The following is a 56,609-nucleotide window of genomic DNA, read 5'->3' on the forward strand; positions in this document are numbered from 1 at the left end:
ACAGCTTCTTCGTGCCGTAGGCGCCGTAGGCCTGGTGAACGGTCAGCTCGGGGTCGGACAGCAGGGGGAAGGTCAGCGCGTCGCGCTCGGCGAACTTGGCGAGCTTCGCCGGCTTGTCCTTCGACACGCCGAGGACGACGAAACCCTCGTCGGTCAGCTGCCCGAGGTTGTCGCGGAAATCGCACGCCTGCTTGGTGCAGCCGGGGGTCATCGCGGCGGGGTAGAAATAGAGGATCACGCGCTTGCCGCGGTAGGCGTCGAGCGAGACGGTGCCGCCGTCGGCGGTGGGAAGCGCGAACTCGGGTGCGGCGTCGCCGGGCGCGAGCTTGGTTTCTGTCACTGGGCCCTCCTGATTAACTGCCACCAACCTACCGGCCCGACTCACTGCGCGGCCGCCGTGCCGTCCGGGGCGCCGACCTGACAGACTGATCACGACCGGAACGAACGCCTCGCCGCTGAGGGCACGCGTACGGTCGAAAGGAGAGCCATGGCTGACACCGATCCCGATGAGCTGGAGCGGCAGATCGCGCGGACGCGCGCGGAGTTGGCGCGGACGGTCGACGCCATCGCCGACCGGGTGAGCCCGAAGCGGGTCGCCGAGCGCACGGTGGAAGACGTCAAGACCAGGGCGGGGCACTTCGTCGCGTCGATGGGCGACGCGCTTGGGGTGACGGCCAGGCCCGCGGAGTTCGGCGACAACCCCGACCAGATGTGGGACGACGAGCGGCCCGATCTGAGCCCGGTGCTGATCGGGATCGGCGCGGTGCTGGTCGTGGGGGCGGCCATCGTGCTCATGCGCCGCCGCCGCAAGCGCCGCTGACCGCTCAGAGGAACGTACGCCCCTCGCCCCGGTAGGTCGGCACCGACTCCACCAGCGCGTCGCCCTCGACCAGATGCAGCGTGTCGAAGCGCTCGCACAGCTCGCCCGCCTTGGCGTGCCGGAAATAGACCCGGTCGCCGATCCGCAGGTCCTCGGCCGCCTGGCCGAGCAGCGGGGTCTGCACCTCGCCCGCGCCTTCGTCGGGCGCGTAGCGCAGCCCGGCCGGCAGGTACGGGTGCGGCGCCCTGCTGGGCTCCGGCGACCCCGAGGCGATGTAGCCGCCGCCGAGCACGGCGACGACGTCCCTGGCCGGGCGGCGTACGACGGGGAGCGCGAAGAGCGCGGCGGGCACCCCGGTGAACGCGCGGTAGAAGTCGAAGAGCCGCGGATGGAACAGGCCGGACCCTGCGGCCACCTCGGTGACGGCCTTCTCGCGGACGGTCCGCTCGACGCTGCCGGTGCCGCCGCCGTTGACGAACTCGAGGTCGGCGACCTGGCGTACGGCGTTGACGATCCTGCCCCTGCGCGGCACGAGGTCCCTGGCGGAGCGGGCCTGCATGAGCCTGATGAGCCGGGCGTAGACGGCGTTGCCCGGCGGGTCGTCGCCGACGCCGGCGATCTGCGCCTCGTAGGCCAGCAGCCCGGCGAGGCGGAGTCCTGGCCGCTTGGCGATGCTCGCGGCGAGGTCGGCGGCCTGGTCGGGCTCGCGGATGGGGGAGCGCAGCGCACCGGCCCTGAACCTGCCGCCGAAGGCGACGTAGCCGGCGTCGATGTCGAGGCAGAGCCTGATCTCGGCGCGCGGCCGGACGCCCGCCACGGCGGCCTCGATGAAGTCGAGGTGGGCGGCCGAGTCGACGGTGACGGTGATCCGTTCGGCGGCCCGGGCGTCTCCCGCGAGTGCGGCCAGGGCGTGCCGGTCGGCGGTGGGGTAGGCGACGAGGATGTCGGTGTGGCCGTGCCCGGCGAGCCAGAGCGCCTCGGGCAGGGTGAAGGCCATGAGGCCGCGGAAGCCGTCCATGGCGAGGACGCGGTCGAGGAGTGCCCGGCTGCGTACGGACTTGGTGGCCACTCTGATGGGCTTGCCGGCGGCGCGGCGTACGAGGCCGGCGGCGTTGGCCCGCAGGGCGGCGAGGTCGAGCAGCGCGAACGGCGGTTCGAGGGCGGCGGTGGCCCGGTCGTACCGCTGCCGGTCATCCATACCGGCAGCGTATCCGCATATCGGGCAAATGAACATGAGGCTTGTTCGTGTTAGTTGCGGTCCCCGTAATGATCGGGCAAACCGGCGGCGAGGGCGCGGTACCGCCCCGGCGCCCTGCCTGTACGTCTGTCGGTGTGATGACCACGCTTCAGCAGCTCCTGCCCGGTGCCGTCGTCGCCCCGCGGAACACCGGGCTGCGCCGGGCGACCAGGGCGCTGCGGCCGGCGCGTACCGTCCCCGGCGCCCTCGTGGCGCTCACGCTGGCCGCCGGGCTGGGTGCGACCGCGGCCGAGGTGGTCGCCGCGCTGCTCGGCAGGCCGCTCGGCTGGGTGCCGGTCAACGAGCTGATCGAGCTGGCGAGCCGGAGCACCTGGCCGGAGCTGGAGACCGTGGCGATGGGCCTGGCCGGGGCGGGCGCGCTCATGCTGCTGCTCGCGATCATGCCGGGACGTACCCGGCTGGTTCCGGTGGAGACCAACGACCCGCTCATCGTCATCGGCATCACCCGTGCGGGCCTGCGCCGCACCCTGCGCGCGGCAGCCCAGCAGGTGGCCGGCGTGGAGCGGGCGAGCGTCAGGCTGCGCCGCCGCACGATCGAGGTCACGGTCATGACCAGCGGGGAGAGCTCGGGCCAGATGCTCAGGCAGGTCGGCACCGTCGTGGGCGACCGCCTGGCCGGCGTCGGCACGCTGAGCACCTGCGAGGTCGTCGTCCGTCTGCGCAGGAGGGCCGCCTGATGCGCCAGTACGCGGGCAACCGGGTAGGACTCGCGGTCGTCGGGGCGATCCTGCTGGCCCTCGGCGGGTACGCGTGGCTACGCGGCCAGAACCGCTTCTTCGACCTGCCGCCGGCCGCCAAGGTGCTGCCCCCCGCCGCCAGGAAGACGCTGGCCGAGGAGCCGTGGCCGCTCTGGTTCGTCGCCTTCGCCCTGCTCTTCCTGACCCTGCTCGCGCTGCGCTGGCTGCTGCTCAGCCTCGGCTGGGGCCGCCGCGGCACCCACAACGGCACCGGCACCGCGATGCTGTTCGTCGGGCTCAAGGGCGTGGACGGGCTGGGCAGGGCAGGCGTCCGGGTGGCCGCCGACGGCCTGCGCATCGGCCTGACCTGCCCGGCCGCCGCCGACGTCGGCGCGATCGTGAGCAAGCTGGACCAGGACATCGTGGGTCGGATCCGGCGCGAGGTCCGCGACGACGAGTGCCCCGCCGTGGTCCGCCTGCACGTACGGCGTCAGGTCAGCACTCGATCACGTTGACCGCGAGGCCGCCGCGCGAGGTCTCCTTGTACTTGTCGAGCATGTCCCGGCCGGTGTCGCGCATGGTCTTGATGGCCCGGTCGAGCGAGACGAAGTGCTTGCCGTCGCCGCGCAGCGCGATCCTGGCCGCGGTGATCGCCTTGTTGGAGGCCACCGCGTTGCGCTCGATGCACGGGATCTGCACCAGGCCGCCGATCGGGTCGCAGGTCAGCCCCAGGTTGTGCTCGATGCCGATCTCGGCGGCGTTCTCCACCTGCTCGGGCGTGCCGCCCAGCGCCTCGGTGAGCCCCGCCGAGGCCATCGAGCAGGCCGAGCCCACCTCGCCCTGGCAGCCCACCTCGGCGCCGGAGATCGAGGCGTTCTCCTTGAACAGCACCCCGATCGCGCCCGCCGTCAGCAGGAACCTGATGACGCCGTCGTCGTCGGCGTGCGGGACGAACCGGGTGTAGTAGGTCAGCACGGCCGGGATGATGCCGGCGGCGCCGTTGGTCGGGGCGGTGACGATCCGGCCGCCCGCCGCGTTCTCCTCGTTGACGGCCAGCGCGAACAGCGTCACCCAGTCCATCGCCTGCAACGGGTCCTTCTCCGGCGGCTCGGACTGCAGGCGGCGGTGCAGCTGGTTGGCGCGGCGCTTGACCTTGAGGCCGCCGGGCAGCACGCCCTCCTTGGCGATGCCGCGCGTGACGCACTCGGACATGACCCGCCACAGGTTCATCAGGCCGCTCCTGATCTCCTCCTCGGTGCGGCCGAACGCCTTCTCGTTCTCCAGCATCAGCGCGGAGATCGACAGGCCGGTGGCGGAGCAGTGCTTGAGCAGCTCCTCGGCGGTGGTGAACGGGTAGGGCAGGACGGTGTCGTCGGGCTTGATGCGGTCGGCGCCGGTGGCCTGCTCGTCCACCACGAAGCCGCCGCCGACGGAGAAGTAGACCTTCTCCCGCAGCCGCTCGCCCGAGGCGTCCCAGGCGGTGAAGCGCATGCCGTTGGGGTGCTCGGGCAGCGAGATCTTGCGCTCGAAGACGAGATGCTCGCCGACGACGAACGGGATCTCATGAGTGCCGAAGAGCGGGACCGTGCCCGACTCGCGCATGGCGGCGACGCGGGCGTCCACGGTGTCGACGTCGACCAGCTCGGGCTTGTCGCCCGACAGGCCCAGCAGGACGGCCTTGTCGCTGCCGTGGCCCTTGCCGGTCAGGCCGAGCGAGCCGTACAGGATGACCTCGACGCGGGACACCTGGTCGAGCAGGCCGTCCTGGTGCAGGCCGCGGGCGAACTTGTGAGCGGCGGCCATCGGGCCGCCCGTGTGGGAGCTCGACGGGCCGATGCCGATCTTGAAGAGGTCGAAGACGCTGATCGCCATTGATGTGCGCCCTTCATGAAGGGCCGGGGCCCGGCTCGGCGGGCCCCGGCGGGTGGGTCAGGAGTCGCCCGCGGTCAGGGCGGTGTACTCCTCAGGCGAGAGCAGCTCCTCGGGGTCGCCCTCCACGCGGACCTTGAACATCCAGCCCTCGCCGTACGGGTCGCTGTTGGCCAGGCTCGGGTCGTCCACGACCGCCTGGTTCACCTCGACGACCTCACCGCCGACCGGCGTGTAGATCTCGTTCACCGACTTGGTCGACTCCACCTCGCCGACGGAGTCACCCGGCTCGACGTTGCTGCCGACCTCGGGGAGCTGCACGTAGACGACGTCACCAAGGGAGTCGGCGGCGAAGGCCGTGATGCCGACGGTCACGGTGACGCTGTCCTCGACACCGCGCACCCACTCGTGCTCCTTGGTGTAGCTCAGGTCGTCAGGGATGTTGCTCACTTGTTCCTCCTGTAAAAGGGCAGCTCGACCAGGTCCACAGGTTCATGGCTGCCCCGGATGTCCACAGCCAGGCCTGCATCGGCGCCGGTGTCCACGTAGGCCATCGCGATGGGCTTGCCCAGGCTCTGGGAAGGCGCACCGCTGGTGACCTCGCCGACGACGGCGCCGTCTCGGGTGACCGGGTAACCGTGGCGCGGCACCCGGCGGCCCCGCGCGACCAGGCCGACGAGCCGGCGTCGTGGCTGGTCGTCCTTGACCGCCTCGAGCGCAGACCGGCCGACGAAGTCACCGGGCTTGTCGAATTTCACCACCCTGCCCAGCCCCGCGTCGAACGGGGTCAGCTCCGCGCTGAGCTCGTTGCCGTACAGCGGCATGCCGGCTTCGAGGCGGAGTGTGTCGCGGCTGGACAGGCCCGCGGGCTTGAGCCCGTACGGCTCGCCGGCCGCCGTGAGCGCGTGCCAGAGCGGGACGGCGTCCTCGCCCGCGACGAACAGCTCGAAGCCGTCCTCGCCGGTGTAACCGGTGCGGGCGATGAGCGCCTGCCGGCCGTCCACCGTGCCGGGCAGACCGGCGTAGTACTTGAGCCCGGCCAGGTCGGCGTCGGTGAGCGTGGCCAGGATCTCCTGCGAGCGCGGGCCCTGGACGGCGATCAGCGCGTACCGGTCGGAGCGGTCCTCGACCACCGCGTCGTACGCCTTCGCGCGCTCCTGCAGCTCGCGGGCCACCTTCTCGTAGTTGGAGGCGTTCGCCACGACCATGAACTCCTCGTCACCGAGCCGGTAGACGATGAGGTCGTCGAGCACGCCGCCGCGCTCGTTCACGATCATGGTGTAGCGGGCCCGGCCGACGGCCAGCGCCGACAGGTGGCCGACCAGCGCGTAGTCGAGCGCCTCGGCGGCCTGCGGGCCGGTCAGGAAGATCTCGCCCATGTGCGACAGGTCGAACAGACCGGCCGCCTCGCGGACGGCCCGGTGCTCGGCGGACTCGCTGCCGTACCGGAGGGGCATGAGCCAGCCGGCGAAGTCGGTCAGGGTGGCGCCGAGGCTCTCGTGAACGTCTCGGAGCGGTGTCGGTCGGGACATTGGACGCACCTCAGGACAGGAGTGGATGCCAGCATCCTCCCCCTCTGTCATCGGTGCCTGAGAGCTTCGCCCGACTTTTGCCGGACTTTCACCTTCGGCGAGGCCCCGAGGGCCTGCTTTCCAGAGACACCGTAGCCGTGCGGTCCTTTGCCTTGAGAGGTTCGCGGGGAGGGCTTGCTCCTTCAGGGGCCCTGACCGGCTGTCAGGGCACTCTCCCGCACGGTTTCGTCGGTGATGTCCGCCAGCCTAGTGGGGATATGGGGCTGTTGTCGCGTTCGTGGTTCAACAGGCCGCGACCAGCGTCTCGAAGAGCGCCCGATCCTCCGCCACCTCCGGGTGCCACTGCACCGCCATCGCGAACCCGGCGCCCTCCAGCTCCACCGCCTCGATCGTGCCGTCCGCCGCCGTCGCGGTGACCGCCAGGCCGGGCGCGAGCCGGTCCACGCCCTGGTGGTGGTAGTGCGGCACCGGCAGCGGCTCCGGCAGCGACACCGTGCCAAGCGCCTTCGCCAGGCGTGAGCCGGGGACGGGCGTCACCGGCAGGTCACCGAAGTGGCCAGGCCCTGGACAGTGGCCGGTGTGGCCCACGACGTCCGGCAGGTGCTGGTGCAGGCTGCCGCCGAGCGCCACGTTCAGCACCTGGAGCCCCCGGCAGATGCCCAAGTAGGGCAGCCCGGCGTCGAGCGCCGCGCGCAGCAGCGCGAACTCCGCCTCGTCGCGGAACTCCCGCACGTAGCCGGTGCGCTCGTGCGGGTCCGCGGCGTACCTGGCCGGGTCGATGTCGCCGCCGCCCGCCAGCACGAGCCCGTCCAGCCGGCCCACCAGCGCGGCGGGCTCACCGGCCGGCGGCAGCACGACCGGCTGCCCGCCGGCCGCCGCCACCTTCTCCACGTACGCGTACGGCAGCAGCGCGGCGGGCGTGTCCCGCCACACCGTGAACGTGGCCTGCTCGACGTAGCAGGTGATGCCGATGACCGGACGCCGCATGGCGTGCCCCCCTCTAGAGCGGCGTGACGTACGCGCCGGAGATGCCGCCGTCCACCAGGAACTGGCTGGCCGTGACGAACGAGGCGTCGTCGCTGGCGAGGAACGCCACCGCCGCCGCGATCTCCGACGCCTCCGCGAAGCGGCCGACCGGCACGTGCACCAGCCGCCGCCGCGCCCGCTCCGGGTCCTTGGCGAACAACTCCTGGAGCAGGGGCGTGTTCACCGGGCCTGGACACAGCGCGTTCACTCTGATGCCCTCCCTGGCGAACTGCACACCCAGCTCGCGCGACATGGCGAGCACGCCGCCCTTGGAGGCGGTGTAGGAGATCTGCGAGGTCGCCGACCCCATCACCGCCACGAACGACGCCGTGTTGATGATCGAGCCCTTGCCCTGCCGCCGCATGTACGGGATGACGTGCTTGCAGCACAGGTAGACGCTGGTCAGGTTCACCTCCTGGACGCGGCGCCAGGCGTCGATGCCGGTCTCCAGGATCGAGTCGTCGTCGGGCGGCGAGATGCCGGCGTTGTTGAAGGCGATGTCCACGCTGCCGTACGTCTCGTACGCGGTGGCGAACATGCGGACGACGTCGTCCTCGTTCGTGACGTCGGCCCGCACGAACAGGCCGCCGACCTCGCTCGCGGCCTGCTTGCCCGCCTCCTCGTCCACGTCCGCGCAGACGACTCTGGCGCCCTCCTCGGCGAACCGGCGGGCCGTGGCCAGCCCGATGCCGCCCGCCGCGCCCGTGATGACCGCCACCCGATCCTGCAACCGCTGCATCCCGTGTCACTCCGTTGCGATGAAGACGTTCTTGACCTCGGTGAACGCCGCCAGGGCGTCCGCGCCGAGCTCCCTGCCGAGTCCGGACTGCTTGAAGCCGCCGAACGGGGTCCAGTAGCGGACGGAGGAGTGGGAGTTGACCGACAGCGCCCCCGACTCGACGGCCCTGGCCACCCGCAGCGCCCGCCCCACGTCGCGGGTCCAGATGGAGCCGCTCAGCCCGTACGGGGTGTCGTTGGCGATGCGGACGGCGTCGGCCTCGTCCTCGAACCTGGCCACCGACAGGACCGGGCCGAAGATCTCCTCGGTGAACGCCCGGTCGGTGACCTCGGGCGTCAGGACGGTGGGCGGGAACCAGTAGCCCCTGCCCTCGGGGCACGAGCCCCGCACGTAGGGGTCGCCGTCGACGAAGCTCGCGACGCGGGCCAGGTGCTCGGCGCTGATGAGCGGGCCCATCTCGGTGGCCTCGTCGCGCGGGTCACCGACCTTGACGCCCAGCACGGCGGGGGCGAGCAGGGACATGAACTCGTCGTACACGCTCGACTGGACGAGCAGGCGGGAGCGGGCGCAGCAGTCCTGGCCCGAGTTGTCGAACACCGCGTACGGCGCCGTCGCCGCCGCCTTCTCCAGGTCGGCGTCGGCGAAGACGATGTTGGCCGACTTGCCGCCCAGCTCCAGCGTCACCCGCTTGACCTGGCGCGCCGCCTTCGCCGCGATCTCCTTGCCCACCTCGGTCGAGCCGGTGAACACGATCTTCGCCACGCCGGGGTGCTCGACCAGGCGGGCGCCCGCGACCTCCCCTGCCCCAGGCAGCACCTGGAGCACCCCCTCGGGGAGGCCCGCCGCCAAGGCCAGCTCGGCCAGCCTCAGCGCCGTCAGCGGGGTCCACTCGGCCGGCTTCACGATCACCGTGTTGCCGGCCGCCAGCGCGGGGGCCACGCCCCACGACATGATCAGCATCGGGAAGTTCCACGGCACGATGACCCCGACCACGCCGAGCGGCTCGTGGAAGGTGACGTCCACGCCGCCCGCGACCGGGATCTGCCTGCCGTGCTCGCGCTCGGGCGCGCCCGCGTAGAAGTGCAGCACGTCGCGTACGGCGCCGGCCTCCCAGCGGGCGTTGCCGATCGGGTGCCCGGCGTTGGCCAGCTCAAGCTCGGCCAGCTCCGCGCCGTGCGCGTCCACCAGGTCCGCGAACCCGCGCAGCAGCCTCGCCCGGTCACCCGGCGCGACCGCGCGCCAGCCCGCGTACGCCTTCCTGGCACGCTCCACGGCCCGGTCGACCTCGGCCGCGTCGGCGAGCTCGACGTCGGCCAGCACCTCTTCCGTGGCCGGATTCACGATCTTCATGCGAGCCCGTCACATCCGTTCGAAACCACGGAACATCTCCCAGTCCGTCACCGCCGCGTCGAACGCGGCCAGCTCCACCCGCGCGTTGTTCGCGTAGTGCTCGACCACGTCCTCGCCGAACGCCTCCTTGGCCAGCTTCGACCCCTCGAACACGGCCAGCGCCTCACGCAACGTCGCCGGCACCCGCTCCGCCCCCGAGGCGTAGGCGTTGCCCGCGTACGGATCCTCCAGCGGCAGCTCCGCGTCGATGCCGTGCAGCCCCGCCGCGATCAGCCCCGCCACCGCCAGGTACGGGTTGACGTCACCGCCCGGCACGCGGTTCTCCACCCGCAGCGACATGCCGTGACCGACCAGGCGCAGCGAGCAGGTGCGGTTGTCCACGCCCCACTTGAGCGCCGTGGGGGCGAAGCTCCCGGGCACGAAACGTTTGTAGGAGTTAATGTTGGGCGCGTACAGCAGGGTCAGCTCCCGCATCGCGGCCAGCTGCCCGGCCACGAAACCGGCGCCCAGCTGGGACAGCCCGTGCGGCCCCTCGCCCGCCATCACCGGGTCGCCGTCCACGCTGCGCAGCGAGATGTGGATGTGGCAGGAGTTGCCCTCACGCTGGTTGGGCTTGGCCATGAACGTGATCGACCGGCCCTCCTGGGCGGCGATCTCCTTGGCACCCGTCTTGTAGATGACGTGGTTGTCGCAGGTCGCCAGCGCCTCGGCGTAGCGGAAGGCGATCTCGTGCTGGCCCAGGTTGCACTCGCCCTTGGCCGACTCGACGTAGAGGCCCGCGCCCTCCATCTCGCGCCTGATCCGGCGCAGCAGCTTCTCGACGCGGCCGGTGCCGAGCAGCGAGTAGTCGACGTTGTAGAGGTTCGCGGGGGTCAGGTCGCGGTACGCGCGGCGCCAGGCGTCCTCGTAGGTGTCGTCGTAGACGACGAACTCCAGCTCCGTGCCGACGTATGCGGCCAGGCCGCGCTCCTGCAGCCGGGCGAGCTGGCGGCGCAGGATCTGGCGCGGCGAGGCCGTCACCTCGGCGCCGCCCTCCCACGCGAGGTCGGCCATGACCAGCGCGGTGCCCTCGTGCCAGGGCACCCGGCGCAGCGTGGAGAGGTCGGGCTTCATCACGAAGTCGCCGTAGCCCCGCTCCCAGGACGACATGGCGTAACCCGGGACGGTGTTCATGTCCACGTCGACGGCCAGCAGGTAGGTGCAGCCCTCGGAGCCGTGCTGCAGCACCTCGTCGAGGAAGTAGCGCGCGGACAGCCGCTTGCCCTGCAGCCTGCCCTGCATGTCGGCGATCGCGAGGAGCACGGTGTCGATCCGGCCGGCGGCGATCTCGTCGCGCAGCTCGGTCACGGACAGGAACCCGCTGCTCGCTCGATCGCTCACGCTACGTCGCTCCGATCTGGCCTGACGCGCTTTCCCGCTGATTGGGCTAGTCTCAGACCATTGATGTGCATGGTGGGATCACTTGTCAAGGCCTGAGGACACGTTGGACGAGTCGGCGCGTTTGATGACGGTGTTGCGGCCGGTCAGGGCCGGTAACGCCTTCGAGGAGACGGTCGAGCGGCTGCTCCAGGCGATCAAGCTCGGCGTCGTCCCGCCGGGGGGCAAGCTGCCGCCCGAGCGCGAGCTGGCCGTCCAACTCGGCATCAGCCGGGTCACCTTGCGCGAGGCCATCAGGGCGCTGTCCGACGCCGGGTACCTCGACGTGCGCAGGGGGCGCTACGGCGGGGCCTTCGTGACGTACCGGCGGCCCGAGCCCGACGCGGGCAAGGCCCGCGAGGCCCTCCAGGAGATGGGGGCCGACGAGCTGTCCGACGCGCTCACCTTCCGGCTCGCCGTCGAATGCGGCGCCGCCCAGGTGCTCGCCGCCTCGCCGCTCGGCGACGCCACCCGCGAGGCGCTGCTGCGCCGCCTCACCGAGCTGAACGCCGCCGGGCTCGACGACTACCGCCGCCTCGACACCGCCTTCCACCTGTCCATCGCTGAGCTGACCGGCTCGTCCCTGCTCGCCGCCAGCTGCGCCGACGCCCGCTCCCGGGTCAGCGACCTGCTCGACGCCATCCCCATGCTGCAGGTCAACCTCGACCACGCCGCCGTCCAGCACCGGGCCATCGTGGACGCCATCCTCGCCGCCGACCCCGACGCCGCCAGGCGGGCCGTCGCCGAGCACCTGGAGGGCACCGCCGCGCTGCTGCGCGCGTTCCTGGCGTGACCCGACCGGTTTGTGCGGCTCGTACCATCGATCTCAAGGGTCATGGGGCACTGGTTTCAGCACAGCATCGTCGCCACAGGACGGCTTCCGCTGTTCTGCTACTTCGTCATGCTCATCGTGGCCTTCATCGCCACCCGCATCAACGTGCGGCTGATCAGGGCGAAGATCGGCTGGTTCCGTAACTTCACCCTCGGCGAGATGCACATCCACCACGTGGTGTTCGGCGTCGTGCTCATGCTGATCGGCGGCGTCGCGCTCATCGTCTCGCCCGGCTCCCAGGTCGGCACCGCCGTCGCCGCGTCCGTCTTCGGGGTGGGCTCCGCGCTCGTGCTCGACGAGTTCGCGCTCATCCTGCACCTGCACGACGTCTACTGGGAGGAGGAGGGGCGCACGTCGGTCGACGCCGTGTTCATCGCTATCGCCGTCAGCGGGCTGCTGCTCATCGGCCTGCGGCCCCTCACCTGGGACTACGGCACGCCCGTCGTCAACCCGGCCGCGCTCATCGTGGCCAACCTCGTGCTCGCCGTCGTCACCCTGCTCAAGGGCAAGATCTGGACGGGCATGGCCGGGCTGTTCGTGCCGCCCATGCTGCTGGTGGGCGCCATCCGCCTGGCCCGCCCCGGCTCGCCGTGGGCCCGCTGGTTCATCGCCGGGCGGTCGTCCCGCAAGCTCGCCAAGGCCGTACACCGGGAGGAACGATGGCGCCGGCCGGTCATCCGGGCGAAAATCGCCTTCCAGGAGTTCCTCTCCGGCCGCCACGACCTCCCCTCCACCCGCCGCCCCCGCCGCTCCCGAACGTGAGCCGATCAACGGTGATCTCGGGACGGCTCGGTGCACCCGTGACATGGGCTTAGAACGGACACAGGGCCTCAGCCGGGCACACCGCCTACGGCCGGACCTCGGGCCTACGGCCGGACGAGAGGCCTACAGCCGGACCTAGGGGCTACGGCCTGGCACGGGGCATGCGGCTGGGCGCGGGACCCACTGCCGGACACGGGGCTTACAGCGCGGCTACCGAGCGCAGGGCCAGCCCCGTGCCCAGGACGATCACCATCGCAGCCGTCCCCATCGGCGCCAGCCCCGACAACCGCGCGGCCAGCCGCCGTCCCTTCGCGGCCCGCCGCTCCAGCCGGTCCACGAGTTTGACGAGGAGCAGACCGGTCACGGTGAGCGTCGCGGCCATCCCGAGACCGTAGGCGGTGACCAGCGCCACCCCGAACCAGGTCCGGCCGAGCGCGATCGCGCCGAGGAGCACGATGAGCGCCGACGGGCTCGGCACCAGCCCTCCCGCCACCCCCAACCCCACCAACCCACCCCGCCTGCCACCGTGCCCATGGCCGCGCCCGAAAGCGTGGGAGTGCCCGTGCCCGTGCCCGTGGCCGTGCTCGTGCCCGTGCCCGTGCCCGTGGCCGTGCTCGTGCCCGTGGCCGTGCTCGTGCCCGTGCTCGTGCTCGTGGCCGTGCTCGTGGCCGTGACGAGAGGTTTGGGTGTGGGCGATGGCGTGGGTGTGGTCGTGGTGGTCTTCTGAGCGGTGGCGGGTGGTGAGGAGGAGGCGGAGGCCGATCAGGGCGATCAGGGCGCCGCCGGCCACGCCGAGCCAGCCCAGCACCGTCTCGCCGGCCAGCGCCGTGAAGACGGTCAGGAGCAGGCCCACGACCAACACTCCGGCCGTGTGGGTGGCCGTCACCGTCGCGCCCACCACCAGGGCGTCGAGCGGGCGTCCACGGCGTCCGGCCAGGTACGCGGCCATGATGGTCTTGCCATGGCCCGGGATCAGCGCGTGTCCCGCCCCGAGGACGACCGCCAGCCCCACCGCCAGCAGCCCCAACGGCACCGTCAGCGTGTCCGAGCCGATCAGCGCGCTGAACGTGCGATCCAGGGCGGCCAACGCATCCCCGATGGGCCCGCCGATCTCGATCCCCAGCCCGCCGGGCAGCGTGGCGCCAGGCTCGCCTCCAGCGTCGCCGGGCTCGGCTCCCGTGCCGCTGGGTGGCGCGTCGCCGGGCTTGGTTGCGCGGCCGTCGGGCGGCGTGGCGGCGGTTTCGTTCCCTTCGCCGCCGGACGGCGGTGGGTCCGTGGCGGGGGAGACGGTGAAGGTGGCGATGCGCTGGTCGAGGGGGTCCGTCAGGAGGTCGTCGGGGTAGGTGCGCAGTTCCTGGCTGATGTTCGTCGCGGGTACCGAGGAGGCGGTCAGGCGGATGCCGTACCCCGTGGCGGTGATCTCGCGCCAGCCGAGCCTGTCCTGCTCGAACCCGTCGGTGAAGGTCACGGCCCCTGACGCGCGGACCTCGGCGACGAGCCGGCAGGACAGGCGGCTGGTCCGCAGCCCGCCCTCACCGGGCGCGTACGCGAACGCCGCGGACTCCACCCGCCACGGCACCACCCGGCCCGCCACCTGGAGCCGCTGGGCGGCGGCCAGCGTGGCGCACCGGCGGGCGGCGTAGGCGGACCCGGCGGCGCTCACCTCCGGCTCGGCCTGAACGGTGGGCAACTCGGCCAGATCCACGACGGCGAGGTTCCGGACGTGGGAGGGCGTGACCCGCAGCCCGTTGTAGTGATTGACCGTGAACCGCCCCAGCGGATGCGCCACCACGCCGACCCGCGGCCCGCTCGCCTGAGCGGCGGCGGTGCCGCCGGGCAGCAGCGCGGCGCCCAGGGACAGGAGTGCGGTGACGGTGAGGAGGGCGCCTCTCATGAGAACCTCGCCAGGGCCGGGAGGTCGGGGTCGAAGCCGCGGCCGGACGGCGCGTCGGAGGTCTTGGTGAGGCCCAGGGAGTGTTCTATGCGGGTGCGGTGGTAGGTCGGTAGCGGGTTCTTCCAGCCTGCTCGGGTCGCGTGTTTCGCGTAGGGGAGGGCCTTCTCGGGGGCGCCGGCCTTGAAGAGGGACCAGGCCAGGGCGTCGGCGGCCACCAGGTTGGGGTTGCGGGTGTATTCCGCCCTTGCGTGGCGGACGGCGGCCTTCGGGTCGCCGTGGTCGGCTTCGAACTCGGCCCAGGTCAGGTCGTCGCGCACGCCGGCCGCCTCGTAGAGCTTGCGCTGGGCTTCCAGGAGGGTCCAGTCGGCGGGGAGGCCGGCTTTGATGCGGGTCTCGCCCTGCTCGATGAGGTACTGGGGGAGGGGGAGGCGTTGGACCACCTGGTCGTACAGGGACAGGGCTTCGGTCAGGCGGCCGTCGAGGGCGGCGACCTTGGCCTGGCCGGCAAGTGCGGGAGTGTAGGCGGGGTAGGTGCTCAGGGCGTCGGTGTAGTGGCGGGCGGCGGTTTCGAGGTCTCCCTCGTGGAGGGCCAGTTCGCCCTGGTAGTAGCGGGCGTAGGCGCGGTCGGCGGGGAGCCAGGCGTCCTCGTGGGCATAGTCGAGGTACGTGCGGGTCGTCTCCACGTCCCCGCGCAGCTCGGCGGCGTAGGAGGCGCGGGTGAAGGCGGCCACACCCGGGCGCAGGGCCATCATCGCGTCCACGGCCTGCTGGGCGGCGCGCAGGTCGCCCAGCTGGGTGCGGGCGTCGGCGAGCACGCCGTACGCGGCGGCGGCGTACGGGTTGGCGTCGATGGCGCTCTCGGCCAGCTCGGCTGCCCCGGCGAACTCGTGCCTGGCCGCCGCCAGCGCGGCCTGCCCCGTGAGCACGGCGTCGTCCTTCGGGGCGAGCTTCGCGGCCGTGGCGAGCGCGCCTTCCGCCTTCGCGTACGCGGATGGGTCGCCGGTGAGGCGGGCCTGGTCGATGTGGCGGGTGGCGAGCTCGGCCCAGCCCCTGTGGTCACCGGGCAGCCGCCTGAGCCGTTCCTGCAGGGTCTCCCGGCGGGGCGGGTCGGCCGCCGGCGGCGGCGTCGGGGCCGAGGAGAACGAGACGAGGGTGAAGAGCACCGCCCCTACGAGGGCGAGTCCGGCGAAGAGGGCGAGGGCACGCATGTGGCTGGGCTCCAGAGGAGGATGCGGGGGCCGTGAGGGTGGCCGCGGCGGGCGCGGATGGGGTGAGCCGGCCGGCTGTGACGGGGGCACGGCCGGCCGGCTCCTTTCCGGTGGCGGCAGACGTTGGGAGACGGGAGGTCTGCCGCCGGGGGAGGACCGGCCGGTTCGGAGAGGAAACCGGCCGGTCGGCGATGGTCAGCGCTGGTTGACGGCCACGTCGCTCGGCAGCGGGATGTACGGGAACGCGGGCAGCATCGGCTTGTCGTTGGCGTCCACCTTGTCCGTCAGGCCGGCCACCAGCTTGCCGGTCTGCGCCGCCCCGGCCACGGCCTGGAGCGAGATGTCCACGACGTCGTCGGTGAGCCGCCGGCCGTTCGGGAAGCCCTGGAGGTCGCCGCCGAGCACGCCGAGCCGGTTCGGGTCCTTGGCCGGCGGGATCGACATGTTGAGCCGGAGCATCTCCGAGGGCCGCAGTTTGCCGGCGTCCTTGTTGAGCACCTGCGAGTTGAGGTCGGCCTTGATGGGGCCGTTCTGCCTGGCGATGCCGGTCAGGAAGATCTCGACCAGGTCGGCGCGCGGGGTGGCGGGCGCCTTGATGCCGTAGACGGCCTGCAGCAGCCTGGCCACCTCGGGGTCGGTGACGCGGTCCACGAGCGCCTTGACGCCGGCGTCCTTGGACGGGTCGAGCGCGTTGTAGGCGTCCTTGAGCCCGGCGGCGGCCACCAGCTCGTTGACCAGCGGGTTGCACAGGCGGGAGACCTGCACGTACGAGCTGCCGTTGAACTTGTCGGTGGTGGAGCAGACGCCGATCACGGGGTTGCGCCTGGGGTCGCCCTTGAGCGCGACCTCGGCGGCGGGGACCTGGACGGCCACGGTGTTGACGTTGTAGCCCTTGAGGGTGTCCTGGCCGACGAGGGACAGGTTGCCCCCGTACAGGAAGTCGAACACGCGCAGGTCGAGGAAGAACGCCTCGTCCGACTGCCCCGCGAAGCTCTTCCCGCCGCCCGGCAGCGATTTGACGGCCTGGGTGCGCAGGGCGCCGTAGTCGGGCATCGAGGTGCGCCCGACGTTGCTGGGGGCGACGACGCCGTCGGAGACCAGCGTCTTCGTGCCGCCCGGGGTGATCCGCTTGAGCGTGTAGCGCTGGCGGAAGAGCAGGTTGGGGTCGTCGAGCGAGGTGACGGGGCCGTTGTTGTAGAGGAACGTGGTGGTGCCGCGTCTGTCCTCGTTGCGGAACGTCCACTGGTAGGTGATGTCCGTCTTGGCGTCACCGTCGTTGTCGATCTTTATGTTGTACCGGGACCTCGTGGCGAACGGGTAGAAGTTCGGGCCGCCGTTGGGCTCCTCGAACGGGATCCAGTTCGCCATCAAGGTCACGGTGCCGGCCTTGTCGGGGCTCACGAACGCGTACACGTCGGTGTTGTCGTGCTGAGGGTCCCCCGAGATCGTCGGGGCTTCGCGGTGCGAGGAAGCGTCGCCGGAGTCGGTGCGGAACGCGGCCAGGGACGACGCGGCGACCGCTGCGGCGAGGCCAAGTCCGACTAGAGCGCGCCGGTTGATCCGGAGCTCCATGTTCGGTCCTTTCGAAGGGCTGATCGTGACGTACGAGGGATCCGGCCGGGTTCCTCGACGCCCTATTCGTCCGGCGGCGGCCGTTGGATGCAGGAGATTTCAGCTCCTCCTCAAGGAGGAGATGTCAACCAAAGTTGACATACTCAGGTCGTCAATTTAGGTTGACCCGTGTCGGGGGTGCGGTTCGCGTGGTCCCGTTCGTTGGGCAAGTCGAGAAATGTCGTGAGAGGAGATGTGGTGGTCAAGGAGTTGCTCGCCTACCTGCGCCCGCACAGGAAGATCCTTCTTGTGGGCGGGCTGCTGGGCCTGATCGGCTCGGCGGCGGGCCTCGCGATGCCGTTGCTGGCGAAGTACGTCGTGGACGCCTTCGGCCAGAACGGCTCCCTGGCCGGGCCGTTACTCGGGCTGACCGTCGCGGTGCTGGTCGGCGCCGTGGTCTCGGCCGGAGGCGGTTACCTGATGGAACGTACGGGCGAGGGCATCGTGCTCGGCGCCCGTCGCAGGCTCGTGGACCGGATGTTGCGGCTCAGGGTGGCCGACGTGGACCGGCTCAAGCCCGGCGACCTGCTGTCGCGGGTGACCGGTGACACGACGTTGCTCCGCTCGGTGCTCACCAACGGCGTCGTGGACTCGGTCAGCTCGGCGTTCATGCTGGTCGGCGCCATCGTGCTGATGGCCGCCATGGACGGTGTGCTGCTGCTCGTCACCCTGCTCGTCGTGGTGGTCATCGGCGGGCTGGTCGCGCTCATCATGCCGCGCATCCAGCGGGCGCAGACGCAGGCCCAGGAGGCCGTGGGCGAGATGGGGGCGGTGCTGGACCGGGCGCTGCAGGCGTACCGGACGGTCAAGGCCAGCGGCGCGGAGGAGCGGGAGATCGCCGAGGTCGGCGTGGCCGCCACGCGCGCCCGCGACCGCGGGCTGCAGGTCGCCGGCTGGACGTCGCTCGCGGGGGTGGCGACGTGGATGGCGGTGCAGATCGCGTTCCTCGCCGTGCTGGCCGTGGGCGGCGCGCGGGTCTCGTCGGGCACGCTGGAGGTCTCGTCGCTGATCGCGTTCCTGCTCTACCTGTTCTACCTGGTGCCCCCGATCGGGCAGCTCGTGCAGGGCGGGGTGCAGCTCCAGCAGGGGCTGGCCGCGTTGCGGCGGATCAAGGAGGTCGAGGACCTGCCGGCCGAGCCCGCCGGCGTCGTCCCGCGCGAGGACGCCAGGCCGATCGGCGTGCAGTTCCGCGACGTCGTCTTCCGGTACGGCGAGGACCGGCCCGTCGTGCACGACGGCGTCACCTTCGAGGTGCCGCCCGGCGGCCTGACCGCGCTGGTGGGCCCGTCGGGAGCGGGCAAGTCGACGGTGTTCGCGCTGCTCGAACGCTTCTACGAGCACCAGGGCGGGCAGATCCTGGTGGACGGCCGCGACATCCGCGACTGGCCGCTCGGCGAGCTGCGCGCCGCGCTCGGCTACGTCGAGCAGGACGCCCCCGTCCTGGCCGGCACGCTGCGGGAGAACCTGCTCTTCGCCGCGCAGGACGCCACCGAGGAGGAGCTGCGGGCGGCGATCGCGCGCACCAGGCTCGACGACCTCGTCGCCCGGCTGCCCGACGGGCTGGAGACCCCGGTCGGTCACCGCGGCGTGCTGCTGTCGGGCGGCGAGCGGCAGCGCGTGGCCATCGCCAGGGCGCTGCTGCGCAAACCCAGGCTGCTGCTGCTCGACGAGGCCACCTCGCAGCTCGACGCGGTCAACGAGCTGCGGCTGCGCGAGGTCATCGCCGAGGTGGCGGCGGAGACCACGGTGCTGGTCATCGCGCACCGCCTCTCGACGGTGACGGGCGCCGACCGGATCGTGGTGATGGAGGGCGGCGGCGTACGCGCGGTCGGCAGCCACGACGAGCTGGTGGGCTCCGACGAGCTCTACAGGGAGCTGGCGGCCACCCAGTTCCTGGTCGGCTGACGGCATCTGACCAGGGAAGACGTTGCCCATGGGGAGTGGGCGCACCGGTGGGCGGGATGAGAACGGCGGGTCCCATGCGTTGAGGGTGGCGTGGCGGACGGATATCACGGTGGGCTTGAGATGCTGCTGGATGGCCGGAGGCTGTCGCCCGTACAGCACAGGATCGCCGACTACCTCAGCGAGCACCTCGACGAGGCGATCTTCCTGTCGAGCGTCGAGCTGGCCGAACGGGCCGGGGTCAGCCAGCCCTCCGTGACCCGCTTCGCGATGGTGCTGGGCTTCACCGGCTACCCCGAGCTGCGCCAGGCGCTGCGCCCCCTCGTGCTCGGCGGGGGCGCGGAGTCGCCGCACGAGAGCCTGCTGCGCACCGCCATCGACTGCGAGATCCGCAACCTCGCGGCGTTGAGGGAGCGCCTGTCCCACTTCCCGCTCAAGGAGCTGGGCGAGCACCTCGCCGCCACCGAGCCGCTGCCGGTGCTGGGCCTGCGGGCCTCGTGCGGGCTGGCCACCACGTTCGCCTACTACGCCCGCCGCATCCACCCCGACGTGCGGCTGCTCGTCCACGGCGGCTCCGAGCTGGCCGAGGGCCTGCACGCGGCCCAGCGGTCAGGCGCCGAGTGGGTGGTGGCCGTGGTGCTGCCGCGCTATCCCGCCGAGACGTTGCAGGCCCTGGAGTACGCCACCAAGCTCGGCCTGCGGGTCGCCGCCATCACCGACAGGGCGGGGCTGCCCGCCGAGGTCGTGCTCGACGCGCCCGTGGGCGACGGCTTCGTCTTCAACTCCCACGCCGCGCCGCTGATGCTGGCCATGTCGCTGGTGGAGGCCATGGCCGAGGCCGTGCCGCTGCGGACGCGGGCCAGGCTGGAGGAGTACGAGCGGATGACCGAGGAGACCGGCACCTTCCTGACCGGCGACCCCGCCTGACCCTGCGCCGGACAGGACCAGAAGGCCCCGTGCCCAGCCGGCCGTGCGTCCGCGCGGCGCTCAAGGTCAATAAGCTGCCGCTATGACTGAACGACCGAAGGCGCTGGTCACCGGCGCCTCCCGAGGGGTGGGCGCGGCCGTCGCGCGGGCCCTGGCCCCCACCCACGACATCCTGCTCGGCGGCCGTGATGAGCGGGCGCTGGCCGCGCTCGCCGACCAGCTGCCCGGGGCGCGGCCCTGGCCGGTGGAGCTGACCGGGGTCACGCAGGCCGACGTCGCGGACATCGACCGGCTCGACGTGCTCGTCCACTGCGCCGGCGTGGCCACCCTCGGCCGCATCGCCGACCAGAGCGCCGACGTCTGGCGGCGCACGTACGAGGTCAACGTGGTCGCCGTCGCCGAGCTGACCAGGCTGCTGCTGCCCGCGCTCAGGCAGGCGGGCGGGCACGTCGTGTGCGTGAACTCGGGCTCCGGGCAGCGGGCCAACCCCGACTGGGGCGCGTACGCGGCCAGCAAGTTCGCCTTGAAGGCGTTCGCCGACGTGCTGCGGCTGGAGGAGCCCCTGCTCAGGGTCACCACCGTCTACCCCGGCAGGACCGCCACCGACATGCAGCGGGGCGTGCGGGCGTACGAGGGCGGGGAGTTCGAGCCCGAGCGCTACCTGCGGCCGGAGAGCGTGGCGCGGGCCATCGTCGCGACGATCACCGCCGGCCCCGACGCGCACCTCACGGAGCTGACCCTGCGTCCCAGGGGCGGTCCGGTGAACTGAGGCCCGCGCGCGCGGCCGTGGGGACGTAGGGTGGCCCCGACGTCCCCTCCCGGCAGGGTGGCCCGGCCCATCCCTCGTTCACCAGGGGTTTCAGCGCGCTCTCCTCCTTGAGGAGGACATCCAGAACCCTCCCGCAGACGTAGTGCTTTAGGGAATCTTTGCTTCTGGCCGGACGTTGGCCGGGTATAGAACGCAGCTGCGGAACGAGGTGCCAGGGGATGGCAAGGCCTACGGGGAGTCGCACGCAGGAGCAGCACGTCGCCGAGCGCGATCTGCTGGGGACCTACCTGGCCGAGATCGGCCGGGTCCCGCTGCTCACGGCGGAGGAGGAAGTGGAGCTCGCCAAGCGGATCGAGGCGGGCCTGTTCGCCGAGCAGCTGCTCGACAGCGGGGGCACGGAGCCGCGCATCGGGGACGCGGCCGACGAGGAGCTTGAGCGGCTGGCCATTTCCGGCCGGCGGGCGAAGGAGGAGTTCATCCAGGCCAACCTGCGCCTGGTGGTGGCGGTGGCCAGGAAATACTCGGGCCGGGGGATGCCGCTGATCGACCTCGTCCAGGAGGGGAACCTGGGCCTGGTGCGGGCGGTGGAGAAGTTCGACTACCGGCGGGGTTACAAGTTCTCGACGTACGCGACGTGGTGGATCAGGCAGTCCGTCGGCCGGGCCATCCACGAGCAGGCCCGCCCGGTGCGGCTGCCCACCCACGCGGGGGAGCAGATGACCCGGCTGATGCGGGTCAGGCGCGACATGCTGGCCGAGTTCGACGCCGAGCCGACCGACGACGATCTCGCCGGCATCCTCGACCTGCCGATCGAGCGGGTGCGCGAGCTGCGCCGCTGGGCGTCCGACCCGGTGTCGTTGCAGCTCGGCGTGGGAGACGAGGACGAGACCGAGCTGGGCGACATGATCGCCGACGAGACGTGGGCCGATCCCGAGCAGCAGGCCATCGACATCCTGGAGCGTGAGCGGCTCGACCAGTGGCTCACCGGCCTTGAGGGGCCGACCAGCGAGATGCTGCGCTGGCGCTACGGGCTGGTCGACGGGCGCGAGCACACGCTGACCGAGGTGGGCGAGCGTTACGGCATCGGCCGCGACCGCGCCCGCCGCATCGAGCGCGACGCGCTGGCCCGCCTGCGCAAGATGGCCACGGCCGCCGCCTGACGACCGAGCCGAGGGCCCGCTGACGTCCCCGAGGGGGAGGCGCGTCGGCGGGCCCTAGGCTTTGCGCATGCATGTGGAGATTCTGCGCCGCTATCCCGTGAAGTCGATGCTGGGCGAAGAGCTCGCCGAGAGCGTGGTGAGCGAACGCGGGCTGGCCGGTGACCGGGCGCGGGCGGTGCTCGACGTGGCCACCGGGAAGATCGCCAGTGCCAAGAACCCGCGGTTGTGGCGGCGGCTGCTCACCGTCGAAGGCGCTCGGGTGCCCGGTGACGCCGAGCTGTCGGAGCTGCTCGGGCGCGAGGTGCGGGTGATCGACGTGCCGCCGGAGGGGGCCGAGCTGGAGCGGTCGGTGCCGGAGCGGGTGCTGGCCGAGGGGATCGAGGCGGAGGTGCCGTACACGGTGGGGACGCTGGGGGCGGGCGCTCCCGCGGGCACGTTCTTCGACTTCGCGCCCCTCCACCTCATCACCACCTCCACCCTCGGCGCGATCGGGGCGCTCGGGCCGCGCGGGCGGGTCGAGGACGTGCGCTACCGGCCCAACCTGGTGATCGCCACCGAGGGGGAGGGGTTCGTCGAGAACGGCTGGGTGGACCGGCGGCTGCGCGTCGGCGACGAGGTGGAGCTGCACGTCATCGTGACCAGCCCGCGCTGCGCGATGCCGACGCTGGAGCACGGCGCGCTCACCCGCGACACCGACGCGCTGCGCACCGTGGCCAGGCACAACCGGGTGCCGGTGTTCGACATGGGGCCGCAGCCGTGCGCCGGCGTGTACGCGCGGGTGACCCGCCCCGGCCGCGTCAGGAAGGGCGACCAGGTCACCCTCGTCTGAACGCCCCGGCCCACCCCTTCGGGGTTACGCCAGCGGGGCGAGGTGCTTGTCGAGGTCGTCGAGGATCTTGCCGGCGGCGGTGACGCCGATGCCGGTCATCCAGATCTCGTCGTCCACGTTGTGGGCGTTGCCGGACTTGACCGCCTCGAGGTTCTTCCACAGGGGGCCGCCGGTGACCTCGGCCTGCGCCTTGGCTGCGTTCTCCCCGTACGCGCTGTAGAAGATCGCGTCACCGTCGGCCTTGGCGATGTTCTCCTGGCTCAGCTTGCCGAAGCGCCGGTCCTCCTGGTCGTTGAGCTGCTGCACCTCGGGCCGCGGGATGCCGGCGTCGCCGACGACGATGCCGCTGAACGACTGCGGCCCGTACATCCTGATCTCGGTCGGCATGAACCGGACGATGCTGACCTGCAGCTTGGAGTACTTGGCGCCGACCTCCTCGGCGCGCGTCTCGTACGCCGTCAGCAGCTGCTGCGCCTGCTCCTTCTTGCCCAGAGCCTCGGCGTCGAGCAGGAAGTTCTCCTTCCAGGTGATGCCGACCCGATCGGTGAACACGGTCGGGGCGATCTTGGAGAGCTTGTCGTAGAAGGCGGCCTGGCGGAACTTCGAGCCGAGGATGAGGTCGGGCTTGAGCGCGATGATGGCCTCGATGTTCGGCTGCTGGAGGGTGCCGACGGGCTTGGTGCCGGCCAGGGCGGAGCCGAGGTATTCGGGCCACGTCTGGTTCTCCTGGGCCTGGGCGGCTCCGACGGGCGCGAGGCCGAGCGAGACCATGGAGTCGAGCTTGTCGGTGTCGAGCACGACGACCCGCTTCGGCGTCATGGGCACCTTCGTCTCACCCATGGCGTGCTTGACGGTACGGGTGGGGCCCGCGTCCTCGGCCGTGGTGGACGTGCCACAGGCGGCGAGGGCGAGAACGGGCAGCATGGCGGCGAGGGCCAGGCGTAGGCGCATGGGCGTTCCTTGATCGTTAGGTAAGGCAAACCTAAGTATGGCACGGACGATATTGCCGTGCTCAAAAGCGTTGTGTGAGACGTCCGAAACGCGTGCGAAACACCTCTGCGCCGAGATTCACGAATGTGAAACACACCTGGTCGAGCCACGAAACCCCGGGCGAACACGCTGTGGCCACACGTCACATGTAAGGAGGGTCGCGTCGTGAAGATCGACAGCGGCACGACTGCCTGGATGCTCGCGGCCACCGCATTGGTGCTGTTGATGACACCGGGCCTCGCGCTTTTCTACGGGGGCATGACCAGGGCCAAGAGCGTCCTGAACATGATGATGATGTCGTTCGGCGCCATCGTCGTCGTGAGCATCACCTGGATGCTCTACGGCCACTCACTCGCTTTCACAGAGAACCCCAGTTCAGCGCTCAACACCTTCGTCGGCGGCTTCGACGCCCTGGGCCTGCAGAGCCTCGTGGACACCGCGACCAGTGACGACGGCACCGGCATGCCGAGCCTCGTCTTCTCCGCCTTCCAGATGACGTTCGCCATCATCACCGTCGCGCTGATCAGCGGTGCCATCGCGGACCGCGCGAAGTTCGGCGCGTGGATGCTGTTCGGCGTCATCTGGGCCACGATCGTCTACTTCCCCGTCGCCCACTGGGTGTGGGGCGGCGGCTGGCTCAACTCGATGGGCATCGAGGACTTCGCGGGCGGCACGGTCGTCCACATCAACGCGGGAGCCGCGGCGCTGGCGCTGGCGCTGGTGCTGGGCAAGCGCCAGGGCTGGCGCAAGGAGCCGATGCGGCCGCACAACCTCACGCTGGTGCTGCTCGGCGCGGCGCTGCTGTGGTTCGGCTGGTTCGGCTTCAACGCGGGCTCCGAGCTGGTCGTCGACGGCATCGCCGGTCTGGCCTTCATGAACACCCAGATCGCCACCGCGGTCGCGGTCGGCGCCTGGCTCACGGTGGAGAAGCTCCGTGACGGCCACGCCACCAGCCTCGGCGCCGCCTCCGGCGCGGTCGCCGGTCTGGTCGCCATCACCCCGGCCTGTGGTTTCGTCGACCCGTGGGCGGCCATGCTCATCGGACTGATCGCCGGCGCCGTCTGTGCCTACGCCGTGGGCCTGAAGTACAAGCTCGGCTACGACGACTCGCTCGACGTGGTCGGCGTGCACCTGGTCGGCGGCGTGATCGGCGCCGTCGCGCTCGGCTTCGTGGCCGCCTACCCCGCCACCGACGAGCAGAGCCAGGGCCTGTTCTACGGCGGCGGCTTCGGCCAGCTCGGGCTCCAGGTGCTCGGCCCGGTGGCCGTGGGCCTCTACTCCTTCGTCATCACGTGGATCATCGGCAAGGTCATCGACAAGACGATGGGCTTCCGCATCAAGGCCGAGGACGAGGTCACCGGCATCGACATCACCACGCACGCCGAGACCGGCTACGACCTCGGCACCGTTCACGCCTCCGGCGTGAGCTCCCCCAACGGCCCCGTCACGGCTCCCGCCACGAAGAAGGTGGACGCATGAGGCTCATCACCGCGATCATCAAGCCCTTCAAGCTCGATGACGTGAAGGCCGCGCTCGAACAGTTCGGCATCAAGGGCATGACGGTCAGCGAGGCCAGCGGCTACGGCCGGCAGCGCGGCCACACCGAGGTCTACCGCGGCGCCGAGTACCAGGTCGACCTGGTGCCCAAGGTGCGCCTTGAGGTCCTCATCGAGGAGGACGACGCCGAGGACGTGATCGACGTCATCACCAAGGCGGCGCACACCGGCAAGATCGGCGACGGCAAGGTCTGGTCCGTGCCCGTCGACACCGTCATCCGGGTACGCACCGGCGAACGGGGTCCGGAAGCCCTGTGATGAATCCGCGGCGAAGCGCGGGCACCCTCCCGGGGGCGTCCGCGCGGAGCGAGGCCCGACCGGCCGACGACGTCCGGCGGGGGGTTCACAGGGGAAAGGACCCGAGGCGAAGCCCGGACGAGGGCGTCCGGGCGGAGCTCTGCAAGGGGGCACTGCAGTGAGGGGAGAGGCCCGTTCGTACGCCGCGGCCCGCAAGGAGCGGACCGCGGACACCGACCGCTGGCTCAAGGATCTCTTCCGCACGGCGAGCGACGGCGACCAGGTCTCCCTGGTCGCCGTCGGCAGCCTGGGAAGGGGGGAGCCGGCGCCGGGCAGCGACCTCGACCTGGTGCTGCTCCACTCCGGCCGCGCCGACGTGGCGAGGATCGCCGACCGGATCTGGTATCCGATCTGGGACGCGGCGGTCGGTCTCGACCACTCCGTGCGCACGGTGGAAGAGGCCGTCTCGGTCGCCAGACAGGACCTCAAGGCGGTGCTCGGACTGATCCAGGCCAGGCACGTGGCCGGCGACCCCGACCTGACCAGGAAGGCCAGGGAGGCGGTGCTGGCCGAATGGCGGGCCGACTCGCGGCGCCGGCTCGGCGAGCTGCGGGAGGCCGCCGACCAGCGGGCGCAGGTCAGCGGGGAGCTGGCGTTCCTGCTGGAGCCCGATCTCAAGGACGGCCGCGGCGGGCTCCGCGACGTCCAGGCCATGCAGGCGGTGGCCGCCGCATGGGTCGCCTCGGCCCCCGGACCGCGGGCGCGCGAGGCGTACGAGTTCATCCTCGACGTGCGGCACGCGCTGCACGTCGTCACCGCCCGCGGCACCGACCGCCTGGTGCTCCAGGAGCAGGACGCGGTGGCCGGGCTGCTCGGCCTGCTCGACGCCGAGGCGCTGATGCGCCGGCTGGCCGAGGCGGGCCGCACGATCTCCCACGCCTTCGACGCGACGTGGCGCACCGTTGACAGGCTGGTGTCAGGCCCGGCTCCACGCGGGCGCCGCCCGCTGGCCGACGGCGTGGTGGAGCACGGCGGCGAGGTGGTGCTCGCCAGGGGGGTCGATCCGCGCAAGGATCCCGTCCTGGTGCTGCGCGCCGCGGCCGCCGCGGCCGACTCGGGGCTGCCGCTCGCGCCCGCGACGGTCTCCGTGCTCGCAGCTCAGTCGGCGCCGATGCCGGTGCCCTGGCCCGAGGAGGCCCGCGACGCGCTCGTGTCGATCCTCGGCGCGGGCCGCGCCGCCGTGCCCGTGTGGGAGGAGCTCGACCAGGCGGGCATCCTTGTCAAGTTGCTTCCTGACTGGGAGCGCGTACGCCACCGCCCCCAGCGCAACCCGATCCACCGGTTCACGGTCGACCGTCACCTGATCGAGGCCGCGGCCAACGCCGCCAGCCACACCCGCGAGGTCTCCAGACCCGACCTGCTGCTGATCGCGGCGCTGCTGCACGACGTCGGCAAGGGCTGGCCGGGCGACCATTCGGCGACCGGCGAGGTGGTGGTCCGCGACATCGCGACCCGCATCGGCCTGCCGCCCGCCGACGTCGAGACGCTGGCCACCGTCGTACGCCACCACCTGCTGCTGCCCGAGACCGCCACCCGCAGGGACCTCGACGACCCCGTCACGATCGAGAAGGTCGCGGGCACGGTCGGCTCGCGCGAGGTGCTCGACCTGCTGGCCGCGCTGGCCGTCGCCGACGGCATCGCGACCGGGCCGGCCGCCTGGAACGCGTGGAAGGCCGGACTGGTGGCCGACCTGGTCCGCAGGGTGCGCTCGGTGCTGGCCGGCTCGCCCCCGCCCAAGCCGCCGACGATCTCTCCCGAGCAGGCCGGTCTCGCCCGCCACGGAGGTGGGGCCGTCCGGGTGCACGGGGGAGCGGTCACGGTCGTCGCACCCGACCGGGTGGGCCTGCTGTGGAGCGCCGCCGGCGTGCTGTCGGCGCACCGGCTCGTGGTGCGCTCGGCGTCGTCGGCGTCCGCCGGCTCGACGGCGGTGATCGAGTTCTCCGTCATCCCCGAGTACGGCTCCCCGCCCGACCCCGCGACCCTCGAAGCCGATCTCCGTCTCGTCCTTGCCGGCCGTCTTGACATAGAGCAACGACTTGCCCGCCGCGCGAGGGCCGTGAGGCCGCCTCGCGTACCGGTCGCTCCACCCCGTGTGACCTTGGTCGACGACGCCTCGGCGACCGCCACGGTGGTCGAAGTCAGGGCCCATGACAGGCCGGGGCTCCTGTGGCGCATCGGACGGGCGTTCGGTGAGTGCGGTCTTGACGTGAGGGCCGCTCGCGTGGAGACTCTCGGCGCGGAGGCGGTGGACGTCTTCTACGTTGTGGACCGCGCTGGTCGCCCCCTCAGCGACGACGCGCAAAGGGCCCAAGTCCGCGATCAAGTCCTTGCCGCGCTGCGATAACCAACAACACACGACAACCGGTCACGTTTGTAACGATTGTGTCCGATATGCCTGTTAAGTCAGATGCTGCGGATACCTTGTGGACGGTCTGACGACCCGTTGCGGACGGGACGATTGAGGGGTAGCGGGAGCGGTGACTACGGGGAATTCGGGCAGCGGCACGGCCGCGCAGCCGGACCGCGCGAAGCGGCTGCTGCAGCGGCTCGGCCTGCGGAACTGGCGGGTGCGGTGGCGGCTCACCGCGCTCATCCTGGTGCCGACCATCGCCGCCGTCGTGCTCGGGGGAGCGCGTGTGGTGGGCTCGGTCCAGAGCATCGCCGTCTATGACCGCACGGCCACCGCAGCCGAGCAGGCCGGCCGCGTCCGCGACCTGGTGCAGGCGCTGGGCCTGGAGCGCGACACAGGCGGCTGGGTCGGCGCGAGCCGGGCCATGCGCAAGAAGCTCGCCACGCCGCTCGCCCAGCGCAAGGCCGCCGTGGACACCCTGGTCAAGGCCGTCCGCGCGGACCTCGACACCATGGACGAGTCCTACGGCCCCCGCGTGGTCAAGGCCGCCGAGCAGGTCAGGTACGACCTCGGCCGGCTGGCCAAGATCAGGGAAGAGGGCCAGAAGAACACCATCCGCTACGACTTCCTCACCGACACCCTGATCAAGCTGCACGACGAGCTGGCCCTGATGTCCGACGACTCGCAGATCGTCGGCCAGTTCCGCGGCCTGAGCGCGCTCGTCGCGGCCAAGGAGGAGATCTCCCGCCAGCGCGTCCAGCTCCTGCAGGCGTCCTACGACGCCGCGAGCGTGGACGCCAAGGAGGTCGAGCAGTTCATCGCCTCCAACGCCCGCCAGCAGAGCGACATCGCCACCGTGGGCGCCGAGGCCGGCGTCGAGGTCGGCCTGGAACTGTCCAAGGCGCTGGCCTCCAAGCCCGAGTACGTCAACATCCAGCTCACCAAGTCCCGGGCGATCGCGCTGGTCAGCGGCAAGGAGCCGGGCGCCCGCATCGTCGACAACCTGATCTCGGCCAGGGCTGAGCGGCAGGAGTGGTTCGACAGCAACACCGCCGCCATCGACCTGCTGCACGGCATCGAGAAGGGCCTGGCGGACAAGGTGAACCTGCGCAGCCAGGAGCTGCGCTCGCAGGAGATCCGCAACGCGATCATCGCGGGGATCCTCATCCTCGCGCTGCTCGCGGTCGTGCTGCTGCTCACCGTGGCCATCGCCCGCTCGATGGTCGGCCCGCTGCGGCGGCTGCGCACCGAGGCGCTGGAGGTGGCCGGGTTCCGGCTGCCCGACGTGGTGCGCCAGCTGCGCGTCAGCGGCGACCCCGCCTCCGTGCGCGAGGTGCAGCCCATCGCCGTGGACGGCGACGACGAGATCGGCGAGGTGGCCAGGGCCTTCGACCAGGTGCACCGGCAGGCCGTCCGCCTGGCGGGCGAGGAGGCCGAGCTGCGCAGCAACATCAGCTCGATGTTCGTCAACCTCTCCCGCCGCACCCAGACGCTGGTCGAGCGGCAGATCTCGCTCATCGACGGCCTGGAGAAGGGCGAGCAGGACGGCGGCCGGCTGGCCGACCTGTTCAAGCTCGACCACCTGGCCACCCGCATGCGCCGCAACTCCGAGAACCTCCTGGTCCTCGCCGGCCACGACGCCACCCGCCGGCGCAGCCAGCCGGCCAAGCTGGTCGACGTCGTCCGCGCCGCGCTGTCGGAGGTCGAGGGCTACGAGCGCGTCCAGGTGCGGGTGCACCGCGCCACCTCCGTGCTCGGCAGCTGCGCCAACGACCTCGTCCACCTGGTCGCCGAGCTGGTCGAGAACGCCATCCAGTTCTCCCCGAGCAACTCCCAGGTCATCGTCACCAGCAGCCTCATCGAGGGCGGCGGCGCCCTGCTGTCGGTCACCGACAGCGGCATCAGCATGACGGAGGAGGAGCTGGCCGAGGCCAACCGCCGCCTGGCCGAGCCGCCCGTCGTGGACGTGTCGGTCTCCCGGCGCATGGGCCTGTTCGTGGTCGGCCGCCTGGCGCTGCGCCACGGCATCCGGGTGCAGCTGCGCAAGGGCGAGGGCAGCGGGCTGATCGCCATGGTGCTGCTGCCGCCGACGCTGATCGCCGACGGCACCCAGCAGCAGCCGCTGCCGCAGCGGCCCGCCTTCGGCGGCGGGACCGTGCCGTCGCAGGCGGGCGCGCCCGCGCAGAACGGGTCGTTCCGGTCGTTCGCCAGCTTCGACTCCTTCGACGCGGCGGGGCCCCGCGCGGGCTCCTTCGACAACGGGCACCGGCCTGGACCCGCCACGTTCGACAGCGGCCCGGCGCGGCAGGGTCCCTCGACGTTCGACAGCGGTCCCGTGCGGCCCGGCGCCCCGGCCTTCGGCGGCGGTCCCGCACCGCAGGGCCCGTCCGCGTTCGACAGCGGTTCCGCACCGCAGGGTCCGTCCGCGTTCGACGGCGGGCCCGGCAGGCAGGGGCCTTCGTCCTTCGACGGCGCTCCCGGCCGTCCGGCCGAGGGCGGGCCGGCGCGCCCGGTGAACGGGCCCGTCAACGGTGGTCAGGTCAGGCCGGGCGGCCTGCCCAGGCGCTCGCCCGGCTCGTTCGACGGCGCGCCTGGACAGGGGCCGAGGTCCTTCGACGGCGCGCCACCGCAGGCTCCTCCGGCGAACGGCGGCCCCGCGGCCCCCCAGACCGGGCCCCAGACAGGTCCCCAGACCGGCCCCCAGACAGGGGCGCGGCCGTTCGACGGCGGGCCCTCGTACGGATCGTTCCCCTCCGACCCGGGCCGTGCCGGGATCAACGGCTTCACCGCCGACACCGACGGCGGCGCCTACCGCAGGCGTCAGGGCACGTACGACTCCGGCGCCTACCCCTCGTACCCCAGTGCTCCTCCCGCGGCATCTGGTAATGGCGCGTTCCAGACGCCGCAGCCCTCGTCCTACTCGACCAACGACGTGCGTACGCCCGACCCGGCCCCCTCGGCGGACACCCCGCCTGAGCAGGGGCGGGAGGACTACCTGCCGATCTTCGCCGCGGTGGAGTCGGCCTGGTTCCGCAGGCCGCCGGGCGAGGCGGCGGAGGGGCCGGGAGAGTCCACGGCCGCGCACGCCGTACCCTCTGGTGAGGAAGCGTGGCGGACGGCCGCGGACGCCGGCTGGCAAGCGGCGAAAGCGGCCGCCGAGCCAAGCCTCGGTGGCATCACCGCCGCCGGGCTCCCCAAACGCACCCCCAAGGCCAACCTGGTGCCTGGCACGGCGAGCAGCCGGCCCGCGCAGGCACCGCAGCAGCAGGAGCAGCGGCAGGCACCGCCGCCGCCTCCGGTCTCCGCTGACCGGATCCGCAGCAGGCTGGCCAGCTTCCAGCAGGGTGTGCGCAGGGGTCGCCAGGAGATTCGTGGACAGGAGGACAAGAGTGAGTAAGCGTCCCGCCGGGGAGGATGCGTGACAACCCTTAGCAGTGAGGCCAACAGGTTCGACTGGCTGATCACCGACTTCGTCCGGCACACGCCCGGAGTGGCCCATGCCGTCGTCGTCTCGGCCGACGGGCTCTGCCTGGCCGCGTCCGAGGGGTTCCCGCCGGACCGGGCCGACCAGCTCGCCGCGGTCGCCGCGGGGCTGCTGAGCCTGACCGTGGGCGCGTCGCGGGTGTTCGAGGGCGGCGCGGTGACGCAGACCGTGGTCGAGATGCAGCGCGGTCTGCTGCTCGTCATGGCGATCAGTGACGGCTCGGTGCTCACGGTCCTGGCGGGTCCCGATTGTGACATGGGACTCGTGGCCTACCAGATGACGTTGCTGGTAGACAGGGCTGGACAGGCACTGACGCCGGCCCTGCGCGCGGAGCTGCAGGCCGCCAGGACCCGGTGATGTGATGGAACTGATGGGAGCGGGCCGTGTACGGCGCTGACGGAATCGGGGAAGAGGAGCCCCTGTTCCGTCCTTACGCGGTGACGGGCGGCAGGTCTGAGCCGCGCTACCACCTCGCGATGGAGACGTTGATCTCGTCGATGTCGATCCCGGACGACGAGATGGCCATGCTCACCCCCGAGCAGGAGGCCATCATGCAGCTGTGCAGGTCGTTCCGGTCGGTCGCCGAGATCTCGGCCCTGCTCCGCGTCCCGCTGGGCGTGGCCAGGGTGCTCGTGGCGGACATGTCAGACGAAGGGCTCGTCCGCCTGCACCAGCCACGCCTCAGCCAGGGACAGCCAGACCTCAACATGCTCGAAAGGGTGCTCAGTGGACTACGCAGGCTCTAGCCCCGGCCTCACGTCGACGAAGATCGTCGTCGCCGGTGGTTTCGGCGTCGGGAAGACGACTTTCGTGGGGGCGGTGTCCGAGATCCTCCCGCTCACCACGGAAGCGGTGATGACCGACGCGTCCGCGGGCATCGACGATCTCGGCCTGACCCCGAACAAGCAGACCACGACCGTGGCGATGGACTTCGGCCGGCTCTCGCTCGACCGTGACCTGATCCTCTATCTGTTCGGCACGCCCGGGCAGCACCGGTTCTGGTTCATGTGGGACGACCTCGTCCGCGGCGCCATCGGCGCGGTGGTGCTGCTCGACACGCGCCGCCTGGCCGACAGTTTCCCCGCCATCGACTACTTCGAAGAGGCCAAGCTGCCCTTCGTGATCGGGGTCAACGGCTGGGACGGCCAGTTCCCGCACTCCGACAACGAGGTCAGGGAGGCGCTGGCGCTGTCGCCGCAGGTGCCGATCGTGCGCACCGACGCGCGTAACCGCGAGTCGGTCAAGGCGACGCTGATCTCGCTGGTCGAGCACGTCGTCCGCCTGCGCGCCGCGCCCGCCGCCTACTGAGCCGCTACTGGGCCGCTAGTGGGCCGCTGCTGGGCCGCCTGCTGAGGCGCGAAGGGCCGCACACGCGGTCTGCCAAGCCTCCGCGCGCCGCACTCGCGGCCCGCTGAAGCCTGTACCGAGCCGGCGTGCTGGAGTCTCAGCCGCCGGTTCGCTGCTTCACCAGGGCCTCGATGCCGTCGAGCACGCGCTGGAGCCCGAACTCGAAGGCGTGCTCCGGGCTGTAGGCCGAGTTGAGCGCCTCGCCCGCCGCCTGCCCGACCCGGGAGGCGGTGGGGAAGCGGGCCGGGTCGGCGATGCGGCTGAGGAAGGGCGCGTGCGCGGCCCACCACTGCTCGTCGCTCAGCCCCGTCATGCTCTCGGCCTGCGCGGCCTCCACGGCGCCTCTGGCGGTGCCGTGCACGAAACCGGTGATCAGCGTGATCACCGAGTCCATCTCGACGTCGGTCAGGCCGATGCCGTCGACCGCGCGCAGCTCGTAGTCGTACTTGGCCGTGAGGTGGGGGCCCAGCACCGGCCGGTTGGCCGCCACCTGCAGCAGCCAGGGGTGGCGCAGGTAGAGGGCCCAGTTCTCCCTGGCGATCTGCTCCAGCCTGCCCCGCCAGCCGCCCGGCACGTCCGCCGGTCTGGCGGTCTCGCCGTAGACCGTGTCGAGCATGAGGTCGAAGAGTTCCGGCTTGCCCGGCACGTACGTGTAGAGGGACATCGTCCCGACGCCCAGCCGCTCGGCCACCCGGCGCATCGACAGCGCCTGCAGCCCTTCGGCGTCGGCCACCTCGATGGCGGCGCGCACGATCCGCTCGACGCCCAGCTCCGGCTTGCCCTTGCGGCCGGTGGGCTCGCTCGTGCGCCAGAGCAGCGCGAGGCTGCGCGCAGGGTCGCCCTTGCCCGAGTACTCAACGCTCACCTTCGTACGGTACACCGTACGGTTGCCGCGCCTTGCCGTATGATGTACGGTACGACGTACGGCAAGCGAGGAGGCGGCATTTGACGGCGGTACGCGTACGGGGACTGCGCAAGACGTACGGCGAGAAGGCGGCACTCGACGGCATCGATCTCGACGTGGCCCCCGGCACGGTCTGCGGGCTGCTGGGCCCCAACGGCGCCGGCAAGAGCACCACCGTGCGCATCCTCACCACGCTCCTGCGCCCCTCGGGCGGGCGCGCTGAGGTGGGCGGCTTCGACGTGGTCACCCAGCCCCGCCAGGTACGCCGCACGGTCGGCCTGGTCGGCCAGCACGCGGCGGTGGACGAGCTGCTGACCGGGCGGCAGAACCTGGAGATGTTCGGCCGGCTGCACCACCTCGGCGGCAGGCAGGCCCGTGCCAGGGCGGCCGAGCTGCTGGAGCGCTTCGGTCTTGAGCACCCCGGGCCGGCCAAGGAGTACTCCGGCGGCATGCGCAGGCGGCTCGACCTGGCCGCGAGCATGATCCTGGCGCCGCCCGTGCTGTTCCTGGACGAGCCGACCACGGGGCTCGACCCGCGCAGCCGCACGGAGATCTGGCGGGCGGTGCGCGACCTGGTGGCGGGCGGCACCACGGTGCTGCTGACCACCCAATACCTGGAGGAGGCCGACCAGCTCGCCGACCGCATCGCGGTGATCGACACCGGGCGGGTGGTCGCCGAGGGCACGCCCGACGCGCTCAAGAGCAAGATCGGCGGCGACCGGCTCGACGTGGTCGTCCGCGACCCGCGACGCCTGGCCGAGGCGGCCGCGATCATCGAGCGGGTGACCGGCGCCCCCGCCGAGCCGGACCGGGACACCGCCCGCCTGAGCGCCCCGGTGAGCGACCGCGTGCGCACGCTCACCGAAGCCCTGAACGCGCTGGCCGCGGCCGGCATCGAGGCCGAGGACGTCGCCCTCCGCCGCCCCACCCTCGACGAGGTCTTCCTGCACCTCACAGGAGGCGACCGGTGATGGCGATCACGACCCCGCGCCGCCTCACCGATGACGGCCACGACCCCGCGCCGCCGCACGCTCCGGCGCCTCACCGGAGGCGCCCCACGGTTACGACCCCGCACACCACCGGAGGTGATCGCCGATGACGGCGACGACGCTGCGCTGGGCGATCGTGGACGGGTGGACGATCGCCCGGCGCGATCTGGTCCACTGGGCCAACCAGCCGATGACGGTGGTCTTCGGGGTGGCCTTTCCCATCGTCATCACCCTGGCCTTCGGCTACCTGTTCGGGGGTGCGGTGCAGGTGCCGGAGGGGGCCGGGTACTTCGCGTTCCTCATGCCCGGCATGTACGGCATGACGATGCTCTTCGGCCTCAGCTCCACCATGATCGCCGTCACCACCGACGCCGCCAAGGGCGTCACCGACCGGTTCAGGTCGCTGCCCATGGCGCCCTCCGCCGTGCTCACCGGCCGGGCCGTCGCCGACCTGCTGCACTCGGTCCTGATCCTGGGCGGCCTGCTGCTCTGCGGCCTGGCGGTCGGCTGGCGACCGGAGACGCTCCCCGGCGCGGCGGGCGCGGTCGGCCTGCTGCTGTTCCTGCGCTTCTCGCTGCTGTGGGCGGGCGTCTACCTGGGGCTGCGCACCAAGGACCCGGGGGCGGCGGTCGCGATCCAGACCATGGAGTTCCCGATCGGCTTCCTGTCCAACGCCTTCGTCGCCCCCGCCACCATGCCGGGCTGGCTCGGCGCCGCCGCCGAGTGGAACCCGCTGTCGGCGACGGTGGCGGCGGCCAGGGAACTGTTCGGCAACCCGGGCTGGGGCGGCGACTCCTGGGTGGCCCAGCACGCCGTGCTGATGGCTCTCGTCTGGCCGGCCGTCGTCACCGTCGTCTTCTTCACCCTGTCCGTCCGCCTCTACCAGCGGCTGGACAGGTGAGGTCAGTGGGCGCGGTAGAACTCCACCGGCTCGGGCGGTGGCGGGGTGTTGCCGAGGATGAGGTCGGCGGCCTTCTCGGCGAGCATCATCACGGGCGCGTAGATGTTGCCGTTGGTGACGTACGGCATGGCCGAGGCGTCCGCCACGCGCAGCCCGTCGAGGCCGTGCACGCGCATGGTCTCGGGGTCCACGACCGACTGCTCGTCGGTGCCCATCTTGCAGGTGCACGACGGGTGCAGGGCCGTCTCGCCGTCTTCGGCGACCCAGGCCAGGATCTCCTCGTCGGTCTGCACCCGCGGGCCGGGGGAGATCTCGCCGCCGTCCAGGTCCGCCCAGGCGGGCTGGGAGAGGATCTTCCTGGCGTGCCTGATCGCCTCCACCCACTCGCGGCGGTCCTGCTCGGTGGACAGGTAGTTGAAGCGCAGCGCGGGCTTGTGCCGGGGGTCGGTGGAGGTGATGCGGACGGAGCCGCGGGCGTCGGAGTACATCGGCCCGATGTGCACCTGGTAGCCGTGCCCGCCGGCCGGGGCCGTGCCGTCGTAACGCACGGCGATGGGCAGGAAGTGGAACATCAGGTTGGGGTAGGCCACCTCGTCGTTCGAGCGGATGAAGCCCCCGGCCTCGAAGTGGTTGGTCGCGCCCGGCCCGCCGCGCAGGAACAGCCAGTTGGCCCCGATGAACGGCCGCCGCCACATGGCCAGCGAGGGCTGCTGGGAGACCGGCTTGGTGCAGGCGTGCTGGACGTAGACCTCCAGGTGGTCCTGGAGGTTCTCGCCGACGCCCGGCAGGTCGTGCACGACCTCGACGCCGAGCGGTTCGAGCAGCGCGCGCGGCCCCACCCCCGACAGCTGGAGCAGCTGCGGGGTGTTGATGGCGCCGCCGCACAGGATGACCTCGCCTGCCTCGATGCGCTCGCCGTCGCACAGCACGCCGGTCGCGCGGGTGCCGTCGAAGAGCACCTTCTCCACGAAGGCGCGGGTCCTGACAGTGAGGTTCTTGCGCTTGCGTACGGGATGCAGGTACGCGCGGGCGGCGCTGAGCCTGCGGCCCCGGTGGATGGTGCGGTCGAAGGCGGCGAAGCCCTCCTGGCGGTAGCCGTTGACGTCGTCGGTCAAAGGGTGCCCGGCCTGCTGCACGGCCGCGAAGAACGCCTCGAACAGCGGGCCGTGCGCCGGGCCGCGCTCCAGCTTGAGCGGGCCCTCACCGCCGCGGAAGTCGGTGCCGGGGTCGGCCAGGCACGTCTCCATACGCTTGAAGTAGGGCAGGCAGTGGGCGTAGTCCCAGCTCTTCATGCCGGGGTCGGCGGCCCAGCGCTCGTAGTCGAGCGGGTTGCCGCGCTGGAAGATCATCCCGTTGATGCTGCTCGAGCCGCCCAGCACCTTGCCGCGGGCGTGGTAGACGCGCCGGCCGCCCATGTGCGGCTCGGGCTCGGACTCGTATTTCCAGTCGTAGAAGCGGTTGCCGATGGGGAACATCAACGCGGCCGGCATGTGGATGAAGACGTCCCACAGGTAGTCGGGACGCCCTGCCTCCAGCACCAGCACCGACGTCGAGGGGTCGGCGCTCAGCCGGTTGGCCAGGGCGCTTCCGGCGGAGCCGCCGCCCACGATGACGAAGTCGAACCTCAACGCGGAATCCAGTCCTTCCACACGATCTTGTTCTCTTGCACCCACCGCTCGGCGGCCTCTTCGGCGGTCATCCGCTCGTTGATCATGTCGCTCGCCACGGCGTTCTGGTCGTCGTTGGTCCAGGTGAAGTTGCGGACCAGCTCGTACGCCTGCCCGCCCGTCTCCGCGAACCGCCGGCTGACGATCTTGTCCAGCAGGTACGGCGGATAGTCGCAGGCGACCTTCGCCGGGTCGCTGTCGCAGCCGACGGCGTAGGGCGGCAGCGCGACCTTGACGAGTTTGATCTTGCTGAAGAGCCATTGCGGTTCGTAGAAATACATCAGCAGCGGCGTCCGATTCTTCGTCGCCTCCTGCGCCGCCTTGATGAGCGCCGCCTCGCTGCCGGAGTAGACGACCTTGTAATTGAGCCCGAGATTCCTGACGAGAGCCTCGTCGTTGGTGACGAATGTCGGGTCTCCGTCGAGCACTTGTCCGGCATTTCCGGTTTTGTCGGTCCGGAAGAGGGTGGCGTACTTATTGAGGTTTCGGTAGTCCGTAATGTCGGGATACTTCTTGGCCATCCACTCGGGCACGTACCACCCGATGACGCCTTTGTTGCCCGTCAGCCCCGCCGACAGCGCGACCTTCTTCTCCTCGATGTACTCCTTCTTCAGGTCGTTGTGACCCCAGCTCTCCACGATCACGTCGACCTTGCCCGACTCGAAATCCCGCCAGGACTGGTCCTCTTTCACGGCCCGCTTGTTCACCTTGTAGCCCAGCTCGTGCTCCAGCAGGTAGCCGAGCACGGCGGCCTGGGCCTCGTACCCCACCCAGCCATGCACGTCGATGTTCACGGTCCCCTTGGCCTGGGCCGTGGTCTCGGGCTCACCGCTGGAGCAGGCGGTCAGCAGCAGGGCCGCGACGAGCGGGCCGGCGAGCGTCTTCATTCGGATCATGATGAGGTCTCCGTGTGGGCGCCTCGGACCGCCCGCCCGCCGGGGCGGGCGCGCGGCCATGGGGGTCAGGAGGGGGTCACTTGGGGATCCAGGCCTGCCACTTGGCGGGGTTGGCCTCGACCCACTTCTTGGCGGCTTCCTCGCCGGTCATGCCGCCGTTCGTCATGTCGTCGGCCACGGCGTTCTGGTCCTCGTTGGTCCAGTTGAAGTTCTTGATCAGCTCGTACGCCTTGCCGCCGGACTGCGCGAACTTCGTGCTGACGATCTTGTCGAGGTCCATCTCCGGGTAGTCGCAGGCCACCTTCTTCGGGTCGGCGTCGCAGCCCTCGGTGTACGGCGGCAGGTTCACCCGGACCAGCTCGGTCTTGCTGAACAGCCAGTGCGGGTCCCAGAAGTAGAACAGCAGCGGCTTCTTCTGCTCCTGCGCCTGCTGGGCGCTCTTGATCAGGGCCGCCTCGCTGCCGCCCACCACGACCTTGTAGTCGAGCTTGAGGTTCTTGATCAGCGCCTCCTCGTTGCTGACGTACGAGGGGTCGCCGAACAGCAGCTGGCCCTTGCCGCCCGACTCGGAGGTCTTGAACAGGTCGGCGTACTTGTTGAGGTTCTTGTAGTCGGTGATGTCGGGGTGCTCGTCGGCCATCCACTTGGGGATGTACCAGCCGATGACGCCCTTGTTGCCGGTCGAGCCGGCCTCCTGCGCGGTCTTCTTCTCCTCGATGAACTGCTTCTTCAGGTCGGGGTGACCCCAGTTCTCGATGATGACGTCGACGTCGCCGGTCTCGAAGCCCTCCCAGGCCAGCTGCTCCTTGATCTCGGGCAGCTCCACCTCGTAGTTCAGCTCGTTCTTCAGCAGGTACGCCACGACGTTCGCGCTGGCCTCGTACCCGACCCAGGGGTTGATGGCGATCTTCACGGTCCCGGCGGACCCGCCGGAGGCGCTGGCCCCGGCCGCCGGCGCGGAGGCGCTGGGTGAGGTCTCCACGGTGGCCCCGCCGCAACCGGCGGCGAGCCCCAAGGCGAGCAGGCCTGCGAGCAGGCGAATCTTCATGTGAACTTCCTCTTTCGGGGGGACGGGCGCCTGGTGTCGGCGCCCTGCGTGATGCGGTCGAGCATGACGCCGAGCAGCACGGTCGCGATGCCGGCCACGAAGCCCATGCCGAAGTCGGTCCGCTGGGAGAAACCGGCGACCACGTCGTAGCCGAGGGCACCCGCCCCGACCAGACCGCCGACGACGACCATGGCCAGCGTCATCACGATGCCCTGGTTGGCCGCGAGCAGGATGGCCCGCCTGGCCATCGGCAGCTGCACCTTCCACAGCAGCTGGCCGGAGGTGGAGCCGGCCGAGGTGGCGGCCTCGACGACGGTCGCTGGCACGCCCTTGATGCCGTCCTCGACCAGGCGCACCACCGGCGGCACCGCGTAGATGATGGACGCGAAGATCGCGGTGAACCGGGTGGTGCCGAACAACGCCAGCGCCGGCAGCAGGTACACGAATGCGGGCATGGTCTGCGCGGCGTCCAGCAGCGGGCGCTGGATGGCGGAGTAGCGCGGCGAGCGGGCCGCCGCCACGCCGAGCAGCAGCCCGATGAGCAGCGTGACCAGCACCGCGACGGCGACCGTGGTCATCGTCTGCATGGTGTGCTCCCACACGCCGAGCAGCGCGATGCCGAGCAGGCAGGCCAGCGCGATGAGCGCCGGGCGCGTGCCGCTGACCCGCCAGGCGAGGCTCAGCACCGCGAGCGCGACCAGCCACCACGGCGCGGCGGTGAGCAGCGACTCCAGCGGGTTGAGCAGCGCGTGCGAGGTGACGTCCTTGATGAACGTGGTGACCGGGTACCAGCTCGTCTCGGCCCAGCTCACGGCCGCGTTGACCTCGGCCACGACGTTCACCGTCAGGCTCTCCGGCCAGATCGGCGGCAGCACGGGGATGAGCGCGAGCCCGGCCAGGCCCAGCACGCCCGCGCCGACGAGGTCGGTCCTGCGCAGCTTGGCGTGCGCGTCGCGGCGGGCGACCGCCATCATCATCCGGTCCAGCATCACCGCCATGATCACGATGGCCACGCCGGCCGGGAGCATGATGCCGACCTGTGCCCGCGACAGGCCGCGGAGGATGTCGCCGCCCAGGCCGGGGGCCGAGATCAGGTTCGCGATGACCACCATTGACAGCGCCATCATGATGGTCTGGTTGATGGCCAGCGCCATCGTGGAGCGGGCCAGCGGCAGATAGACCTTGAACAGCGTCTGCCGCCTGGTGGCGCCCAGCGAGGTGGACGCCTCGACCGCCGTGGGGGAGACCGACGAGATCGCCAGCGCGGTGATGCGGATGGCGGGCGGGATCGCGTAGATCATCGTGGCGATGGCGCCCGCGGGCGCCCCGATGTGGAAGAACAGCGCGAGCGGCGCCAGGTAGGCGAACGTCGGCATGATCTGCATGACGTCGAGCACGGGGGTGATCGCCCGCCGCGTCCGCGCGGACAGGCCCGCCCACACCCCGATCGGGATCCCGATCGCCAGCGACAGCAGCACCGCCACCCCGACCAGGGCCAGCGTGTCGACGCTCGACTCCCACAGCCCCAGCACGCCGAACGCGCTCACCCCACCGAGCGCGAGCAGCGCGATCCGCCAGCCGCCCGCCAGCCAGGCCAGGGCGCCCATGACACCGGTGATGCCGGGCCAGCCGAGCGCGTACAGGGTGGTATGGAACAGGGTGTAGAGCTGGCCCACGAAGAGCCTGATGTAGTTGAGGAAGTACAGGAAGAGCGGGTTGTCGTTGCGGTGGTCGTCGATCCACTCGCGCAGCTCGGTCACCGCGAGGAACTGCGGCGCCTCCTTGTCGTGCGGCAGCGTCCCCGAGCCACGAAAGACCAGGTACGCCGCCACGAACAGCACCGCCACCCCGGCGGGGGCCGCCCACCTCGGCAGGCCGAGCCTGGAGGGCGTGGTGACGGCCGTGCTGCTCATGCCGGCGCCTTCACGGCGGGGTCCTGACCGGCCAGGAAGCCCAGTAAGTCGACCCGGTCCACGACGCCGGCCAGCTCGTCGCCGTCCACGACCTTGATCGGGCGGGAGGAGCCCGACGCGACGCCGACGGCGTCCTTGATGACGGTGGTGACCGGAAGCTCGGGGCCGTCGAGCGGCTCGCCCGGCTCGGGGTCGCGGCAGATCCAGCGCAGGGTCAGCACGTGGCTGCGCGGCACGTCGCGGACGAAGTCGGCCACGTAGTCGTCGGCCGGCGCGCCCACGAGCTCCTCCGCCGTGCCGAGCTGCACGATCGAGCCCGCCCGCATGATCGCGATGCGCTCGCCCAGCTTGAGCGCCTCCGACAGGTCGTGGGTGATGAAGACCATCGTCTTGCCGACCTCGCGGTGCAGCCTGATCACCTCGGCCTGCATGTCGCGCCTGATCAGCGGGTCGAGCGCGCTGAACGGCTCGTCGAACAGCATCACCTGGGGCTCCACGGCCAGCGCCCTGGCCAGCCCGACGCGCTGCTGCATGCCGCCGGAGAGCTGGTCGGGGTAGGCGTCGGCGTAGCCGTCGAGGCCGACGAGCGAGAGGATCTCGGCGGCCCGCGCGTGCCTGCCGGCCTTCGCGGCGCCCTGGATCTCCAGCCCGTACGCCACGTTGTCGATGACCTTGCGGTGCGGCAGCAGGCCGAAGTGCTGGAAGACCATGCTGACCTGGTGGCGGCGGATCTCGCGCAGGCGGGCGGGGGAGGCGGCGCCGATGTCCTCGCCGGCGATCGTCACCCGGCCCGCGGAGGGCTCGATGAGCCTGGTGAGGCAGCGGACGAGGGTGGACTTGCCGCTGCCCGACAGGCCCATGACGACGAAGACCTCGCCGGGGCGTACCTCGAAGCTCACGTCGCGGACGGCGGCGGTGCAGCCGGTCTTCTCCCTGAGCGCGGCAGGGTCCAGATGTCTGTCATCACTGTCCAGCACCTTTTGCGCCTTCGGCCCGAAGATCTTCCAAAGGCCCGCAACGGTGATTGCCGCGTTGCCGGGAGAATCTCCCACCCTCGCCTCCTCGTTTGACGTGGCTCAACATATGTGGTGAATAGCGTGATTCTCAACGGCGTGACCTTCCGGAGATCACTGCGCGCCGGTCGTGTTACGCGATTGGAACGAGCAAATCGCCCATAAGGGGACATTTATTGCGTTGAAGGTTTATTTCATGCCACGAGCACTTCCCGCATGGAGCGCCAGCTTCTATCCTCATGAGTCACGCAGACCATCATTTGTCGCGTTATGTTCGCTTGGCCACAAGCCATGTGATGTGTTCCAATTACCCGGCACTTGCTGATTTCCCCAGGGCACACGGCCCGCATATAGGCCGATTCGACGAGGTGCGTTCGGTGAGTACACAGGTGGGCGTCAGGCAGGCCAGCGAAGGTGGCTGGCGGCTGCGCAATTGGCGTGTCCGCGCGCGGCTCGTGGCCCTCATCCTGGTACCGACCGCCGCCGCCGTCCTGCTCGGCGGCGTCCAGGTGCTCAACTCGACCTCCGCCGCCTCCGACTACGCCAGAACGAACCAGTTCGCCCGCCTGTCCGCCGAACTCGGCGAGTTCACCCACCTCGTCTCCGCCGAGCGCGCCAGGACCGCCTGGTACATCGCCCGCGACCGGCCCGCCGACGCCTTCGCCGAGGTGCAGTCCCACATGGCGCAGGCCGACCTGTCCGCCAAGCAGGTACGCGACGTCGCCCAGGCCCTGCTCGCCGACGCCACCGGCCGCACCGCCGACCAGCTGGAGAACCTGCTCAACCGGCTCAACGACCTGACCTCCCTGCGCCGCCAGGCCCTGGACGCCAACCTGCTGCCGGGACCGGCCGTCGAGCTCTACACCGTGATCGTCAACGGCCTGCTGTCGGTGCACAACGAGCTGGTCAAGGGCAGCGTGGACGACGAGCTGTTCCGCCAGACGCGCATGCTCGACGCGCTCGCACGGGCCAAGGAGAGCGTGTCGTACCAGCAGGCCCTCGTCGTCGTGGCGCTGGTCGAGGGCGCGTTCGAGCCGGAATCGCTCAAGCGGCTGCTCGGCGAGCAGTCCAGGGAGGCCAACGAGCGCAGGGGCTTCGCCGCCGAGGCCACCGCGGAGGAGCGCCGCTTGTTCGACGAGACCGTCAACGGCCGCTCCGCCGACCGCATGCTGTTCCTGCGCGAGCTGGTGCTCATCAGGGCCACCACCGGGCTGCCGCTGCGCGGCCTCGACCTCGCCAGGAAAGACGACGCCAAGGAGTGGTTCGACGCAGTGAGCGTGGTCGTCGACTCCATGCGCAAGGTCGAGCAGCGGCAGGCCGAGGGCATCGTGCAGCGCAGCGAGGCGCTCAGCTCCGACGAGCGGCAGCGCGCCGTCATCACCGCCGCCGCCGTGCTCGCCCTGCTCGTGGCCGTGCTGCTGATCACGACCGGGGTGGCGCGCTCCCTCGTACGCCCCCTGCGCCGCCTGCGCGGCGAGGCCCTGGAGATCGCCGGCAGGCGGCTGCCCGACTTCGTCCAGCACCTGCGCGAGTCCCGCGACGGCGCGGTGAACGCCGAGGTGCCGCCCATCGGCATCTTCACCAAGGACGAGGTGGGCGAGGTCGCGCGGGCCTTCGACGAGGTGCATCGGGAGGCCGTGCGGCTGGCCGGCGACGAGGCCAAGCTGCGCTCCAACGTCAACGCCATGTTCGTCAACCTGTCCAGGCGCAGCCAGACCCTGGTCGAACGGCAGCTCACGCTGATCGAGAAGCTGGAGCGCGGCGAGCGCGACGACGCCAGGCTCGGCGACCTGTTCAAGCTCGACCACCTCGCCACCCGCATGCGGCGCAACAGCGAGAACCTGCTCGTCCTCGCCGGCCAGGAGGCCGCGCGCAAGTGGACGGAGCCGGTCGAGCTGATGGACATCGTCCGGGCCGCGCTGGGCGAGGTCGAGAGCTACGACCGGGTCAGCATCCAGGTCCAGTCGGACGTCGCCATCGCCGGGCAGGCCGTCACCGACGTGGTGCACCTGCTCGCGGAGCTGGTCGAGAACGCCGTGTCGTTCTCCTCCCGCGACACCAAGGTCATCATCTCCAGCAGCCGCATCGACGGCGGCAGCCTGCTGCTGTCGGTCACCGACCACGGCATCGGCATGACGCCCGACGAGCTGGCCGAGGCCAACTGGCGCCTGGCCAACCCGCCCGTCGTGGACGTGTCGGTGTCGCGGCGGATGGGCCTGTTCGTGGTCGGCCGGCTGGCGCTGCGGCACAACATCAGGGTGCAGCTGCGGCGGCAGGACATCGGCGGGCTGACCGCCATGGTGCTGATCCCGCCCGCGCTGCTCACCGGCGTGCCGGGACCGGTGCCGGGAGCGGGACAACGGCACCGGGCACCTCGTCCGACCAGCGGGCCGACCAGCGGGCCGACCCACGGGCCGGCCAACGGGCCGACGAACGCGCCGTCGGCGCACGCGGCCCCTGCTCCCCGGTCCATGCCGTCGTTCTCCGGCGGACATCCGTCCTTCGACACCGCGGCCCCGCCGTCGTACGAGAGCGTCCCGTCCTACAACGCCACTCCCCCCGCGAGCCACGACGCGGCCGACTCGTCGTGGTTCAGCGTCACCCACACCCACTCGCACTCGGTGGAGCAGGCGGCGCCGGAGCCGGTGACGTCCTTCCCCGACCCGCTGAGCGCGCCCGCCGCCGAGCTGGGCATCGCCCCGCCGCAGGAACCCCCAGCTCAGGAGCCTGCTGTCGAGGTGAGCAGCTGGTTCAGCAGGTCGGCGCCCACCGCCGACCACCGCGACCCGTCCTGGTCGTCCCCCGCCGACCAGGGCTGGCAGGCCGCGGGCGCCGCCGCCGAGCCGGTCAGGAACGGCACCACGAACTCCGGCTTGCCGAAGCGGACCCCGCGCGCGAACCTGGTACCGGGGACCGCGAACCCGCAACCTCCGCCCGTTCCCGCTCCTCCGGTGTCCCCTGACCGACTGCGCAGCCGGCTCGCCAGCTACCAGCAGGGCGTACGCAAGGGACGCGCCGAGCTCGAGGAGGACGCATGAAGGAGCTGAGCCAGGCCGCCAGAGACGTCAACTGGCTGGTCACCGGCTTCGTCGAAGAGGTCCCCGGCGTGGCGCACGCGGTGGTGGTCTCGGCCGACGGGCTCCCCATGGCCTACTCCAGGGGCTTTCCCCAGGATCGCGCCGACCAGCTCGCCGCCATCGCGGCCGGTCTGGTGAGCCTGACGGCGGGGTCGGCGCGGGTGTTCGGCGGTGGCGAGGTCACTCAGACCCTCGTGGAGATGCAACGCGGTCTGCTGCTGGTGATGGCGATCAGCGACGGATCCTGCCTCGCGGTGCTGGCCGCGCCCGACTGCGACATGGGCCTGGTCGCCTACCAGATGACGATCCTGGTCGAGCGCGCGGGGCAGGTGCTCACCCCTGCCGTGCGAGCGGAGCTGTCCTCCGTGCGTCCCTGGTGATGGGAGTGAACCTTGGCATCGTGGCACAACGGGGAAGAGGAGCCCGAGCGCAGTTCGCTCGTCCGCATGTACGCCGTCACCGGCGGCCGCACCACGCCACGGACGAACCTCGCCATGGAGGCCCTCGTGTCGTCGGCCACCTCGGCGCAGCTGGGCATGACGTACACGCGGGAGTACCGTGCCATCAGCGAGCTGTGCCGCCAGGTGCGTTCGGTGGCGGAGATCTCGGCGCTGCTCAGCGTGCCCCTCGGGGTGGCGCGGGTGCTGGTCGCCGACATGGAGGCGGACGGGCTGGTCAAGGTGTACCAGCCTCAGCTTGAGGCGGGCCTGCCTGACAGGGGCCTGCTCGAAAGGGTGCTCAGTGGACTTCGAAGGCTCTAGCCGGCTCACCTCCACCAAGATCGTCGTGGCGGGCGGATTCGGCGTGGGCAAGACCACGTTCGTCGGCGCGGTGTCGGAGATCATGCCGCTCACGACCGAGGCCGTGATGACCGACGCCTCGACCGGCATCGACGACCTGGGCCACACGCCGGGCAAGACGACCACGACCGTCGCGATGGACTTCGGCCGGCTCTCGCTGGCCCAGGACCTCATTCTCTATCTGTTCGGCACGCCGGGGCAGCACCGGTTCTGGTTCATGTGGGACGACCTCGTGCGCGGCGCGATCGGGGCCGTCGTGCTGGTCGACTCGCGGCGGCTGGCCGACAGCTTCCCCGCCGTCGACTACTTCGAGAACTCCGGCATCCCGTTCATCATCGGGCTGAACGGCTGGGACGGCGAGTTCCCGCACGCCGAGCACGAGGTGCGGGAGGCGCTGACGATCTCCGGGCACGTGCCGATCGTGCGGACGGACGCGCGGGCCCGGCCCGCGGTCAAGCACACGCTGATCACGCTGGTGGAGCACGCGCTCACCGTACGGTCGGCATGAGGCCCCGCTACCGCGCCGACCACCAGTAGGCCGCCACCAGCTCGGCCACCAGCGTCTCCGTGAGCAGCGCGACGTCGGGGTCGTCGTCGTGGACGTAGCGGATCGCCGTGGCGGCGTCCTTCACCTCGCCGCCCACGGTGACCACCGTCGAGCCGCGCTCGCGCACCCAGTCCATGGCCTGCTCGTCGTAGCGGGATCCGGGGAAGAGCAGGGCGCGGTAGTCGAGCGTCTTGGTGAGGTAGACGTCCACGTGCGACCAGTCGCCGCTCTCGCAGGCGTCGGCCGGGCGGCGCGGGCCCTCCCTCAGCATCAGCGCCGACTGCTCGGCCGACGACAGGCGCTCGGCGGGGGCGATCGTGTAGACGCCGTGCGGGCCGTCGAGCAGCTCCATGGTCAGGGGCAGCCACTCGTCCCTGCGCTCCAGCAGGTCGGCGGTGGCTTCGGCGGCCCGCTCGACCAGGGCCGGCAGGTCGTGCGCGCGGCCGGTGAGCCGGCTCTCCAGGGCGAGCAGCAGGGCCAGCGTGTGCTGGAACGTACGGCAGGCGACTCCGCCGCGCTCCTCGCCCGCCCGCATCTCCACCACCAGGTCGGCGCCCTGCGTGATCGGGGAGCCCGGCTGGTTGGTGAGCGCCGCGACGAAGGAGGGGCCGCCCGCGTACGCCTCGATCGCGTCGAGCGTCTCGCGGCTGCCGCCGGTGGCCGAGATCGGCACGACCAGGGTGCCCTGGGCCGGTGGAAGTGCGATGGCGGCGGAGGCGTATTCGGCGAAGGCGGACACCCCGGCGGCGCGCAGGCGCCGTGCGGCCACGCCCGCCGCGTAGCGGGAGCTGCCCATGCCGAGGAACAGCACCCGGTCGACGCCCTGCGGCAGCCCGGCCCAGGGGTCGGCCGTCCTGAGCGTGGCGGCGAGGTCCGCCAGCGCCTGCGGCTTAAACTCCAGGTCGGTCAGGTAGAGCTCGGATTTCACGCGATGTTCTCCTCAGGTTTCCGCGCCGGGTTCGGCGCGGGGGTCGCCGCGGGGGTGGATGCGGCCGTCTTTCGGGCGTCGTACCAGGTGTGCAGGACACCCATCGGGGCGTAGCGCCAGCGGGGCAGGTGGCGGGCGGCGTAGATCAGCTCGCGGCATTCCTGCTCCACCTCGAACGGCCGGATCAGCCGCTCGTCCAGCAGGTCGGGACGGTGCCGCGCGGCCAGCCGGTCGCGGTAGGCGGCGAGCAGCCCGGCGCGGGCGCGGCGGGCCCACGCGGCGGCCTGGTCAGGAGGGGTGCCGCGGCGCTTGATCGCGACCTGGGCCACGTGTTCCAGACTGGTGGTGAGCTGCGCCACGTCACGGGCGGCCGGCTGGCGGGGGTCGGCGTCGGCCACCGTGGGGTTGCCGTCGAAGTCGATGACCGCGTAGCCGTCGCGCCACTGGAGAATCTGACCGACGTGCAGGTCACCGTGAATCCTGATCAGCGGCGTGGTGACGGGCGTGGTCACAGACGCGGTCAGGGCGCCCAGTTCCCGCCGCATGACCTCGGCCTGCTCGGCAAGCCAGGCCCCGTCCTCACCGCCGGTCACCGCCAGTGCCTCGGACAGCGCCGCCTCCGCCCGCTCCACAAGCCCCGCCGCAGGCGCCGGGCCCGCCGCGGGTGCGGCGCCCGGTCCCGTTGCGGCCCCCTCCGCGTGCGCGACCTCGGAGGTCGTAGGGGAATGGGGGAGGGTGGAGAGGGCGAGGTGGAGGTCGGCGGTGAGGCGGCCGACAGCGGCGGCGAACGCGGTGGTGCCGGCGACGGCCTCGTCCACGCACCACTCCCAGCCGTCCCTGGCGTCCGGCAGGTAACCGGTCACCAGGGCGAGGAGGTGTTCGCGGCCGTTCACCACGCCGGTCAGAGCCGCGTAAGGAGGGGCGGTGTCGTTGAATCCGGCCTCAACCAAATGGGCGAGGATGTCGGGGGTGGGATGCGGCAGCGGCGCGGGAGGGGTGAGCCACTTCACCACGACGCGCTCGTCCACGATCACCGAGTGGTTCGTCTGATCCACGTGTGCACCGAAATCGCGCTCACCTGGGACCCCAGTGTGGAGATCTGCAGAGCCGTACGAGAGGGTGGGCAACGGCAGAAATCGTCGCACGGACAGCGGCTCCGGCGCCTCCTCCCCGAGGTGTGCCACGAGAGCGGCGCTGAGCCCGCGATCTCGTGGGGTGAGCGGCCTCTCACCGAGCGAGATCACTCGTCGGCGTATTGAATCCCAATTCAACTCGTGGACCAAACTTCCAGGTAGCAATGTCATGAAAAGTCTTGCTCATGTTGATTTCTGCTGCAACACTCCTGCTCTGGTCGGCTGTGTCCGGTAAGGTCGCGCGACCCCTCTTACATCTCAATTTCAGAAGGAGTAGCGGCCGTGTCCCGTTCCCGGTTCACCCGTCGTCTCCCGGCCACCGTCGCGGTGGTCGGCCTCGCGCTTGCCGTCGCGGCGTGCGGCGGTGGGGCCTCGTCAAGTTCACAGGAGACGACGGGGGCGGCGGCCGAGCTCAAGCCCAACGCGGACCTGACGAAGCAGTCGTTGCAGGTCACGGTCTGGGACGGCTACTTGCCCAAGGAGCTGGCCGACAGGGTCAAGTCGACCCTCAAGGTCAAGGACATCAAGATCCAGCTGCACGACACCAACGAGACGGCGATGACCAAGCTCACCGCCCCCGGTGACAGCGGCATCGACGTGGCGTTCGTCTCCGGCCAGTACGCCCAGGCGCTCAACGCCATGGGCCTGCTGGAGCCGATCCACCCCGAGCTGATCCCCAACCTGGCCAACCTCTACCCCGAGGCCACCCAGCTGTCCTACGACAAGGGCAACAAGTACTCCGTGCCCTACACCTGGGGCACCACCGGCATCTGCTACCGCAAGGACCTCGTGAAGAAGGTCCCGGACAGTTGGAACGATATTCTCAAGCCTCCGGCCTGGGCCGAGAAGAAGGTCACCATGATGACCACCGAGCGCTGGCTGGCCCTGCCCGCGCTCAAGGCCCTCGGCTACTCGGTCAACACCGACAAGGACGAGGAGATCGAGAAGGCCCGCGAGCTGCTGGTCGAGCAGAAGCCGCACCTGCTCACCTACGACGACACCACCTTCGGTGACCGCCTGACCAACGGCGAGGCCGTCATGGTCGAGGCGTGGGACGGCTGGTGCCCGACCACCGACCCCAAGGGCAACATCGGCTTCGCGAACCCGAAGGAGGGCAGCGACCTCTGGGTGGACACCATGGTGATCCTGAAGTCCTCCAAGAACAAGGAGGCCGCGCACGCCCTGATCAACTACATCCTGAGCCCCGAGGTGCACAGCTGGGCGGCCGTGAACATCAACTACAAGGTCCCCAACAAGGCGGCCATGGAGCAGGTGAAGATCCCCAAGGGCTCGCTGCTCGGCATCGCGCCGGACAAGCTGCTCGACGGTGAGTCGATCATCGACCTGGGCCAGGCGTCCACCAAGTACACCCGCCTGTCCGCCGACATCCAGGCGAAGTAGTTGTCGTTGTAGTGAAGTCAGAGGTCAAGGCCCGGCCGGCGTCCCGTTCCCGAGGGCGTCGGCTGGGCGCGTTCGTGTTCCTGACGCCCGGGCTCGCCTACTTGCTGGTGCTGCTGCTGGTGCCGCTGGCGCTGGTGCTCAGCTACACGGTGTTCCAGCGGGGGCGCTTCGGCGGCGTCGTCTACGAGTTCACCACCGAGAACTTCAGCCGGCTGATCGACCCGCTCTACTTCGGCGTGGTGCTGCAGTCGCTGAAGATCGCGGCGGTGACGACCGTGATCGCGTTGCTGATCGGCTATCCGACGGCGTACCTGATCGCGCAGCTGCCGCGCAAGTGGAAGACCATCGCGCTGGTCGCCGTCGTGCTGCCGTTCTGGACGAACTTCATCATCCGCGTCTACGCGTGGATCATCCTGCTGAGCGGCCCGGGGCTGATCAACAGCGCGCTGAACGTCTTCGGCATCGAGCCCCTTGAGCTGCTCTACAACGACGGCGCGATCGTGACGGGGCTGCTGTACTCGTACCTGCCGCTCATGGTGCTGCCGCTGTACGCCGCGATCGAGCGGCTCGACCCGCAGCTGCGGGAGGCGTCGGCCAACCTGGGCGCGTCGGCGTTCACCACGTTCAGGAAGGTCACGCTGCCGCTGACCATTCCCGGCGTGCTGACCGGGAGCATGTTCGTGTTCGTGCCGAGCCTGGGCAACTTCGTCATCCCCGAGCTGCTCGGCGGCAGCAAGTCGATCATGGTGGGCAACCTCATCAGGCAGCAGTTCCTGACCGCGCGCGACTGGCCGTTCGGCTCGACGCTGGCGCTGGCGGTGATCGCGATGCTGATCGTGCTGCTCATGATCCAGGCATGGGTGACGCGCCGTGCGTAGGTCAAAGCTCCTGTACGTGCCGTTCTGGGCCACGTACGTCTTCCTCTACCTCCCGATCGCCGTCCTGGTGGTCATGTCGTTCAACGCGGGCGACTCGGCGTACAGCTTCGACGGCTTCAGCCTCAAGTGGTACGGCGAGCTGGTCCGCGACGACCGGGTCCTGTCCGGCGTGGTGAACACGCTGATCGTGGCCGCCGGCTCCACGGTGATCGCCACCGTGCTCGGCACGCTGCTGGCCGTCGGCCTGGTCCGGCACACCAGGTCCAAGGTGCTCGAAGCGGTCGCGCTGATGCCCGCCGTGCTGCCCGACCTGGTGATCGCCATCGGCCTGCTGATCCTGTACGGGACGATCCAGCTCACGCTCGGCCTGTACTCGGTCGTGCTGGCCCACGGCGTGTTCGCGATGGCGTTCGTGGCGGCGGTGGTGCGCACCCGGCTGACGGGCGCGGACACGTCGCTGGAGGAGGCGTCACGTGACCTCGGCGCGGGACCGGTCACCACGTTCATGAAGATCACGCTGCCGCAGCTGATGCCGGGCATCGTGGCCGGCGCGCTGCTGGCGTTCACGCTGTCGCTGGACGAGTTCGTGATCGCGTTCTTCACGATCGGCAACAGCGAGCAGACGCTGCCGATCGTTATCTACTCCATGATCCGATTCGGGGTCACTCCGAAGATCAATGCGCTGGCCGCGATCGTGCTGCTGGTGAGCTTCACGGCCGTGATCGCCGGGCAGCGCCTGACCAAGATCGGGGAATCGCGTGCTCGAGATTGACGGGATCACCCGGAAGTTCGGCAGTGTCACCGCGCTGGACGACGTCTCGCTGGAGATCGAGCAGGGGGAGTTCTTCGCCCTGCTCGGCCCCTCCGGCTGTGGGAAGACCACGCTGCTGCGCATCATCGCCGGGTTCGAGACGCCCGACGCGGGCGGTGTCACGCTCGACGGGGAGGACCTGCTGGCCAAGCCGCCGAACCGGCGGCCGATCAGCCTCATGTTCCAGTCGTACGCGCTGTTCCCGCACATGACGGTGGCGAAGAACGTCGCGTACGGGCTGGAGCGGGAGAAGCTGCCCCGCCAGGAGGTCAGGCAGCGCGTCGGCGAGGTGCTGGAGACGGTGGGCCTGTCGGCGCACGCGGGGCGCAAGCCCGCGCAGCTGTCCGGCGGCCAGCGGCAGCGCGTGGCGCTGGCCCGTTCCATCGTCAAGCGGCCCCGGCTGCTGCTGCTCGACGAGCCGCTGTCGGCCCTGGACAAGAAGGTCCGCGCCGACATGCAGCTGGAGCTCAAGCGGCTGCAGCACGAGGTGGGCATCACGTTCGTGGTCGTCACGCACGATCAGGAGGAGGCCATGTCGCTGGCCGACCGCATCGCGGTCTTCGACAGCGGCCGGGTCTGCCAGGTGGACGAGCCCATCACCCTCTACGAGCGGCCCCGCTCGCCCTTCGTGGCCGATTTCGTCGGCGCCAACAACCTGTTCACCGGCACCGCGAGCGGCCTTGAGGGCATCAAGAGCACGACGTTCGGCATGCTCGCCGGTACGCCGCTGGACGAGCTGGAGGCGGGCGCGGAGGCGCTGCTGGCGGTCCGGCCGGAGAAGATCGAGCTGGCCGACGAGAGCGCCACCAGGGGGCTGTCGGGCACCGTGCTCGACGTCAGCTTCTTCGGCGGCGTCTCGCACCTGTCGGTGCAGGTCCAGGGGCAGGACAAGCCGGTGCTGGCCGCCGTCCAGGGCGCCAGCACGATCAAGGCGGGTGCCAAGGTCAAGGTGCGCTGGAACGCCGAGGACGCGGTCATCATGGCGGCCGGTCAGTGAACCAGGTCGTTACCCGTCGCCGCGCGGGCGTAGGACAGGATCAGCTCGGCCGCCTCGGCCGGGCCGATCAGGGGGTGCCTGGCGGTGATGCGGTAGCCGTAGGCGTCCTCCAGGGCCACCAGGTTGCGGGCGATCGTCACCGAGTCGGCGCTCAGCCTGAAGACGCCCAGCGCGGCCCCGGTGTCCAGGATCGCCTGGTACATCGAGACCTGCCGGTCGTACAGGGAGGTGAGCAGCACGCCGTAGACCCGGTTACGGCCCGCGGCCCCGCCCAGCTCGTTGAGCAGGCGCACGTCCGGGTCGAGCGGCCCGGTGGGCAGCCCCGACCTGATCGTGACGACCAGCTTCTCGACCGGGTCGGTGATCGTGGCGAGCCGGCGCAGCCGCTGCTCGTAGAAGCGCTCCATGCCCGCCTGCTGCGCCTCGACCAGCAGCTCGCTGAGGTCGGGGTAGTGGTAGAGCACGGCGCCGGAGGTCAGCCCGGCCTCCTCGGCGACGTGCGAGAGCTGTACACCGTCGATGCCATGGCGGATGATGGCCCTGCGTGCGGCTTCGATCAAGTCGATGCGCCGGTCACTGCGGCTCTTGCGCTGAGCCACCCTCACCACCTTCACTCCTTAGGCCACTGTTCAGTTGGCCGTTGACCATAGTGCCCTTAACTTGACCTTCACGCTAGATCCGTTTTTGAATTCACCTTCAAAATGACGAGTTCTCCCGGAGCTTCGATGTCTCTCACCTTCCTGTTCATGCCGGAAAGCGCGTACGGACCGACCAACAACTCCATCGGCATCGGCGACATCCTGCGCAAGCGCGGCCACCGCGTCGTCTTCGCCGCCGAGGCCTCGTGGAAGGGCAAGCTCGAAGCGCTCGGCTTCGAGGAGGACCTCGTCGACCTGGCCCCGCCGTCCGAGGAGGAGCAGGACCCCGGCCAGTTCTGGAAGGACTTCATCCGCGAGACCGCGCCGGAGTACCGCAAGAGCACGCGCGAGCAGCTCGAGACCGTCACCAAGCCCATCTGGGCCGAGCTGATCGACGGGGCGAAATACTGCGAGCCGCAGCTCAAGGCCATCATCGAGCGGGTGAACCCGGACGTGATCATCGAGGACAACGTGCTCACGTTCCCGGCCCTCATCACCGCCGGCAAGAAGTTCGTGCGCATCGTCTCCTGCCAGCCGCTGGAGGTGCGCGGCCCGAACATCCCGCCGGTCTTCTCCGGCCTGCCCGCGGGCGACCGCTCCGAGTGGGACGCCTTCCGCGCCGAGTACGAGCGCACCCACCGCGAGCTGTGGACCGCCTACAACGCGTGGTGCGTCGAGCAGGGCACGCCGCCGCTGCCCGACCTCGACTTCATCCACGAGGGCGACCTGAACCTCTACGTCTACCCGGAGATCCTCGACTACGTCGCCGAGCGCCCCCTCGGCCCGACGTGGCACCGGCTCGATTCCTCGGTGCGCGAGACCGAGCAGGACTTCGAGCTGCCCTTCGAGCGCAACGAGCACGCGCTGATCTACTTCTCGCTCGGCTCGCTCGGCTCCGCCGACGTGGGCCTCATGCAGCGGGTGATCGACGTGCTGGGCACCACCCCGCACCAGTACGTCGTCTCCAAGGGTCCGCTGCACGAGGAGATCAAGCTGCACGACAACATGTGGGGCGAGGAGTTCCTCCCGCAGACTAAGATCATCCCACTGTGTGACTTGGTCATCACCCATGGCGGCAACAACACGACCACCGAGGCGCTGCACTTCGGCAAGCCGATGATCCTGCTGCCGCTCTTCTGGGACCAGTACGACAACGCCCAGAGGGTCGATGAGCTCGGTTACGGTGTCAGGCTCTCCACCTACACCTTCACCGACGAAGAACTCACAGGGGCGATCGCGAAGCTGCTCGGCGACACCGAGCTGCGGGCGCGGCTCGCCGCCGCGGGCGAGGAGATCAGGCGCCGCGACGGCCTGCGCAAGGCCGCCGACCTGATCGAGCAGCTCGGCCAGTAGCACGACCCGAAAGTTGAAGTCTTCCTCATGCGCGAACTGATCAACCCCGCCACCGGCCTGCGCTTCGCCGAGGTCCCTGACACGCCTGTCGAGGAGGTCGCGAAGGCGGTCTCGGCCGCGCGCGCGGCGTACGAGGAGTGGTCGCAGGCCACCCCCGGCGAGCGCGCCCGGGTGCTGCTGCGCCTGGCTGACCTGGTGGAGGCCGAGGCCGAGGAGCTGACCAGGCTGGAGGTCGAGGAGACGGGCAAGCCGGCGGCGGTCTTCCGCGACGGCGAGCTGCCCTTCGCCGTCGACAACCTGCGCTTCTTCGCCGGGGCCGCCCGGTCGCTGGAGGGCACGGGGGCCGGGGTGTTCAGCGCCGGCTACACCTCGGTCCTGCTGCGCCGCCCCGTCGGGGTGGTGGGGTCGATCGCGCCGTGGAACTTCCCGTTCGTGATGGCGGTCTGGAAGGTCGGTCCCGCGGTGGCCGCGGGCAACGCCGTGGTCATCAAGCCGGCTCCCCAGACCCCGCGTACGACCCTGCGCCTGGCCGAGCTGTTCGGCGCGGCGGGCGCACCAGAGGGCCTGGTGCAGGCGGTCACCGGCGGCGCCGAGGTCGGCCAGGCCCTGGTCACCGACCCCGGCGTGGACATGGTGAGCGTCACCGGCTCCACCGAGACCGGCCGCGCCGTCATGACCGGCGCGGCCGCCACGCTCAAGCGGGTCCACCTCGAGCTCGGCGGCAAGGCGCCCGCCCTGGTGTTCGAGGACGCCGATCTGGCGGAGATGGCCCGCGGCGTCGCCATGGGGGCGACGTACAACACCGGCCAGGACTGCACCGCGGCCACCCGCGTCTACGTCGCCAGGGAGGTCTACGGCGACGCGGTGGAGGCGATCAAGGAGACCCTGGCCGGCATCACCGCCGGCGACCCCTGGGACCCGGCGACGGACATCGGCCCGCTGATCTCCGCCGCGCATCGCGACCGCGTGCACGGCTTCGTGGAGCGGGCCGGAGGGCGCGTTCTGCACGGCGGCTCCCCGATCGGGGGCTCCGGCTTTTTCTATCCACCCACGCTTGTGACCGATGTCGCACAGACCAGCGAGATCGTCCAAGGTGAGCTGTTTGGACCGGTCCTGGTCGCGCTCCCGTTCGATGGCGAGGACGAAGCGGTCCGGCTGGCCAACGACACTAGATACGGTCTCGCCTCGTCGGTGTGGTCGCGTGACGTGGCTCGCGCGATGCGCGTATCACACCGGCTGGACGTGGGAGTGACCTGGGTCAACGACCACCTGCCCATCGCCAGCGAGGCTCCGCACGGCGGGGTGAAGGGCAGTGGGTTCGGCAAGGACATGAGCCAGGAGGCGGTGCAGGAGTACTCGGTGACGCGGCACCTGATGGTGAAGCATGCGGCACCGGCCGAGCGGGATTCGTTCCGCCCCGCCTGAAAACGTGGTGGCGCTATCGTGCCCAAAGTGCCTCTTTGGGCGCATGTGATGGGATATGTTCGGTTGGCCGATCTGGTACGGGTTGTGTTCCAATTACCCGGCCGGACAGAATCCCATGCGCCACACGCGTGTCTGATTTTCTTCGAGCACGTACCGGCGAGAGGTTGCGAGACTCAGTGAGGACGAAAGACCCCAGGCACACCAGGTCAGGGGAGTACACAGGCGGACGGTTCCGGCTGGCGAACTGGCGTGTGCGCTCAAGGCTGGTCGCGCTGATCCTCATCCCCACCGTCGTGGGTGTGCTGCTCGCCGGCGTCCAGCTGGCCAACGCCATCGGCACGAGCGCCGCGTACCAGCGGCTCACCCAGGTGGCCGAGCTGGTGCAGCGCGTCGGCGGCCTCAACCACGAGCTGGCCAGGGAGCGCACGCTCACCGCCTGGTACGTCGCCGACCGCCGCAGGGGCGGCCGCCTGGTGCAGCTCAAGACCCAGCGGCAGGCCACCGACAAGGCCAAGCAGCAGGTGCTGTCGGCCGCCGCGGCCATCGACGCCTCCCACTCCGCCCGCGTGCTCGACGGTGTCAGGAACATGCGCCGCTGGCTCGAAGGTCTCGACAGCCTCCGGGAGTCGATGACGGGCAGCGTCCCCGCCCGAGCCGTCGTCGGCACCTACAGCACGATGATCGG

The 56,609-nt window shown here is 70.8% G+C and carries 52 protein-coding genes and 1 riboswitch (2 of these 53 running past the window's edge); of the genes, 30 read left to right on the top strand and 22 right to left on the bottom strand.

All coding sequences use genetic code 11. From position 1 onward, the window contains the following. Positions 1-340 carry the 5' portion of a thioredoxin-dependent thiol peroxidase gene (gene bcp / locus AB0K12_RS05000; RefSeq protein ID WP_364378676.1) on the bottom strand. 134 nt of this gene lie to the left of the window's left edge, so 340 of the gene's 474 nt are visible here — the first part of the coding sequence; its start codon is at positions 338-340; its stop codon lies off the left edge, out of view. A gap of 147 nt (positions 341-487) precedes the next feature. Between bcp and AB0K12_RS05005 the strand changes: the two genes are divergently transcribed. Next, entirely contained in the window at positions 488-820 is a 333-nt protein-coding gene (locus AB0K12_RS05005; protein WP_364555638.1) for a DUF3618 domain-containing protein, read from the top strand. 4 nt (positions 821-824) lie between these two features. Here the strand turns inward: AB0K12_RS05005 and AB0K12_RS05010 are convergent, their stop codons facing one another. After that, complete coding sequence (locus AB0K12_RS05010) at positions 825-2,018, bottom strand: alanine racemase (protein WP_364555640.1); 1,194 nt, start codon at positions 2,016-2,018, stop codon at positions 825-827. Between the two features lie 137 nt (positions 2,019-2,155). On the opposite strand from AB0K12_RS05010, the gene AB0K12_RS05015 reads away from it, so the two are divergent. Further along, complete coding sequence (locus AB0K12_RS05015; protein WP_364555756.1) at positions 2,156-2,755, top strand: DUF6286 domain-containing protein; 600 nt, start codon at positions 2,156-2,158, stop codon at positions 2,753-2,755. Then, the gene (locus AB0K12_RS05020; protein WP_364555642.1) at positions 2,755-3,270 is read left to right on the top strand and encodes a hypothetical protein; all 516 of its coding nucleotides are present in this window, start codon (positions 2,755-2,757) and stop codon (positions 3,268-3,270) included. The genes AB0K12_RS05015 and AB0K12_RS05020 overlap by 1 nt, the downstream gene beginning before the upstream one ends. Here AB0K12_RS05020 and AB0K12_RS05025 read toward each other — a convergent pair. The 7 genes from AB0K12_RS05025 to AB0K12_RS05055 form a co-directional block, all read right to left on the bottom strand. Further along, entirely contained in the window at positions 3,251-4,627 is a 1,377-nt protein-coding gene (locus AB0K12_RS05025; protein ID WP_364555644.1) for an L-serine ammonia-lyase, read from the bottom strand. The two genes, AB0K12_RS05020 and AB0K12_RS05025, sit on opposite strands and share 20 nt — an antisense overlap. Positions 4,628-4,684: 57 nt before the next feature. Further along, on the bottom strand, positions 4,685-5,074 hold the full coding sequence (gcvH, locus tag AB0K12_RS05030) for a glycine cleavage system protein GcvH (protein ID WP_345397800.1): 390 nt from the start codon (positions 5,072-5,074) through the stop codon (positions 4,685-4,687). Next, on the bottom strand, positions 5,071-6,156 hold the full coding sequence (gene gcvT / locus AB0K12_RS05035) for a glycine cleavage system aminomethyltransferase GcvT (RefSeq protein WP_364555647.1): 1,086 nt from the start codon (positions 6,154-6,156) through the stop codon (positions 5,071-5,073). Before gcvT ends, gcvH begins: the two co-directional genes overlap by 4 nt. A gap of 130 nt (positions 6,157-6,286) precedes the next feature. After that, positions 6,287-6,384: riboswitch (glycine riboswitch) on the bottom strand. A gap of 54 nt (positions 6,385-6,438) precedes the next feature. Continuing rightward, positions 6,439-7,143 carry a gamma-glutamyl-gamma-aminobutyrate hydrolase family protein gene (locus tag AB0K12_RS05040; RefSeq protein ID WP_364555648.1) on the bottom strand — a complete coding sequence of 235 codons (705 nt, stop codon included), beginning with the start codon at positions 7,141-7,143 and terminating at the stop codon, positions 6,439-6,441. A gap of 13 nt (positions 7,144-7,156) precedes the next feature. Then, a complete protein-coding gene (locus tag AB0K12_RS05045) occupies positions 7,157-7,921 on the bottom strand; it encodes a 3-oxoacyl-ACP reductase (RefSeq protein ID WP_364555650.1) in 765 nt (254 codons plus the stop codon). Positions 7,922-7,927: 6 nt separating this feature from the next. Continuing rightward, complete coding sequence (locus AB0K12_RS05050) at positions 7,928-9,271, bottom strand: aldehyde dehydrogenase family protein (RefSeq protein ID WP_364555652.1); 1,344 nt, start codon at positions 9,269-9,271, stop codon at positions 7,928-7,930. Between the two features lie 9 nt (positions 9,272-9,280). Continuing rightward, positions 9,281-10,651, bottom strand: a complete 1,371-nt coding sequence (locus AB0K12_RS05055; protein ID WP_364555654.1) for a glutamine synthetase family protein — start codon at positions 10,649-10,651, stop codon at positions 9,281-9,283. Between the two features lie 124 nt (positions 10,652-10,775). On the opposite strand from AB0K12_RS05055, the gene AB0K12_RS05060 reads away from it, so the two are divergent. Continuing rightward, the gene (locus tag AB0K12_RS05060; RefSeq protein ID WP_364555656.1) at positions 10,776-11,480 is read left to right on the top strand and encodes an FCD domain-containing protein; all 705 of its coding nucleotides are present in this window, start codon (positions 10,776-10,778) and stop codon (positions 11,478-11,480) included. Between the two features lie 42 nt (positions 11,481-11,522). Next, positions 11,523-12,281 carry a hypothetical protein gene (locus tag AB0K12_RS05065; protein WP_364555658.1) on the top strand — a complete coding sequence of 253 codons (759 nt, stop codon included), beginning with the start codon at positions 11,523-11,525 and terminating at the stop codon, positions 12,279-12,281. A gap of 199 nt (positions 12,282-12,480) precedes the next feature. Here the strand turns inward: AB0K12_RS05065 and AB0K12_RS05070 are convergent, their stop codons facing one another. From AB0K12_RS05070 to AB0K12_RS05080, 3 genes are all read right to left on the bottom strand, one after another. Next, positions 12,481-14,175, bottom strand: coding sequence for a High-affinity nickel-transporter (locus AB0K12_RS05070; protein WP_364555660.1), 1,695 nt, complete (start codon positions 14,173-14,175; stop codon positions 12,481-12,483). Beyond that, complete coding sequence (locus AB0K12_RS05075) at positions 14,172-15,383, bottom strand: hypothetical protein (protein ID WP_364555662.1); 1,212 nt, start codon at positions 15,381-15,383, stop codon at positions 14,172-14,174. The genes AB0K12_RS05070 and AB0K12_RS05075 overlap by 4 nt, the downstream gene beginning before the upstream one ends. 195 nt (positions 15,384-15,578) lie before the next feature. Further along, on the bottom strand, positions 15,579-16,955 hold the full coding sequence (locus tag AB0K12_RS05080) for a DUF4331 domain-containing protein (protein WP_364555664.1): 1,377 nt from the start codon (positions 16,953-16,955) through the stop codon (positions 15,579-15,581). Between the two features lie 237 nt (positions 16,956-17,192). Here AB0K12_RS05080 and AB0K12_RS05085 point away from each other — a divergent pair, with 237 nt between their 5' ends. The 5 genes from AB0K12_RS05085 (at position 17,193) to AB0K12_RS05105 (ending at position 22,581) form a co-directional block, all read left to right on the top strand. Then, complete coding sequence (locus tag AB0K12_RS05085; RefSeq protein WP_364555666.1) at positions 17,193-18,899, top strand: ABC transporter ATP-binding protein; 1,707 nt, start codon at positions 17,193-17,195, stop codon at positions 18,897-18,899. Positions 18,900-19,019: 120 nt separating this feature from the next. Further along, a complete protein-coding gene (locus tag AB0K12_RS05090) occupies positions 19,020-19,823 on the top strand; it encodes a MurR/RpiR family transcriptional regulator (RefSeq protein WP_364555668.1) in 804 nt (267 codons plus the stop codon). Positions 19,824-19,905: 82 nt separating this feature from the next. Further along, on the top strand, positions 19,906-20,592 hold the full coding sequence (locus AB0K12_RS05095) for an SDR family oxidoreductase (RefSeq protein ID WP_364555669.1): 687 nt from the start codon (positions 19,906-19,908) through the stop codon (positions 20,590-20,592). A 218-nt stretch (positions 20,593-20,810) separates the two neighbouring features. Next, positions 20,811-21,752 (top strand): sigma-70 family RNA polymerase sigma factor, encoded by a 942-nt coding sequence (locus AB0K12_RS05100; RefSeq protein ID WP_345397839.1) that lies wholly within the window; start codon positions 20,811-20,813, stop codon positions 21,750-21,752. A gap of 67 nt (positions 21,753-21,819) precedes the next feature. Next, entirely contained in the window at positions 21,820-22,581 is a 762-nt protein-coding gene (locus AB0K12_RS05105) for an MOSC domain-containing protein (protein ID WP_364555670.1), read from the top strand. Between the two features lie 24 nt (positions 22,582-22,605). Here the strand turns inward: AB0K12_RS05105 and AB0K12_RS05110 are convergent, their stop codons facing one another. Further along, a complete protein-coding gene (locus AB0K12_RS05110) occupies positions 22,606-23,532 on the bottom strand; it encodes an iron-siderophore ABC transporter substrate-binding protein (protein WP_364555671.1) in 927 nt (308 codons plus the stop codon). Between the two features lie 204 nt (positions 23,533-23,736). Between AB0K12_RS05110 and AB0K12_RS05115 the strand changes: the two genes are divergently transcribed. The 7 genes from AB0K12_RS05115 to AB0K12_RS05145 all read left to right on the top strand — a co-directional run bounded on the left by AB0K12_RS05115 (position 23,737) and on the right by AB0K12_RS05145 (position 32,566). After that, complete coding sequence (locus tag AB0K12_RS05115; RefSeq protein WP_364555672.1) at positions 23,737-25,050, top strand: ammonium transporter; 1,314 nt, start codon at positions 23,737-23,739, stop codon at positions 25,048-25,050. Next, a complete protein-coding gene (locus AB0K12_RS05120) occupies positions 25,047-25,385 on the top strand; it encodes a P-II family nitrogen regulator (protein ID WP_345397847.1) in 339 nt (112 codons plus the stop codon). The genes AB0K12_RS05115 and AB0K12_RS05120 overlap by 4 nt, the downstream gene beginning before the upstream one ends. Before the next feature lie 157 nt (positions 25,386-25,542). Then, positions 25,543-27,768, top strand: a complete 2,226-nt coding sequence (locus AB0K12_RS05125) for a [protein-PII] uridylyltransferase (RefSeq protein ID WP_364555673.1) — start codon at positions 25,543-25,545, stop codon at positions 27,766-27,768. A gap of 133 nt (positions 27,769-27,901) precedes the next feature. Further along, complete coding sequence (locus AB0K12_RS05130; RefSeq protein ID WP_364555675.1) at positions 27,902-31,171, top strand: nitrate- and nitrite sensing domain-containing protein; 3,270 nt, start codon at positions 27,902-27,904, stop codon at positions 31,169-31,171. Positions 31,172-31,192: 21 nt separating this feature from the next. Beyond that, a complete protein-coding gene (locus AB0K12_RS05135) occupies positions 31,193-31,615 on the top strand; it encodes a roadblock/LC7 domain-containing protein (protein WP_345397856.1) in 423 nt (140 codons plus the stop codon). A gap of 26 nt (positions 31,616-31,641) precedes the next feature. Next, positions 31,642-32,004 carry a DUF742 domain-containing protein gene (locus AB0K12_RS05140; protein WP_345397859.1) on the top strand — a complete coding sequence of 121 codons (363 nt, stop codon included), beginning with the start codon at positions 31,642-31,644 and terminating at the stop codon, positions 32,002-32,004. Beyond that, positions 31,985-32,566 carry an ATP/GTP-binding protein gene (locus AB0K12_RS05145; RefSeq protein ID WP_364555678.1) on the top strand — a complete coding sequence of 194 codons (582 nt, stop codon included), beginning with the start codon at positions 31,985-31,987 and terminating at the stop codon, positions 32,564-32,566. Before AB0K12_RS05140 ends, AB0K12_RS05145 begins: the two co-directional genes overlap by 20 nt. Positions 32,567-32,702: 136 nt before the next feature. On the opposite strand, the gene AB0K12_RS05150 is transcribed toward AB0K12_RS05145, so the two are convergent. After that, entirely contained in the window at positions 32,703-33,470 is a 768-nt protein-coding gene (locus tag AB0K12_RS05150) for a TetR/AcrR family transcriptional regulator (RefSeq protein WP_364555680.1), read from the bottom strand. An 80-nt stretch (positions 33,471-33,550) separates the two neighbouring features. Here AB0K12_RS05150 and AB0K12_RS05155 point away from each other — a divergent pair, with 80 nt between their 5' ends. Together AB0K12_RS05155 and AB0K12_RS05160 are read left to right on the top strand one after the other, a co-directional pair. After that, positions 33,551-34,480 (top strand): ATP-binding cassette domain-containing protein, encoded by a 930-nt coding sequence (locus AB0K12_RS05155; protein ID WP_364555681.1) that lies wholly within the window; start codon positions 33,551-33,553, stop codon positions 34,478-34,480. A gap of 124 nt (positions 34,481-34,604) precedes the next feature. Then, positions 34,605-35,399 carry an ABC transporter permease gene (locus AB0K12_RS05160; protein ID WP_364555683.1) on the top strand — a complete coding sequence of 265 codons (795 nt, stop codon included), beginning with the start codon at positions 34,605-34,607 and terminating at the stop codon, positions 35,397-35,399. A gap of 2 nt (positions 35,400-35,401) precedes the next feature. On the opposite strand, the gene betA is transcribed toward AB0K12_RS05160, so the two are convergent. The 5 genes from betA to AB0K12_RS05185 form a co-directional block, all read right to left on the bottom strand. Beyond that, positions 35,402-37,027 carry a choline dehydrogenase gene (betA, locus tag AB0K12_RS05165; protein ID WP_364555685.1) on the bottom strand — a complete coding sequence of 542 codons (1,626 nt, stop codon included), beginning with the start codon at positions 37,025-37,027 and terminating at the stop codon, positions 35,402-35,404. Next, positions 37,024-37,962: an ABC transporter substrate-binding protein gene (locus AB0K12_RS05170; protein ID WP_364555687.1), complete on the bottom strand. Its 939-nt coding sequence runs from the start codon at positions 37,960-37,962 to the stop codon at positions 37,024-37,026. The genes betA and AB0K12_RS05170 overlap by 4 nt, the downstream gene beginning before the upstream one ends. 76 nt (positions 37,963-38,038) lie before the next feature. Continuing rightward, a complete protein-coding gene (locus AB0K12_RS05175) occupies positions 38,039-39,010 on the bottom strand; it encodes an ABC transporter substrate-binding protein (protein WP_364555689.1) in 972 nt (323 codons plus the stop codon). Continuing rightward, on the bottom strand, positions 39,007-40,923 hold the full coding sequence (locus AB0K12_RS05180; protein ID WP_364555690.1) for an ABC transporter permease subunit: 1,917 nt from the start codon (positions 40,921-40,923) through the stop codon (positions 39,007-39,009). Before AB0K12_RS05180 ends, AB0K12_RS05175 begins: the two co-directional genes overlap by 4 nt. Continuing rightward, positions 40,920-41,975 (bottom strand): glycine betaine/L-proline ABC transporter ATP-binding protein, encoded by a 1,056-nt coding sequence (locus AB0K12_RS05185; RefSeq protein WP_364555692.1) that lies wholly within the window; start codon positions 41,973-41,975, stop codon positions 40,920-40,922. Before AB0K12_RS05185 ends, AB0K12_RS05180 begins: the two co-directional genes overlap by 4 nt. 338 nt (positions 41,976-42,313) lie before the next feature. Between AB0K12_RS05185 and AB0K12_RS05190 the strand changes: the two genes are divergently transcribed. The 4 genes from AB0K12_RS05190 to AB0K12_RS05205 all read left to right on the top strand — a co-directional run bounded on the left by AB0K12_RS05190 (position 42,314) and on the right by AB0K12_RS05205 (position 46,321). Then, a complete protein-coding gene (locus AB0K12_RS05190) occupies positions 42,314-44,974 on the top strand; it encodes a nitrate- and nitrite sensing domain-containing protein (RefSeq protein ID WP_364555694.1) in 2,661 nt (886 codons plus the stop codon). After that, complete coding sequence (locus AB0K12_RS05195; protein WP_364555695.1) at positions 44,971-45,393, top strand: roadblock/LC7 domain-containing protein; 423 nt, start codon at positions 44,971-44,973, stop codon at positions 45,391-45,393. The genes AB0K12_RS05190 and AB0K12_RS05195 overlap by 4 nt, the downstream gene beginning before the upstream one ends. Before the next feature lie 66 nt (positions 45,394-45,459). Beyond that, the gene (locus AB0K12_RS05200; protein ID WP_345409593.1) at positions 45,460-45,774 is read left to right on the top strand and encodes a DUF742 domain-containing protein; all 315 of its coding nucleotides are present in this window, start codon (positions 45,460-45,462) and stop codon (positions 45,772-45,774) included. Next, positions 45,755-46,321, top strand: a complete 567-nt coding sequence (locus AB0K12_RS05205) for an ATP/GTP-binding protein (protein ID WP_345397895.1) — start codon at positions 45,755-45,757, stop codon at positions 46,319-46,321. The genes AB0K12_RS05200 and AB0K12_RS05205 overlap by 20 nt, the downstream gene beginning before the upstream one ends. 7 nt (positions 46,322-46,328) lie before the next feature. Here the strand turns inward: AB0K12_RS05205 and AB0K12_RS05210 are convergent, their stop codons facing one another. Beyond that, the gene (locus AB0K12_RS05210) at positions 46,329-47,288 is read right to left on the bottom strand and encodes an SIS domain-containing protein (protein ID WP_364555696.1); all 960 of its coding nucleotides are present in this window, start codon (positions 47,286-47,288) and stop codon (positions 46,329-46,331) included. After that, a complete protein-coding gene (locus AB0K12_RS05215) occupies positions 47,285-48,343 on the bottom strand; it encodes a hypothetical protein (RefSeq protein ID WP_364555698.1) in 1,059 nt (352 codons plus the stop codon). The genes AB0K12_RS05210 and AB0K12_RS05215 overlap by 4 nt, the downstream gene beginning before the upstream one ends. A gap of 360 nt (positions 48,344-48,703) precedes the next feature. Between AB0K12_RS05215 and AB0K12_RS05220 the strand changes: the two genes are divergently transcribed. The 4 genes from AB0K12_RS05220 (at position 48,704) to AB0K12_RS05235 (ending at position 52,508) form a co-directional block, all read left to right on the top strand. After that, entirely contained in the window at positions 48,704-49,822 is a 1,119-nt protein-coding gene (locus AB0K12_RS05220) for a spermidine/putrescine ABC transporter substrate-binding protein (protein WP_364555700.1), read from the top strand. A 74-nt stretch (positions 49,823-49,896) separates the two neighbouring features. Further along, positions 49,897-50,700 (top strand): ABC transporter permease, encoded by an 804-nt coding sequence (locus tag AB0K12_RS05225; RefSeq protein WP_364555702.1) that lies wholly within the window; start codon positions 49,897-49,899, stop codon positions 50,698-50,700. Then, complete coding sequence (locus AB0K12_RS05230; protein ID WP_364555704.1) at positions 50,693-51,472, top strand: ABC transporter permease; 780 nt, start codon at positions 50,693-50,695, stop codon at positions 51,470-51,472. Before AB0K12_RS05225 ends, AB0K12_RS05230 begins: the two co-directional genes overlap by 8 nt. Then, on the top strand, positions 51,459-52,508 hold the full coding sequence (locus AB0K12_RS05235) for an ABC transporter ATP-binding protein (RefSeq protein WP_364555706.1): 1,050 nt from the start codon (positions 51,459-51,461) through the stop codon (positions 52,506-52,508). The genes AB0K12_RS05230 and AB0K12_RS05235 overlap by 14 nt, the downstream gene beginning before the upstream one ends. Here the strand turns inward: AB0K12_RS05235 and AB0K12_RS05240 are convergent. Continuing rightward, positions 52,502-53,116, bottom strand: a complete 615-nt coding sequence (locus tag AB0K12_RS05240) for a TetR family transcriptional regulator (RefSeq protein ID WP_364555707.1) — start codon at positions 53,114-53,116, stop codon at positions 52,502-52,504. The genes AB0K12_RS05235 and AB0K12_RS05240 overlap by 7 nt on opposite strands. Before the next feature lie 117 nt (positions 53,117-53,233). Between AB0K12_RS05240 and AB0K12_RS05245 the strand changes: the two genes are divergently transcribed. The 3 genes from AB0K12_RS05245 to AB0K12_RS05255 form a co-directional block, all read left to right on the top strand. Next, complete coding sequence (locus AB0K12_RS05245; protein WP_364555709.1) at positions 53,234-54,499, top strand: glycosyltransferase; 1,266 nt, start codon at positions 53,234-53,236, stop codon at positions 54,497-54,499. A gap of 27 nt (positions 54,500-54,526) precedes the next feature. Then, positions 54,527-55,924 (top strand): aminobutyraldehyde dehydrogenase, encoded by a 1,398-nt coding sequence (locus tag AB0K12_RS05250; RefSeq protein ID WP_364555711.1) that lies wholly within the window; start codon positions 54,527-54,529, stop codon positions 55,922-55,924. A gap of 251 nt (positions 55,925-56,175) precedes the next feature. Beyond that, positions 56,176-56,609, top strand: the 5' end (the start) of a protein-coding gene (locus AB0K12_RS05255; protein WP_364555712.1) for a nitrate- and nitrite sensing domain-containing protein. It continues 2,752 nt past the right edge of the window; 434 of the gene's 3,186 nt are visible here — the first part of the coding sequence; it begins with the start codon at positions 56,176-56,178; its stop codon lies off the right edge, out of view.

The organism is Nonomuraea sp. NPDC049419, from assembly GCF_040676995.1.
GTDB classification, from domain to species: Bacteria; Actinomycetota; Actinomycetes; order Streptosporangiales; family Streptosporangiaceae; genus Nonomuraea; species Nonomuraea salmonea.

Coding starts and splice junctions, on each gene's coding strand:
- AB0K12_RS05060 (WP_364555656.1), top strand. CDS start 10,776: ATGACGGTGTTGCGGCCGGTCAGGGCCGGTAACGCCTTCGAGGAGACG.
- AB0K12_RS05080 (WP_364555664.1), bottom strand. CDS start 16,955: ATGGAGCTCCGGATCAACCGGCGCGCTCTAGTCGGACTTGGCCTCGCC.
- AB0K12_RS05195 (WP_364555695.1), top strand. CDS start 44,971: ATGAAGGAGCTGAGCCAGGCCGCCAGAGACGTCAACTGGCTGGTCACC.
- AB0K12_RS05180 (WP_364555690.1), bottom strand. CDS start 40,923: ATGAGCAGCACGGCCGTCACCACGCCCTCCAGGCTCGGCCTGCCGAGG.
- AB0K12_RS05160 (WP_364555683.1), top strand. CDS start 34,605: ATGACGGCGACGACGCTGCGCTGGGCGATCGTGGACGGGTGGACGATC.
- AB0K12_RS05070 (WP_364555660.1), bottom strand. CDS start 14,175: ATGAGAGGCGCCCTCCTCACCGTCACCGCACTCCTGTCCCTGGGCGCC.
- AB0K12_RS05045 (WP_364555650.1), bottom strand. CDS start 7,921: ATGCAGCGGTTGCAGGATCGGGTGGCGGTCATCACGGGCGCGGCGGGC.
- AB0K12_RS05050 (WP_364555652.1), bottom strand. CDS start 9,271: ATGAAGATCGTGAATCCGGCCACGGAAGAGGTGCTGGCCGACGTCGAG.
- AB0K12_RS05170 (WP_364555687.1), bottom strand. CDS start 37,962: ATGATCCGAATGAAGACGCTCGCCGGCCCGCTCGTCGCGGCCCTGCTG.
- AB0K12_RS05025 (WP_364555644.1), bottom strand. CDS start 4,627: ATGGCGATCAGCGTCTTCGACCTCTTCAAGATCGGCATCGGCCCGTCG.
- AB0K12_RS05105 (WP_364555670.1), top strand. CDS start 21,820: ATGCATGTGGAGATTCTGCGCCGCTATCCCGTGAAGTCGATGCTGGGC.
- AB0K12_RS05100 (WP_345397839.1), top strand. CDS start 20,811: ATGGCAAGGCCTACGGGGAGTCGCACGCAGGAGCAGCACGTCGCCGAG.
- AB0K12_RS05075 (WP_364555662.1), bottom strand. CDS start 15,383: ATGCGTGCCCTCGCCCTCTTCGCCGGACTCGCCCTCGTAGGGGCGGTG.
- AB0K12_RS05110 (WP_364555671.1), bottom strand. CDS start 23,532: ATGCGCCTACGCCTGGCCCTCGCCGCCATGCTGCCCGTTCTCGCCCTC.
- AB0K12_RS05020 (WP_364555642.1), top strand. CDS start 2,755: ATGCGCCAGTACGCGGGCAACCGGGTAGGACTCGCGGTCGTCGGGGCG.
- AB0K12_RS05095 (WP_364555669.1), top strand. CDS start 19,906: ATGACTGAACGACCGAAGGCGCTGGTCACCGGCGCCTCCCGAGGGGTG.
- AB0K12_RS05005 (WP_364555638.1), top strand. CDS start 488: ATGGCTGACACCGATCCCGATGAGCTGGAGCGGCAGATCGCGCGGACG.
- AB0K12_RS05090 (WP_364555668.1), top strand. CDS start 19,020: ATGCTGCTGGATGGCCGGAGGCTGTCGCCCGTACAGCACAGGATCGCC.
- AB0K12_RS05040 (WP_364555648.1), bottom strand. CDS start 7,143: ATGCGGCGTCCGGTCATCGGCATCACCTGCTACGTCGAGCAGGCCACG.
- AB0K12_RS05250 (WP_364555711.1), top strand. CDS start 54,527: ATGCGCGAACTGATCAACCCCGCCACCGGCCTGCGCTTCGCCGAGGTC.
- AB0K12_RS05175 (WP_364555689.1), bottom strand. CDS start 39,010: ATGAAGATTCGCCTGCTCGCAGGCCTGCTCGCCTTGGGGCTCGCCGCC.
- AB0K12_RS05245 (WP_364555709.1), top strand. CDS start 53,234: ATGTCTCTCACCTTCCTGTTCATGCCGGAAAGCGCGTACGGACCGACC.
- AB0K12_RS05010 (WP_364555640.1), bottom strand. CDS start 2,018: ATGGATGACCGGCAGCGGTACGACCGGGCCACCGCCGCCCTCGAACCG.
- AB0K12_RS05200 (WP_345409593.1), top strand. CDS start 45,460: ATGTACGCCGTCACCGGCGGCCGCACCACGCCACGGACGAACCTCGCC.
- AB0K12_RS05015 (WP_364555756.1), top strand. CDS start 2,156: ATGACCACGCTTCAGCAGCTCCTGCCCGGTGCCGTCGTCGCCCCGCGG.
- gcvT (WP_364555647.1), bottom strand. CDS start 6,156: ATGTCCCGACCGACACCGCTCCGAGACGTTCACGAGAGCCTCGGCGCC.
- AB0K12_RS05065 (WP_364555658.1), top strand. CDS start 11,523: ATGGGGCACTGGTTTCAGCACAGCATCGTCGCCACAGGACGGCTTCCG.
- AB0K12_RS05120 (WP_345397847.1), top strand. CDS start 25,047: ATGAGGCTCATCACCGCGATCATCAAGCCCTTCAAGCTCGATGACGTG.